The following is a 57,671-nucleotide window of genomic DNA, read 5'->3' on the forward strand; positions in this document are numbered from 1 at the left end:
GGGAGACGGCCAATGTGAAGCTTGGGCAGGCGATCATTGGGGGAAACGAAACGGATCGTGAGATTTCCGGTGAACCCGCTGGCGGACACCTGATAGTTGCCGGCGGCGTTATGTCCGGAGTCATAGACGATCAGGAAATAGTTGCCCGTGGCAGGAAGCGTGAACGAATGGGTGCCATGACTGCGGATACCCAGCGAGTTTCCGGCAGGCGAGAGAAGTTCCATCTCGGGAGAAAAATTGCCGGAGCGGGTGTCGGCCAGGGTAATCTGGATCACCTCGCCGGCCATCCCGCCAAAAGCATGGGCGTCTGACTCTCCAGTCTGCAAGGCACCCGAATGGGTTTCGCCATTGGAGATCGAGGTATTGTCTCCTGCGGAAAGCTCCGCCGTCCCGCCGACCACCACGGAGAGCAGATAGTCACCAGGGTCGTTGCAGCCGTCGTCTGAAATCACAATCGCATATCTTCCGGAAGCAGGCGCCGAAGCGACGTAGGCGGCAGTTCCCGAAGAGGTCGTGTAATTGTAGCCAAGCGACGCTCCCGCAGGGGAGAGAATCTGGACTGCCGGATCGAAGCTCGTGTCGACAGCCTCGCCGATTCCCGCACGGATGACGGCCCCGGCCGGAGCATCGATGGTCACCACATCAAACTCTCCCCGCTCGATCCGACCGCATAGATCGCTGCCGCTGGTTACATCGAGGAAATTGTCGTGCGAGTCACTCTGGGTCACGGAGCCGACGACAACGGAAAGATTGTATTCGCCAGGCTCGTTGCAGCCGTCGTCCGAAACAATGATGGTATAGGTTCCGGAAACCGGAGCCGATGCAACATAGGCATTGGTTCCCGTGGACGTGCTGTAACGATAGTCGAGCGCCGCTCCTGTGGGAGATAGAATCTGAACGGCGGGGTCGAAGATGGTATCTGTCGCTTCGCCAACGGCCGCGTTGAGGACGGCTCCTGCGGGAGCCGTGATCGTCAGGACGTCAAGCTCACCCCGCTCGATCCTGCCGGAGAAGTCACTGCCGCTGGTGACGTCGAGAAAGTTATCATGGGAGTCGCTCTGGGCGACGCCTCCGACGGCAACGGAGAGATGGTAGTCGCCGGGTTCATTGCATCCGTTGTCCGAAACAATGATCGTGTAGAGGCCCGAAATTGGAGCCGACGCGACGTAGGCGTTGGTGCCTGTGGAGGTACTGTAGCTGTAGTTGAGCGATGCCCCTGTCGGGGAAATGATCTGAATGGCGGGGTCGAAGATGGTTTCTGTCGCTTCGCCAATGGAGGCATTGATGACGGCACCAGCGGGAGCCGTGATGGTCAGGACGTCAAGTTCTCCCCGCTCGATTCTGCCCGTGAAGTCACTGCCGCTGGTGGCGGCGAGGAAGTTGTCGTGAGAGGCGCTCTGAGCTACGGAGCCAACGACCACGGACAGCTGGTAATCGCCGGGATCGTTGCAGCCATTATCCGAGACAATGATCGTGTAGAGACCTGAAACCGGAGTCGATGCCACGTAGGCATTGGTGCCAGTGGAGGTGCTGTAGCTGTGATCGAGTGAGGCGCCCGTGGGCGAAATGATCTGGACCGCCGGGTCGAAAATGGTGTCGACGGCTTCCCCGAAGGCCGCATTGATGACAGCTCCGGCCGGAGCGTGGATGGTTAGAACGTCAAGATCGCCACGTTCGATGCGGCCGGAAAAATCACTGCCGCTGGTGACCTCGAGAAAGTTGTCATGATCGCTGCTCTGGCTTGATGCCCCCGCGACCACAGATAGGTGATAGTGGCCAGACTCGTTGCTGGATTGGTCGGAGACGACGATCGCGTAGGTGCCTGAAACCGGAGCTGATGCCACGTAGGCATTGGTCCCTGTAGAGTTGCTGTAGCTGTAGCCAAGGGATCCGCCAGTCGGAGATATGATCTCGATGGAAGGGTCGAATCCCGTATCGGTTGATTCCCCGACCGCTGCGTTGATGACCGCGCCGGCGGGTACCTCGATCGTCAGGATATCGAGTTCGCCGACATCAATTTTCCCTGTGAAATCGCTGCCGCTGCTCGCGTTCAGATAGTTGTCGTGGACGGAGCTTTGAGTCGCGGCGCCGGCGAAAACGGAGAGGTTGTAATTGCCCGCTTCGTTGCTTGAATAGTCGGAGACAACAATCGTGTAGGTCCCCGACACGGGAGCGGATGCAACATAAGCACTGGTGCCTGTCGAATTGCTGTAACTGGAGGCCAGGGCCGCGCCCGTCGGAGATAGGATTTCGACGGCAGGATCAAAATCGGTGTCGGAGACTTCTCCTACAGCTGCTCGAATCACGGCACCTGCCGATACTTCAATGGTGTAGGAGTCAGTCCAATCTCCTGGGCCGACTGATCCGGCGACGTCGGACCCAGAAACGATCCCATGGACGGACGGGGTGAGGAGGGAAAATGCGGAAACGACCAAGAGCAGGGGGAATTGGCGCATAGGCTGGATTCACCACATGTCTTTTGGGATGACAAGTCGAAATGAGTGGCAATAGGCAGTGCCGAGGGGTTATGCCATGAAGGGGGCGCGGTCCATTGTGATGACTGGCGCGTGCGAAAAATTCAATCTGATAGGAGAGTCGGTGGTTGAGTTAACTCCGACGGAAAGTGCTTTCACATGTTTCGTGAATGGGGGAGGCATTGCCGCCAGTCCGACGAGAGCGAGCTTGGAGACGCGTCGATGGATTCGTGGTGACGTCGTGTCGCTCCTCAAACGACTGCTCGACGATCAGTTCGCTGCGGGAGGGGGAAAGGGAATGATCTTCATCGACGGGGAAGGCGCGGTTGGCGGCTCGGCTTCGAGCTGCTTCTTGAAGGCATCATCCGGGAAGATGCTCTCAAGGGTGAGCATCGGGAGATGATTTAGTTTCTTGTGGATGGTTTCCAGCGACGGGTTGGGTGTATTGAAAAGATCAAGCGTGAAGCGGAGCAATTCGTTCTGGCTGCCGATCAGGCTGCGGGGCTGGCCGCGGACGATGCGGAAGGTGCCGCCTTCCTGCAGCTGGATGTCCGGGCGGAGCCGTGCCACTTCTCTGGCGAGCAGTTGGGAAAGGTAGGAGACGAGGGATTCGATCCGCCGGTCGCTGTTCGGGATGACCATCGAGAACAGGGTCTCGGCGTTGGTGAGGAGAAAATAGACGGTCTTCGAAGGGCGGTGTTCGGCGATCAACTCGCAACGCCAGCAATCCATCCAATGGCTCTCCTCATCCAGCTCGTCGGTCTTCGGCAGAGTCTGGGTGCGAACCTTGAAATGCTTCGCAGCACGACCGCTGAGCATAATCACGAAATGCCGCGCACCACGGGGTTCGGTTTCCTCGGGCTCGTCGAACTCGCCATCGTCCCACACGTCTTCAATATCGATGCTTGGGTCGTTGTAGCGGCGGAGATGGCGCAGCCAGGTGGCCTTGGAATCATCGATCAGCTGGTGAAGCTCCTGGTGGCGGGCTTGGTCGATCCGGCCGTCGAGATGGAGGAAATCGTAGAATTTCCGGAAGGTGTCGATGTATTCGGCCAGCGAGGCCTCGTTCGCCCAAGCGCACTTGCGGATGAACCAGTCACCGAGGAAGAAGTTGATGCCGTCGTAGTTCTCCGCCAGCGGCAGCTCCTCGTAGTTGAGGAGGTATTCGTTGGCGAAGAAGGCAAGATTGTCGACGTGGTCGGCGGACTTCTTCTTTCCGACGCGTTTCTTGAACAGATGCTCGTGAAACGCGTGGAGTAGCGGTCGATTGGCGGCCTCGAGTTCCTTGCGGCGTTTTTCGTAGGAATCCATGATCGGAGCGATCGGAGTCTGAGAACGGCGTGGTGTCGAGCGGAGATTGGGAATCCGCCTGGTCCGGAGAAACAAAGTGTCTGAAAGCCGGTGCTTCGCCTGGTGGGTTCTCTCAGTCCCGTAATGCGGCCGACAATGTCGCAGGAGCCGGAGGGGATCGGTCAAATGACCGATAGCTACCGGTGGGTCTTCTAGGTTTATCTGGGGTGTTTGGGATCGTCGACTTCTCCCCCCGTCTTCGATCTCTGCCGGTGAACCACCCCTTTCATTAGAAAAACCCACATGACGAAATCTGCAGCCTTCTTGGCGGCTACGGCATTCTGCGCCGTCACCGCTGCGGCGAAATCACCCAACATTGTCCTGATTTTCATGGATGATCTGGGGTACAACGATATCGGCGTACAGACCTATCCTGCCCCGCCGAATCAGTATCCCGTCTCCGGTCCCAGTCCGAAACCCGGGGGGAGTAACTCCAACCTGCCTGCACCCAATGAGGCTTACGGATTGACTCCGAGAATTGATTCGCTGGCCACTGAGGGACTGCTGATGACTCGCTTCTACGCCTCCTCCCGCTGTTCGGCGGCCCGCGCTTCGCTGTTGACCGGGCGCTATGATTCGCGGACCGGAGTGAGCGCGGTTTTTTATCCCAACCACAGTACCGGGATGAGCACGACGGAGGTGACCTTGCCAGAACTGCTGCGGCAGCAAGGTTATGCGACCGCGATGGTCGGGAAATGGCACTTGGGATACAACCCGAGCAAGCACAACCCCTATCAGATGATGCCGGTGCGGCAGGGCTTCCACGAGTTTTTCGGGACACCGCACAGCAACGACATGAACAGCTTCCATCTGATCCGCAACGAACAGATCGAGCAGGCCGACTTCGATTCCGCGGGTGAGCAGGCGCAGATTACCTGGCGCTACACGGAGGCGGCACTGGATTTCATCGAACGAGCATCAGGAGACAAGCAACCATTTTTTCTCTACTTCGCCCACACCATGACCCACCGGCCAACCTGGCCGTCCGACGAGGAGTATCAAAATGCGGATGGGACGACCTGGCCGAAGTTTCAGGGAACCAGTGGTGTGAGTTATTACTATGACGTCGTCAAGGAGGTCGACCACAGCGTCGGGCGGGTGCTGGACAAGCTTGAGGATCTGGGCATTGCGGACGACACGCTGGTGGTATTCACCTCGGACAACGGCCCATGGACGCGTCTGTCCGGCATGGACCTGGCCAGTTCGTCGGTAGGATCAGCCTATCCACTCCGCGACGGAAAGGGAACGACATGGGAAGGGGGGTGCCGGGTGCCCTTCTTTGTCCGCTGGCCAGGGAAGATCGCCAGCGGTGGAACCTCAGACGAAGTCACGGGCCTGGTGGATCTGCTTCCGACTTTTGTCGGGCTCGCGGGAGGCGAGTTGCCGCAGGATCGAAGCATCGACGGCGTTGATCTGGCTGGGCTTTGGAGGGGGCAGGACGGGTGGAACAATCCCCGATCGGCCTACGCACTTTTCGCGGATGACGGCAGCGTTGGCGCGGTCCTGAAGGACGAATGGAAACTGCGGCAGGGGAGTCTCTTCAATCTAACAGATGATATCCAGGAGTCGACAAATGTCGCGGGCAGTCAGAGCGCGGTAGCCGCGGATCTCGCTAGCGAAACGGACGCGATCAACACGTCCATCGCGAATGAAAAGAACTCGCTCGGAACCTTCACATCTTACGAGGTTCTCGTATCGGAGAACGATATTTCCGTCCCTGAGGGAGGGATGGCTGGCGTCGAGCTGAGCTTGTCGGCTGATCCCGGCAAGGCTGTGGAAGTTTCTGTGGCTCGCTTCAGCGGCGACAGCGATCTGAGTGTCTCCGCTGGGGCGAGTTTGACGTTCGATTCGACCAACTGGTCGTCGCCTCAGTCGGTCACTTTCACCTCCGCGCAGGATGACGATGACGAGCATTCCGGAGGGGTTTTCCGAGTGAGCACTGACGACATCGAAGCGGTCAGGAAGATCTATGTTTTCGAGAAAGACGATGAGGCAGCCGCCTCGGCACAGGTTGACCTGGTATGGCCGAAAGGAGAGCTGGCAGCGATCGAAGGCCATGCTGTCAAGCTACTGGCGGAAGGGAGGATGGAAGTCGCCGGAGTGACAAATCCAGAGGGCTCGGTTTTCGGATGGTCAAAGGTTTCGGGTCCGGGAAATGTCACCTTCAGTGATGCGCAGTCTCGGGTGAGCGGCGTCGTGTTTTCTCAGGATGGCGAATACAAGATCCGCTTTCAGGCCGAGCACCCGACCGCCGCGGGTTTTGCTACTGCGACCGTAACCGTCCGAGTGGGGAACCTGAGCGGGGAGTCAACGACCGAGTATCAATTTTCCCCGGCTCTGCTCCATGATGCCTCGGCGGATTTGGACGGCGACAGCAAGTGGGAGAACCAGATTGCCGAGGGCTCCGATGATTGGACCCTAAACGGAGGGGTGGCACAAACGATCGCGGACCCGGCACCCCAACTCGCGTTCATCGATGCGGCCTATGAGTTTCCGGGGGGCGCGATCCCGAATGGAGGCAGCTCCGGTCATCTGGATGCCTATGGCAACGGAAACGCGAGTTTGGAAGTTTGGTTCAAGCCGAACAGTCTGCCGGTGGCTTCCCAGCAGGTTCTATGGGAATCGGGTGGCGACATCGGGGCCTCGCTGACTCTCAGCGGGAGCCAGCTCCGATTTGCCGTCGATGACGGAGGCTCGAATTCGCAGAACGGTGCCGTCGCTGAGGCGACCCTCGCGCCCACGGCCGCGAACGACGGCTTCGTGCACTGTGTCGGGGTCATCGATCTGGACGGCGATGAAGTGCGACTCTACCTCGACGGGGCGCTCGCCGATACCAAGGCGATCGCAAGCGTGTCCGACTGGTGTGGCACGAGTCAGTCGGGTCTGGGCACGATCGTTCACAACAACGGCAGCGAGACGACGGATTTGCAACATCTCGGTGGGAACGACCTGCTTAGCGGCAGCTTTGGAACCTATACCGGCCAGATCGCCTGGTTTGCCTTTTTCAACCGAGCACTCAACCCCGCCGAGATCACTGATCTGGCCGGAGGGGCCGGCAAGGTAACCGTCACGAATGGTTATGAAGGCAACATCGGGCCGGTCGTTTCCGCCGGCGCCGATCAGTCGATCGGAGTTCGGGGGAAATTGGTTCTTGGCGGGACGGCCGAGGACGACGGTCAGCCGGATGGTTTTGCGCTCGTCTCCCTTTGGCATATGATTTCGGGTCCAGAGAATCCGCTGTTTGCGGACGCCTCTTCTCCCACCACATCCGTTGATTTCGAGGTCGCGGGCGACTACCGCTTTCAACTCGAGGCGGACGACGGAGAGATCAAGGTCTACGACGAGGTGGAGATTGCCGTTGCGGGAGTGAGCTATGAGGAGTGGGCTGAGGAAGAAGGACTTACTTCCGGGCAGGATCAGCCGGAAGACAATGCCGATGGGGATTCCTACAGCAATGTCTGGGAATGGGTGCTCGGACTGAACCCGGACTCTTATGATGCCGAGCGCTCCTTCGGGAGTGTGGTTCCCGCCGAAGAAGGGAACGAACTGACCTTCCGCTTTTCATTCCTCGTCCCCCGGGACCGGACCCCTGAATTTGGAATCGAGCTCAGCGAGCAACTCGTCGAATGGAATCCTGATTCAGAGGTATCGATCGAGGTCGATACCCTTGACTCGGCCATGAACCGCTGGGTCCTCGAAACCGGAGTTGATCCCGACGGAATTCCCCGCCTGTTCGGCAGGCCCGTGATTCTTTCGAAGAAAGCCCAGTAATGAATCCATTCGCAACCCCCTGAATCCCAAATCATAACCCAGTAGAAACCAACGAGAATATGAAAGTAGAAAAACCAATGATGAATCGGAGAAATGCAGCTCTCCTTGTGGTGGCAGGTGCCGCCATCGGGATGCCGCTCCAAACAGCGGGCGCTGCCACCATCGATATCGAAGGGCGCCTCGCCGACTCAACCGAAGAGAGCGCTTTGGAGTGGGGTGACAATTCGACACGAGGCGATTCTTCGAACAATCTGCCGATCGGCTCGAACATGCCTGCTCCGGTTTCGGATGATGATGGCACCGTGACTCTTACGGTATCGACCAACATCCAGGATTGGCGGACGGGCTACAGTACCGGCTCCTATGATGCGGGTGAGGAGTGGAATGTTCGAAGCTCGAGCAATGCCGCGGCGGCGACGGGCGCCTTCTCCAACGGTGCGTTCTTTTCCATCACTCTTGATTCGACGACAAACTCATCCGAACGGTTTTCGTGGCAGTCCGTTGCCGTAAGTCTGTGGCGGAATGGTTCGGGGGCTGACACGACCTTTCAGCTGGCCATTGATGCGGATGGAAACGGATTCACCGTGGAGGATCTGGTCGGAGCACCCGAAACGCCGCTCGATGGAATTGCCGGGGCGACGACGATACTCTTCGATGGCGCCGAGCTTCCGGACAATGTCACCTCGGGTGAGGTGCGGCTCTATACTTGGGGCACGACCAGTATTGCCGGGAACATTCATGTGTACGACGTCAGTGCAGACTACGTCGTAGTCCCCGAGCCCTCCGCGGCCAGTCTCATGGCGATCGTCGGCTGTGGGTTCCTGCTTCGCCGGAGTAGAAGTCGGAGCATGTAATCCGCATTGACCTCCAGTTTCCTGGGCCTGCCGACCGATTGATCCCGGAGTGAATGGGGGATCAATCAGTTGGTCTGGCTTGTCGGGAGCCACCTTTCGCTAACGAGATGAGCCGGGAGGTGGCACTTTTGCGTAATTTGACCGTGTAGCGTGCGGATCCTGATGCTTGGGCTGGAGTCATCTAGATGATTCCTTTCCGGATCGCGGCGGCGACGGCGGCGGCAATGTTCGGAACCTGAAGCTTTTGATAAATGTTTTCGGTGTGCTGGGCGACGGTTCGGTAGCCGATTCCCAACTGCTCGGCGACCTCCTTCTTGACATATCCCATCGAGAGGAGTTTCAGGACTTCCTGCTCTCTGCTGCTCAGGACTCCGTCGTCTTCCTGGCTGGGACTGCCCGCCAGGGCCCGGAGAACGATGCGTGATAGCTGTGGGTCGATGATGCATCCCCCTTCGTGGATCTCAGCGATGGTCTCTCGGATGGAGGCAATGGGGGCACTCTTGAGGAGATAACCCGATGCCCCGAGGCGGACCGCTTCCAATGTGGTGCGGAAATCCGAGTCCTGCGTCAAAACAAGGATATTGCAGGCCGGAGAATTTGCCTGAAGTGTGGGGATCAGTTGCAGGCCGTTTTTCTCTGGAAGATGAACATCAAGGAGGACGATATCAAAATTCAGGGCTGCTGTGGCGGCGGCTTCATTGATGTAGGATTCGGCGCTCGGAAACGCGGCCACAAATTCGAGATGCGTGGACATTCGAATCATGTGCTTCAAGGAATCGGTATACTGCCGGTTATCCTCGATGATCAGAATGCGAATCTTCCCTGCCACATCTCCAGTCTAGTTGAGCTCAAGGTGGATTCGAGTTCCTTTCCCTGACATGTTTTCGAGACGCATCTCGGCGTTCAGTCGTTTCGCTCGGATACTGAGATGACGTGGCGGTGAATCCGGATCGCGCAGACCGATGCCATTGTCGGTGATGCTCAAACGGACACGCCGGTTCCGGCGTTCGACGTGAATCTCGGCATGGCTGGCCCGGGCGTGTTTGGTGATGTTGTTGAGGGCTTCCTTGATGAATAGCAGGAGGTCCCATTGGCGCGAGGGAGGGAGTTTCCTCAACCGGGCATTCCGGTCGATCCGGCAGTCATAATCCAGACCGACAAGTATCTGCCGAGCCATGTTCTGAATCTGGGAGCGAACGTCGAATCCCATTTTCTCGGTTTCCAGAAGCTGGATGAAATTCCGGGTTTCGCTGGAAGTCAGGCGGGCGGTGGCGAGAGCGTCGTCGAGAAGTTGGGATTGGGTGTGGGTCGGAGACGGAACGGTTTCTTTGATGAGTTCAGTAAGGTGGACGAGGCAGCTCGCATTCGCGCCGATCTCATCATGCAGATCCCCTGCGATTTTGTTTCTAACGGTTTTCCAGCGTCGGTTGGACATCAGCTTGGCCAGCCCGACGAGAAGGGGTGTCAGGCAAACGAGAAGGACCACAAGAAAGAGCCAGCGTTCCCGTTCCTGGCGTCGGGCGAAAACCAGTTCTTGATGCAGATTGACCAGACGTCGGGATAACTCGGCATTTTCCGCCAGACCTTCAATCCACGTTCGAAGCGGCAGAATTTTCCCTTCGGTGGTGAGACCGTCCGTGAGCGTCGATAGCTGTGGCAGCGTCCTTGAACGGGCTTCATCGCCTTCAAGTTCAGGAAATGGGGGCATGTTTCGACTCAGGAGTTCGCCCTGCTTGAGGAGCTCGATTTCGCTCAGGGCGATTCGATGCGCCCTCTCCGTCCGGAACTCCCCGACCGGATCCTCAAGGTGGAGGCGGAAGTAGCGGCCTTTGACGGGACTGAAGCGAATCATCAAAGGGCTGGATCCCGGTTTCGAGGTGCTGCTTTCCGTGCTGTGGATCTCGACGGAATCCATGGCCTCGGGAGAGTCCGTAACCTCAAGGCGGATCAAACTTGGAAACCCGATGCCGCTCGCCTGGGGGAAATTGTGCTGGAGGGAGTGGACGACTGGCCAGAGCCGAAGTTCGTCAACCTCTCGCTCTGATCCGAGGTCGAAGAGAAGGGTGAGTTCGTTGGAGGTGTAGTAGAAATTGTCGAAGGGATTGCGGAGCTTTCCATCCACTGGAGAGAAGAGCGAGAAGCCATCCACAAGACAATTGCGATGCCACACATAGCCATATCTGCTTTCCGATGACACCGAGACCTCGGCATCCAGGGCGGCATTCCAGTCACCGCTGAATGCCATGACCTCGCTGAAGGTGGTGACGTGGGCGGTCGGCCACCAGGAAGGGTTGTCGCCCATCCGCAGGGCGGAAATCCGGATGCCCGAGCTTTGAACCGGAGCAGCCAGAGGGAACAGTTGCGGCTCGATTCCGGTGACCTCATAGTCACTCTCACGATGATCCACGATGGTCTCGAAAGCGCCGTCCGGACGAATCGATTCAATGAGGAATCGCTTGGGAAAGCCGAACGGGTCGACATCGCGGGAATCCGGCGAATAGGTCGAGGGGATGAGGGCGATCAGATCGAGTGTCGCTTCGGTGATGAAGCGCAGTTCGATGGTGACGACTTCATCGACTTTGTCAGAAAATGAAGACCGGTAGCCAAGGGTCCACGGGCTGGGATTCAGTCTGAGGCCGGGAAGGGACGTTTTTTCGTCTTCAAGTCGGTGAATCTCATCCTGAAGTTGGTTGACCCTGCTGAAGAGTGCATCGGCAGGAAGTCCAAGTATAACTAAGAGGAGTAAAGAAAGGTGCAGTGCCCGATATTGACGGGCCAAGCGGAAGCCTGAACTGAGGTAAGTGAGATTCACGAAGTCGACCCCTAGCTAACACCTCGAGACTAGGAGGCGAAGGGAAATGAGCCTCAGGTACTGATAGCGGAGTCGAACCGAAATGAGAGCTTCACAGGGCGGTCGCCAGCTGCTCCCTCGCTGGCTGGGCAGATCGGCAGACTGGAAGGCCGACTGGCCCCGATTGTTCGCGAGTTCCTCCGCGAGGGCACTGAGGGCGTCGGCCTTGATGAGTTTCGGTTCGTTGGCTTCCGTTGTTCGCCTCAACCAGATCCTGCGAGTCTCTCTTCGCGCCAGTGGTAGCGGGCTCGTGGCAACCGGTCTAATTTGAAAGTTTCGTCACCAACCTGCGATTGGAGGGCGAAGGGGATCCCCATAGAAGCACACGCAATTGAGCGGCGCAACGTCTGTTGGGACGAGGTCTCTTAGCTATGAAGGGGAAGGCGATCTCCCGACCCTAGTGGCTAGAAACAACGATCCTGCCATCGGCAGAGGTCGTCGCTCGAGGTCAATGGATCAGCTCTCGGGAGCCCTCGTTTACCGGAAGTGATCTCACGACGCATCGATCAAACTCTACAGAAATTCTCATTCCATCATCATGAATATCCTGCACTCATCAAAGCGGTCACTTTCCTGCATCGTTCTTCCGCTTCTTGCTCTATCCGCCGCCTGCGACGCGACCGTTATTGGCTTCGGTCAGCTGGGTGGGAACAATGCAACGGTTTCCTCGACGCTTGCATCTCGAGCCGTCGCCGATGGTAGTGGCTACGTCGTGGACAATGGCGCCACTCCGAACATTTCCCTAGGTTGGGACTCCAATTGGGACATCCATACCAGCACCTGGTTCACCGATCTTGAAAACTTCACCGTTGGTGGTGGTGATTGGGACAATGAAGGCGGCGTGCCCCGGGTCGGACAGCTGGATGGTGGTCTTCACACGATCAGCCTGATCTCCGATCCAGGCTTTGCCTTAGTAATCAATAGCTTCGATTTCGTCCATACGTTGGAATCTTCCGGAACGACCGTTTGGAATCTCTCGCTCACCGACTCGCTGACGAACGTGGTTTGGAGTGAGACGCTGAACATGGACAACTCGGAATTCTCCTCGAGTTTGCAGACTGTCTCGCCCGGCTTCACCGGCGCTGATGGTGAAAGCTACACCCTGACCTTCGAGCGAAGCTCTTCCAGCTATGCCTCGAACGGTCGTCACGCGATCGACAACTTCAGCTTCAATCAAGTGGCGGTGCCTGAACCTTCCTCGGCATTACTGATCTGTCTCGGTGCCATGGGATTGTTTCGCCGGCGGAGGTGATTTCTTCAGGGGTTTCCTCATCGTTCCATTCTCTTTCGGGGCGCCCCGGCGAGGTGTCCGCGTCCCGGTTCTCACATTCCGGGGGGCGTTCACGGCTTCCAGATTGGATTTATGGGGTCTGGTACAGGTGAGTTGTCTGGATGAGTTAGGGGTTTGATAAAAGGATAACAAAATGAAATTCAAAGACATGATTCTCGGGGTCGGGATTATGGCCGCCTTGGGTACGGGTAGTCATGCCACCATTATCGGTTTCGGCCAGCTAGGCGGAAGCAATACGGCGGTTCCGGGTACGCTCGGATCCCGCGCCTCGTCCGACGGCAATGGCTATGTGGTGACCAATGGCACCACTCCGAACATCGTTTTAGGATGGGATGGCGACTGGGATATCCATACCAGTTCCTGGTTCAACGACCTGGAAGCGAAGACCGCTGGCGGAGGGTCTTGGGACAACGAGGGCGGCGTGCCGCGCATTGGGCAGCTCGACAGCGGCAATCATACGATCACCTTTACCGCCGATCCCGGTTATGCGTTGGTTCTCGATTCGTTCGACTTCGTGCATACCGAGGAGACTTCCGGATCGACGACCTGGGAGCTCACACTCCGTAATGTGTTGTCGTCCGTTGTCTGGAGTCAGACGGTGACCCTGGACAATCAGAATAACAGCCATCTGGTTACCGTCGCGCCGAACTTCACCGGCACCTCGGGCGAAACCTACACCTTGAGTTTCAATCGCGTCTCGGAGAGTTATGGATCCAATGGGCGCCATGCAATCGACAACCTGAGCTTCAGTCAGATCGAGGATGTCGGCGGTTCCGAAGTCCCGCTGGATCCCATCGATCTGATCGATCCGCTGGTCGGAGCCGAGGGCCGGGGGTACTGCGTTCCTGGCGCCTGCCTGCCGCAGTCCTCGATTTACCCAAGCCCAGATACCGTTGCGGTAGCGCCTTCGGGATACGTTTCAGGAAGCGATGTGGTCGGCTTCTCACAACTCCACGCCTCGGGCGCGGGGGCAAGTCAGCCGTCTTTCGGGAACTTCCTGATCTCGCCCCAGTTGGGGGCGGGAATCGACGAAAGCGATCACGCTTCGCCCATTGCCAATGTCGAGGCGAAGCCCTATTCCTATCGTGCTGATCTTAGTGCATGGAGCACGGGATGCACTGTGGTCCCGGCCGCCAACAGCGCGATCTACGAGTTCGAGTTCCCGAGCAGTGACGATGCCCGGCTCTACTTTGACGTTGCACGCAAGTTGGGTCGATCCGACGGCATGACAAGCGGTTCGGTGGCGATTGATCCGATCAATGCGACGATCAGTGGCGGCGGGACCTTCGACGGCAACTGGAACCCCGCCCCCTATGAGGTTTATTTCTTCGCCAAGGTCGATACCGCCCCGAGTTCGATCGGAACCTGGACTGGCTCGACCGCGCTTGAAGGCGTGGCAACGGCATCGATCGCCAGCCGGCAACGGCTCGGTGGGTGGATGAAGTTCGATACCACCGGCAATTCGACGGTGCGGGTCAAGATCGCCGTGTCCTTCGTTTCGGTGGCCCAGGCCGAGGCGCATTTGAATGGGGAGATTCCGGGCTGGGACCTCGTCGGGCTTGAAGCCGCGGCCAAGACTGCCTGGGAGCAGGCGATCGCGCCGTTGGCTGCTCCGGGAATCAGTAATGCCGAGGGTCGCAAGCTATACACCGCGCTATTCCACAGCTTGATCCAGCCTCGCGATCGCAGTGCCGACCGCGGTTGGACCGATGCTCCATTCGTCGATGACCAGTACACTCTGTGGGATACCTGGCAGACGTTGTTTCCTTTGCTGGCGATCGTCCGGCCCGACTCGGTCGCCGATAGTGTCAACTCCTTCGCCGAGCGCTACGTCCAGTATGGTCGTGCCGAGTCGGTCTTCATTCAGGGCGAGGACTTCCAGGCCGGGCAGGGAGGCGATGAGGTCGAGCAGATCATCGCCGACGCACTGGCCAAGGACATTCCGGGCATCGATTGGCCGAAGGTCTGGAACCTTCTCGAGTTCACGACCGGACGCCGCACCGAGCACTACAAGACGCTCGGCTACGTTTCCACGGACGGCGGCACCAACGGCTACGGCTGGCGCATGCAGTCGGGTTCCTCGACCCTGGCCTTCGCTCATGGCGACTGGTGTGCCGCGCAGGTGGCTGATTCGCTTGGCCACTCCACCGAGGCCCAGGCTCTGTTGACACGTTCGCAGAGCTGGCGGAATCTCTGGGATTCAACCGCCAGTGGCGACGGATTCCGCGGTTTCATCCGTGCCCGTGCCAGCGACGGTAACTTTAGTACCACGGCTCCGGCCAGTAATGGTGGTTTCTATCAGGGCACGGCCTGGAACTACTCCTTTAACGTGCCGCACGAGCGCAACGCGATGATCGCACTCGCGGGTGGTCGTCCGACCTACATCGAGCGTCTCGAGTTCGCCCTGAACCAAGGCAGCAACGCCTATGTGGATTTCACCAATGAGGTTTGCTTCCAGTTCATCTGGCAGCTTTGCCATGCGAACCGCCCCTACCTCGCCTCCTACTGGGCGGACCAGCTGCGGCAACTCTATGGGCACTATTCGCTGCCAGGGGATGAAGACTCTGGTGCGATGTCGTCGCTCTATTTCTTCGCCACCGCCGGATTTTTCCCCTGCGCGGGCGAGGACTTCTACTACCTCCACGGGCCGGTGGTGCCCGAGCTTCAGTTCACGGTCGATGGTGGCAACACCTTCACCATCACTGCCGAGAATGCCGGTGGCCCGAATCTCTATGTGCAGTCCGCCACGCTCGACGGACAACCGCTCGAAGTTCCGGTCATCCATCACTCGGATATCCTCGCGGGATCCACCTTGGCCTTCGTGATGGGACCAAATCCGTCCAGCTGGGGAACGGCGAACGACTTCATCGCACCCATTGAGGGTGACTTGGTGGTGGCTGCAGAGCAATGGAGCGCCTCACTGGGCGCGCCGCAGATCAGCGGCGCCAATACCGATTCGCCGACATGGGGATCGGGTGCCGATGACGCCGACAACACGGCGATTGCCTCGGAGTTTCCTGCCTTCACACTTCATGGTGAGCGGGACTCGATCACGCTGTCGGCGACGGTCGAATTCAGCGGCCTAGCCACGAGCCAGAGCGCACCCGCCAGCCGCTTCTCCTGGGGACTTTTCGATTCGAATGGCAGCGCGGACACAAGCGGGTGGATCGGGCTTTCCGCTGCGAACGATACCACTGATACCGATGGAACCCATCGCTTCTGGAAGAAGCCGGCGGGCAATGCCACTCCATGGCATGACTTCGCGGATGCCACCGCGTTGGCCTCACACGCCATCGCGTCCCCGGACTTCATCGATGGAAGTTACGAGCTGCTGCTGTCCGTGACCCGCAACGAGAATGGCGGGCTTGATTACATGGCCTCGCTACTGCGCCCCGCCGACGGTGTGTTCCTGGCATCGTTCACTGGAACCGATTCGAGTCCGGACAGTTTCACCTTCGACCGCGTTGGCCTGAGGGCGGGCGATGTGCTAGACGCCGATTCTATTCAAGTGACCGCCTGCACACTTACCTGCAATTCGAACGATGTCGTCGGCTTCAGCGAGAATCCAATCACCGAAGCGGATGCGGAACCGGGTGTGGCCTATAGTGGCAGTCTCGCAGGTTACGTGTTCGATCCCGATGCGGACACGCTGAGTTTCTCGAAAGCTGCGGGTCCCTCCTGGCTGCATGTGGGCACTGACGGAACGCTTTCGGGAACTCCTGCTGCGAACGACCGTGGCACCAATGAGTTCCTGGTGTCGGTCTCCGACGATGATGGCTCCGCCACCGCCGTCCTGATCATCGAAGTGAACAACCCGAGCGCCACCGGCGGAGTGGTCTGGACTGGGAACGGAGACGGTTCGAGTTGGTATGACGACGCGAACTGGGACTTCTCGAACTCATGGATCACCACCATGGGGCCGACGGGAAGCACCGTGCTCGACGATCTCTTGGTTTCGAATGCGAACATCACCAGTTCCTACAGCGGAAACCTGGTGCTTGGCGACGGGTTCACGCTGACTCTCGATAACGCCTCCTTCAGCCAGACTCCCTCCAGCGGTGGACTTTCCGGGGTGAATGAAGGTACCGATCTGCCCTCCAACCTGCGCCTGACTCATGGTTCCAGCTGGAGCTCCCAGTGGTGCACGGTGGGGGTGGACATCCATGTCGATGGCACCAGCACCTTCCGGCTCAAGGGCGGGGGCGATGCGCTCAACTCGCAGATCGAGCAGACCAACGCGCGACTGAGCGCCGGAGGAAAGTTCGTGCTTCCTTCCCGAAGCGAGTTCGACGAGCAGGCCGACACCTCGAATGGTGCGATCTATGTCGAAGGCGAACGAGTGAGTGCTGCGACCATGGCTGCCTACTTCACCTTCAGCGGCACCGGACCGGTGATCGCGACCGCGGTCAATCCTTCACCCGAGGGTGCTCCGTCCTTCGATTCAGATCCGATTGCCGGCGCCGACGCCCAAGAGGCGGTGACCTATACGGGCACACTGGCCGGCAGCGCGACCGATCCCGATGCCGACCCTCTGACCTTCTCCAAGATTTCCGGTCCCGTTTGGCTCCAGGTGGCCCCCGAGGGCGGCCTCTCCGGGACGCCCTCGGCCTCCGATGTCGGAGCAAACGCCTTCGTCGTCGGCGTCACGGACAACAAGGACGGATCCGACACTGCGATCCTCAACCTCTACGTCCATGGCACGGGTCCGTCGGAACCGACAGGCTACGGCTCGGTATGGAAATACCTCGACGACGGATCGAACCAGGGCACCTCCTGGCGCGATGCAACGTTCGACGACAGTAGCTGGGCGAGCGGATCGGGCCAGCTGGGTTACGGAGACGGCGATGAGTCGACCGCATTGTCAGGCAATCTCATCACCTACTATTTCCGGCGTAGTTTCCGCATCGACGATGCGTCGGGTGTCGACACGGCGACGTTCGACCTGCTCTACGACGATGGAGCGATCCTCTATCTGAACGGTGTGGAGATTCATAGGACTTCCCTGATGCCTTCCTCCGGCGAGGTCGCCTACGACGAGCCCACCAGCTCGGCTCTCGGGTCGGAAAACACGGTTGACAGCGGGATCGCGATCGACACCGCCCTGTTTGTGGACGGATCCAACGTGCTTGCCGTCGAGGTGCATAACTCCGGCACCAGTAGTTCGGACATCAGTTTCGATCTCGATCTGGAGCTTGTCCATCTTCCCGAAGGTTCGCCGAGGTTCGCCGAAGACCCGATCATCGGACCGTTAGCTTCCGCGACTCATCCCTATTCCGGAAGTCTGATGGGAACCGCCAGTGATCCGGACTCGGACCCGATGAGCTATGCAAAGGTTTCCGGCCCGGAATGGCTTTTGGTTGCCGCGGATGGCACGCTCAGCGGAACTCCGTTGGTCGAGGACATCGGCATCAGCAGCTTTGAGGTTTCCGTCACCGACAACCAGGACGGAACCGACACCGCAACACTCACCATCCAGGTCAACGACGAAAATGGCAACCCGCCGGACGATCCAGATCCGTCCGCCACCGAGCAAATCCGCCTGATATGGCTCGATGATCCGACCAGCACGGTCACGGTCGCTTGGACGCAGGGATCGGGATCCGCTGCGACTGTGAAATACGGTCCCGAAGACCTCGGGCGCAGCCACTCACTATATCCCCACTCGAAGTCGGTCGACGTGTCCCGCACCTATTCGAGCAGTGGTTCGATCACGACGCAGTTCGCCGCACTCAGCGGCTTGCAGGCCGACACGGTCTACTACTTCGTGCTGGTGGACGAGAGCGGCACCAGCGACCGCTACTGGTTCCGCACCGCCCCGGCGGTCCCGCAGGCCTTCACCTTCATTGCCGGCGGCGACTCCCGCAACAACCGCACGCCCCGCCAGAAGGCCAACCGTATGGTTGCCAAGCTGCGGCCGCTCTTCGTCGCCTTCACCGGCGATATGATCGACGCCGACAATGCGACTCAGTGGGACGAGTGGTTGAGTGACTGGGAGCAGAGCGTCAGCGAGGACGGGCGAATGTATCCGATCCTTCCGCACCGCGGAAATCACGAGTCGCGGGGCAATGGGACGCTGGTCGACTTGTTCAATGCCCCGAGCGGTAATTACTACTCGCTCGACTTCGGCGGAAGCCTGCTGCGCTATTACGTGCTCAACTCCGAGAGTGGCGAAGGGACGCAGGCCGACTGGCTGCAGGGCGATCTCGACGCTGCCGGAGGCATGCATGCCTACACCCACCTGATGGCCGGCTACCACAAGCCGATGCGCCCCCACACTTCGGGTAAGTCGGAAGGCAGCGCCGAATACAGCAACTGGGCTCAGTTGTTCTATGACAACCGCTTCGACCTGGTCTTCGAATCCGACTCGCACGTCATGAAGCGTACCGCGCCGCTGCGCCCCGAAACCGGGACCGGATCCGATGAGGGCTTTATTACCGACGTCGTCAACGGAACCGTCTACACCGGCGAGGGTTGCTGGGGGGCGCCGTTGCGTTCGACCGACGACAATAAGGATTGGACGACCGACGCCGAAAGCTTCAACGGTTTCGACTTGGTTCACGTCTATCCGGACTACGTCGAGCTTTTCTCGGTGAAGGTCGACAACGAGTCGATCTCGTTTGCGCTGGAGGAAGGTGACGAATTCAGTCTGCCGGCGGGCATCGAGTTGTGGGAGGCCGCCGGAGGCACCCGTCTGGTCGTCAATCGCGGGGAGGTCGCGCCCCTCAGCTACGCTCAGTATCAGCTGGACACCTTCGGATCGATGCCACCGATTGACTCGGATGTTGAGTCGGACTTCGACAGCGACGGGAAGGACAACTACACCGAATACGTTTTTGGAACGGATGCCTCGACGGTCGAGTCACCCTCGCCGACCGAGCACTACCCACATATTGTCGTCGGCTCCGAAGGCGAGAAGCTGTTGAGGCATCGCCTGCGGATCGGCGTCACAAGCCAGGTCGAGTACTGGATCACCGAGGACTTGAACAGTTGGCGCAAGATGGCGGAGGGCATCGACTACACGCTCGAAACCTCCGACGGCTCCGGATACGTCGAGATAGAGTTGGAGATGATCGGGTCGAATGCCTTGCTTGAGAAAGTCTTTGTCCGTGTCGGCTACTGATCAACCCCAACCTGAGTGGCCACCGGGCCCGCTCTGGATCCTCCGCGTCGCGACGGTGTTTCTGTTCGCGGCGCGGGGATTTTTATACCTCACCAACCACGGCCCACTGTCCGTGTTCTTTTGGAATCAGGACTGGCTTGAGGTCGGGGTGTTTCGATTTCTGGGCTTGGACTGGGAAACCTATGCCGCCAATTCGGAGGTGGTGATCCTTTCGACCCAGAAGTCGATGGGGTGGTTGTTTATTTCCGCCGCGGCGGTGGCCTGTTTTGTCAGCCCGACGAGGAACCGATGGGCCTCGGGGGTCGTTCTTGGTGGCGCGGTTTTCCTGATTCCATACTGGCTTCTAGCGTGGGTCGAGACCGACTACCGGCTGCCGATGTTTCTTGAACACTTCCTTCAGTGGATGACGCCGTTGCTTCTCGTGGGCTACGGTCGGTTGCCGCGAATGCTTTGGTGCGGGTTAGCATGGTTGGCGGTGTCGTGTACCTTTGTAGGTCACGGCCACTATGCCATTGGCCTTGGTGTGCCCGTCACCAACGATTACATCAACCTATGCATCGCCATTCTCCATTGCAATGCGGATACGGCCAAGACCTTGCTGGCATGGGTGGGCTGGGTGGATCTCGCCTTGCCGGTCCTGATTCTTCTGCCATGGCTACGGGTTCCCGCGCTGGGTTACATGGCCCTGTGGGGTGTCATGACGGCGATCGCCCGGATCGTCGGCCACTGGACTCCGGCGGAAGACTACTATGGGTTGCATCCGTGGCTCGCGGAGGCGATCGTGCGGCTTCCCCATGGTCTTGTGCCACTCACCTTGCTCGTGTTGCTCGTTGCGAGCAGGAAGTCGGTGAAGGGATGGAAGAAAATCCGAGTGTGGAAGAACCCGAGAAAGGCGGACGAGTGTGGCCCAGTGGGATCGAGAACTGCTGGCTAGAATGTCGTTGGCTCGATTGGCGAGCTTGAGTGGGCCTCGTCATGGCTGGCGCAACGGTGAAACCAGTTGAGCATGTTCTCCGTGCTTCCGCGCTTGGTTGAGTTTTGCCTGAGCTTTGATTTTGTAGGGGGGCAGCCTCAAGAGACTCTTCTATGGATGAGGCGGGCGGGATTGCCGAGTCTGGCACCCCTGTCGGGGTGCGGGTTTGGGGGCGGTGGTGTCGTCGTAATCTTGAATGGTGGGGATACAGGGACACAGGCGGGACGCCTGTGCTCCTTGGGTCATTTGCCGTCCCAGGTCAGGCTCTCGCCTTTCGCGAGCTCCTTTTCGATGACGGTGTTGCCGTAGCGGAGTTTGAGGGGCTGGCCGTGGAGGGAGCGGATGTTCGCTTCACTCAGCTTGCCGTCTTTCCAGGCGATATCGACTTCGAAGCCACCGCGGGCGCGCAGGCCTTGGACGGAGCCGTCTTTCCACACGCTCGGTAGGGCGGGGAGCAGCTGGACTTCGCCGTCGTGGCTTTGCAGCAGCATCTCGGCGATCCCGGCGGAGGCGCCGAAGTTGCCTTCGATTTGGAAGGGTGGGTGGTTGCAGAAGAGGTTGTCCATGGTGCGGCCGCGAAGCAGGTCCATGAGCAGCTTGCGGGCGCGGTCGCCGTCGTGGAAGCGGGCCCAGAAGTTGACTTTCCAGGCGTAGCTCCAACCGGTGCCGCGGTCGCCGCGGGTCTCGAGCGACTTGCGGGCGGCTTCGTAGAATTCAGGCGTGGCGTTCTTGGTGATCTGCTTGCCGGGATGCAGGCCGTAGAGGTGCGAGGTGTGGCGGTGGTCGATGTCGACTTCCTCGTAGTCCTCGATCCACTCCATCAAGCGACCGGTCTTCTTGCTGATCTGAAGCGGCGCGAGGTTGGCGAGGGCGCTTTCGATCTCTTTCCGGAACTCGGCATCGTAGTTGCCGCTCGGATCGATCGCATCGCTGGCTTCGAGCAGACCGGTGAAGAGGTCGTGGATGATCTGCAGGTCCATCGTCGCAGCGTAGGTGAACTCGGTCTTGGTGCCGTCGGGCAGGATGAACTCGTTCTCCGGTGAGTGGGACGGGTTGGTCACTAGTTTGCCGGCATGCGGGGTGTCTTCCGGCGCCTCGATCAGGAAATCGAGCATGAACTCGGCGGAGCCTTTCATGATTGGGTAGGCGCGTTCCTTGAGAAAGATATCATCCTGATTGAAGCGATAGTGCTCCATCATGTCGCGCACCGTCCAGGCAGCGCCGAAGGGCCAGACGCCGTGCACGCCGTCGGCGGGAGCGGTCATGCCGTAGATGTCGGAAAGGTGGTGGATCACCCAACCATCGGCGCCGTAGTGGACTTTGGCGGTCTTTTCGCCGGAAGGAACTAGGCTTTCCAGGTAATCGAACATCGGCAGGTGGCAGTCCGCCAGATTGGTGATCTGGGCGGGCCAGTAGTTCATCTGAAAGTTGATGTTGAAATGGTAGTCGCTGTTCCAAGGGGCGTCGTAGGATTGGCACCATTTTCCCTGGAGGTTGGCGGGCAGACCACCGGGGCGGGAGCTGCCGATCAGCAGGTAGCGGCCGTACTGGAAGTAGAGCGCTTCCAGCTGCGGGTCGAAGGAGTCGCCCTTCAGCGAGCGGCGGCGTTCGTTGGTCGGCTTGTTGACCGCATCGGTGCTGCCGAGGTCGAGCTTCACGCGGTTGAAGAAGGACTGGTGGTCGGCGATGTGGTCGGCGCGGATTTCCTCGTAGGTCTTCTTACCGGTGAGCGCGCGAAGCGGCTTTTCACAACGCGCGTGGGCGTCGCCTGATAGATCCTTCGCGTTGTTGTAACTGGTGGCGCCGTTGAGCAGCAGGGTGACTTCGTCGGCCTTGCTGACGGTGAGTTTGCCGTTGTTGCAGGAAACGGATCCGCCTTTGACGCGCGGTACGAGCTGGGCTTCGAAATCGATGCCGAGCTTGCCTGTCAGGACCAGACGGTTGCCATCGGCGGATTCAATTTTGGCGTTTTCGCGGGAGAACTCGGCGTCGAAACTGATCTGGCCCGGGCGGTCGGCGGTCAGGTGGATCACGATCACCTGGTCCGGCGCGCTGACGAAGACCTCGCGGACAAACTCGACGCCGTCGATGGTGTACTGGGTGCGGCTGATCGCGGTGGTCAGGTCGAGGTCGCGACGGTAGCCGGAGACCTTTTCGGTATCGGGAAAGTCGAGGAAGAGGTCACCGAAGGTCTGGTAGGATTTGATCTTGTAGGGATCGCCCATCATCTTGGACTTCGCCAGCCCCCTAGCCTCGTTGTTCTTTCCCTCGAACAGCAGTCGGCGGACTTCGGGCAAGGCCTCGAGCGCTTCGGGGTTCGTGTAGTCGATCGGCACGCCGTCCCAGAGGGTTTCCTCATTGAACTGGATGCGCTCGTGGTTGATGCCGCCGAAGACCATCGCCGCGAGGCGGCCGTTGCCGACGGGCAGGGCATTCTCCTCCCATAGCGCCGCGGGCTCGCGATACCAGAGTGTTAGAGGCTCTGTTGGAGGCCCTGAGGGATCCGAATATTCGAAGTCAACTTTCGGGTTGTTAGGCTCGGGAGGTTGTACCGGCCAGGCGGTGGCCACTTGGGCGGCGAGCAGGGTCAGAAGGAGGGAGCTGATGGCTTGTCGGGACATGAATCGATGAAGGTGAGAATCGGAAGCTGTTAGATAAGTGAGACGAGCAATCGCTGCCCTTGTTGAATCGTGAGACCGTCGCTGAACTTCATCACGTAACGCCCGGCTTCCGAACTGAAGCTGGCGTCGACGGCTTTCCCATCGATCTCAACTGTGGCATTCGTCGCCGAAGTTCCCTCAACCTGATCGATTGAGAGTTCCTTGAGCGCGAGCTTGCCGTAGCGCAGTTCGATGCTGGCGGACTGTTTGTCAGCCTCGACGTTTTGCGTGAAGCGGCCCCAGCCTTCGGCGGTGGTGAAGGCGGAGCGGAAATCGTTCTGGTTCATGCGCGGTCCGAAGCCGAGCTTGCCCTCGGGGCCGTCGTAGCGATAGCCGCAGATCGCCATGAAGGCGCTGTAGCTTGCCAGCGCGCGGGCATAGTGGTCGCCACACTCGACTTCGTTGTAGGGATTGCGCTTGGCGGGTTGATAGCGGTCGTTGATCGCCTTGCCGACTGCCAAGCCCTCTTCCAGCATGCCTTCCCAAATCATCAGGGCGGCAACCTGCCATTCGAAGCCGGACATGCACTCGTTGAAGTAGCGGTGGAAGTTCGTCTTCTGTGCGTTTTCCTTGCCGTGGGGCCAGGTGCCCATGACGAGCCCCGCATCGCCTTCCGCGGCGAACCAGCGACCCGCCTTGTTCTGCTTGCGGAAGTCTCCGACGTTCGGCGAGAAGTTGTATTTCCAAAGCGACTCAAGTGACCTGCGGATTTTGTCTCGTGGCATCACCGGGTCGAGATCGAGGTTGCGAAGCCAGAACTCTCCTAACACCTGATCGATGTGACAGCCGGTCGTCGAACCAATCGTTTTTTCCGGTGGGGTCTCGGGAATATGGATGAAGTAGCCGTAGTCCTCGTTCCATAAGCGTTCGAGCATCGCGATAGCTCCTTTGGAAACGAGTGCCTCGTATCGTTCGGCCACTTTCGGCTCGTTCATCTGCCGGGCCATCACGGCCGATGCCTTGAGCGCGGCGTGATAGAGGTTGATCAACCATGGGACCTGCCCGTGCCAATCCTTGTCGAGGGTGTTGTGCTGGCCACCGGAGAGCATGCCGTCCTCATCCTTGTCCCACTTCTTGATGACGTAGTCCATCGACAGCTTGGTGCGATCCCAGATGCTTGCGAGGAAGCGGTAGTCGGGGGTCATCTGGCTTTCACGGAAGACCCGAATGATGGACCCGCACTGGCCATCGACCGCCTCACGGAAGGTTTTTTCCGAGCAACGGAAGTTCATCGCGCCGGTGTCCTTGGAGCTGAGTCCGAAGTCGACCTTGTCGCGGCACTCGCGCTCGATCACCGGGAAAAGCCGGGCCAGTCCCTGGGCGTAGTGCCAGACGTGGGTGCAGTTGCCTTCGCAACAGGTCACGCCTTCGTCGAGTCCGTAACGACCATCCTGGTCGGCGAGGCGTGAGGTCAGCTGCGTCTGCATGCAGTCGATCGGAATGAAGGTTCGTTCGAGGAACCAGTAGGGCAGGGTCGAGTCATACCAGGTGTCGACCCATTCCTGAGTCGTGCCGCGAAGTTCCTTTTCCCGTTTGGCGACGCTAACAGCCGCGTCGCTCGCGGTGGGCCAGAGGGTGGAGTAGAAATTGACATCACGGCTCCATTCCTTGCGTCCGAACCCCTGCACATACCGTGCATTTGGGAAACGCCACGAGAGCGTGAAGGCGATGGTTTTGCTTTCGCCCGGGGCAAGCTTCACTTTCTGGCCCAAGGATGCGAAGGCCTTGTCGCTGAAGGGGCGTTCCTGGACGACTTGGGGGGACTTGTTAGATGCTTCCGCACTGAAAAGACCGGTGGGTCCCGATTGGGAACGCATCGTGTCCAACAGGTCGGGCTTTGCGTCACCTAACAGGCCGATAGTGACGGCGCCAAAGTCATTGGCGAGGTCGAGCGGAGTTTCGCCATCTTCCGCTTTGGCACCGGCCTCGGGCTTTGCCCAGAGCTCGATCACGGACAGACCATCCAGTTCGCGATACTGGCTCAAGCGCAAGCCCTTGCCGTTTTTCTTCCCGCTACGATGATTGGAAAAATTTTCGATCCATCCCGCGATGGCGACTTCCTGCTCTTGGTCGGACGGGTTTTCGATCGTGTAGCGCATCACGATCACCGGATAGCTGGAATCGTCGCGATTCAGCGGAATGAAAGGCGTGTAGGCTTCCAGTTGAACTTTGACCGGGCAGTCCGCGTCGGCGAATTCGACTTGGCCCATCGGATATTGGTTGGTGAAGACGATGTCGCGAAAGCCATCGGCATCGAGGGTAAAGCTACGTTTCTTGTCACTCGAACCGACCTGCAGGGCGAATCCCTGGTCCATCGGGCTGCGGGCCGTCTCGGGCTTCAGGTATTTGTGGCCTTTCCCGATGTCCTCCCACTTCATGTCGGGCTCGCCATCGAGATTCCAGCACCACAGGCGTCCGTCGCCACCGAGGTAAACCTGCCCGGTGGCGACGCCGTTGATCGGCATGCCGATGAATTTCAGATCCGGCTTGGTGGCCGTCATGGGCTTGCCTCGGGCGTAGAGGCTGGCGATCCAATCCTTGGTGAGCTTCTTGTCGGAAGGGATGATCTTTTCAAAGTCCGCCTGGGTGAAGGGTCCGGCCATCACCCGCAGGCCGCCGCTCATCATCGCGGCCGAGGTGAAGGTGCCCGCCTTGATGAAACCGCGGCGTGAGAAGGGAGCGGGAGAGCAGGCGCCGGGTTGGCAGCCGCAGGAGTCTTCAGTGGGTTTGTTCATGCTTTGGAGGCTTGGTGATTGAGTTTGGACGGGAAGTATGGAGAAGGGCTTTTGGAGTCCTATGGCGGTGTTGGTGGGGTGTGATTTTGGAGAACGGGTTTGATCAGTGATCGCCGTAGTGGCCGCGCAACTGCAAGATCACCAAGGAGTCTTCATCGACGCGGTAGACCAGACGGTGTTCCCCATCAATTCGTTTGGACCACCAGCCGCTGAGGGCGTTCTTGAGGGGCTCGGGCTTGCCGATGCCGCCAAACGGATCCCGGCGGCTCTCTTCGATCATGCGCAGCGCCTTTTTCGCCAGCTTGGGCTGGTGTTGCAGCCAGTATTGGAGGTCAGCGAAAGCCTGGGGTTCAAAGGCCAAGCGCATCCTCGAGGTCCTCCATCGTTTCAAAGACCCGATAATCCTTCCGGGGTGTCTTCAAGGCACTCAGAAGGCGCTCCTTGTTTTCCGGCGACGAGAGCAGACGCTCGGTGGCATCCGGCTCCTCCCTTTTCGGGGTCAGGGTCCGGCTCAGGATGAAATCCTTGATGGTCATCCCTTCGAAGGTCGCCAGAGTCTTGATCTGGCGATGCTGATCCGGATCGATCTCGATGCTTAGCCTGCTCATAGGTCAAAAGTACACGGATTGAACATTTTGTCAATTTGGCGCACCCCAAGTGAGCTCACTCGCCGTTCCAAGTGAGGCTTTCGCCCTTGGCCAGCTCCTTGTCGACGACGGTCTGGCCGTAGCGGAGTTTGAGCGGGTTGCCTTGGAGCGAGCGGATGGTGGCTTCGCTGAGCTTGCCGTCCTTCCAGACGATATCGACTTCGAAGCCGCCGCGGGCGCGCAGGCCTTTCACGGATCCGTTCGGCCAGGCTTTCGGCAGGGCCGGAAGGAGCTCGATGTCGCCGGCGTGGGTCTGGAGCAGCATTTCCGCAATCGCGGCGGTGCCACCGAAGTTGCCGTCGATCTGGAAGGGTGGATGGGTGTCGAAGAGGTTGGTCAGCGTCATTTTGCTGAGCAGGTTGGTCAGCAGGTCGTAGGAACGTTCACCATTCTTGAAGCGGGCCCACATGTTGACCTTCCACGCCATGCTCCAGCCCTTGCCGCCGTCGCCACGGGCCTCGAGCGACTTGCGCGCGGCCTCGTAGAACTCGGGCGTGTCGTTGGCATTGATCTGCTTGCCGGGGTGGAGGCCGTAGAGGTGGGAGGTGTGACGGTGCTTCGGATCCACTTCCTTGTAATCCTCGATCCACTCCTGAAGTCGGCCGGTCTTGGCGCTGATCTGCATGGGAGCGATCCGGGCCATGGTTTCCTCGACCTGCTTGCGGAACTCGGTGTCGAAGTCACCGTCGGGGCCGAGGATCTTGATGGTCTCCAACAGGTCCGCGAAAAGTCCGTGGATGATCTGGAGGTCCATGGTGGCCGCGTAGGTGAACTCGGAATGGGTTCCATCGGCCTTGATGAAGGCGTTCTCGGGTGAGTGGGAGGGGCTGGTGACCAGCTTTCCTGCGACGGGAGTTCCTTCGGGAGCTTCGATCAGGAAATCGAAGATGAACTCGGCGGCTTCCTTCATGATCGGGTAAGCGCGCTTTTCAAGGAACTCGCGATCGCCGGTGAAGCGGTAGTGTTCCATGAATCCGCGCGTCGCCCAAGCGGCCCCCATCGGCCAGACGCCGTGAACGCCATCGGCCGGCGTGGTCTTGCCGAAGATGTCGGAAAGGTGGTGGAGCACCCAGCCGTCAGCACCGTAGTGGAGCTTGGCGGTTTTCTCGCCGTAGGGGACGAGGGTTTCGACGTAGTCGAAGTAGGGCAGGTGGCACTCGGACAGGTTGGCAACCTGGGCCGGCCAGTAGTTCATCTGGAAGTTGATGTTGAAATGGTAGTCGCTGTTCCAGGGGGCGTCGTAGTTCTGACACCACTTGCCTTGCAGGTTGGCGGGCAGGAAACCGTCGCGTGAGCTGGCGATGAGCAGGTAGCGGCCAAACTGGAAGTAGAGCGTCTCGAACTGCGGGTCATGCGCGCCTTTCTTGATTGCACGCAGACGTTCGTCGGTCGGGAGGGCTACGGCATCCGTCGTACCAAGGTCGAGTTCGACGCGATTGAAGAGCGCCTGGTGATCCTTGATGTGATCGGCGCGGAGCTCAGCAAAAGATTTCTCCCAGGCCTTTTCGAGGGGCTCCTCGCAGCGGGCGGTTTCGTCACCCGTGAGGTCCTCGGCGCTGTTATAGCTGGTGGCGCCGTTGAGCAGCAGGGTGACTTCGTCGGCTTTCGAAACGGTCAGCACGCCATCCTTGCTCGACGCAGAGCCGCCATTCACGCGGGGCAGCAGCTGGGCTTCGAATTCGACGCCGAGTTTGCCGCGCATGATCAGCCGGTTGCCGGGGCCTTCGCTGTAGGTAACGTCGCGACGGTCGAAGCGCGCGGTGAAATCGAGCTTGCCGGGTTGGTCGGCGCTGAGGTGGACGACCATCACCTGATCCGGTGCGCTGACGAAGACCTCGCGGGTGTAGGTCACGCCGTCGACGGTGTAGCGAGTGCGCGAGATGCCGGTGGTGATGTCGAGGTCGCGACGGTAGTTGGAGACGGTTTCCGCATCGGGGAAATCGAGGAGGAGGTCGCCGAGGGTTTGGTAGGATTTGATCTTGGGCGGAATGCCCATCATGTCCTTGCCGGCCAGCTTGGTGGCTTCCTTGTTCTTTCCTTCGAAGAGCAGTTGTTGGACTTTCGGCAGGGCTTCGAGCGCCTTCGGGTTGTGGCGGTCGAGGTATTCGCCGTCCCACAGCGTTTCCTCATTGAGCTGGATGCGCTCCTGATTGACGCCGCCGAAGACCATGCCGGCGAGGCGGCCATTGCCGACCGGCAGCGCTTCGGTTTCCCACTTCTTCGCGGGCTTGCGATACCAGAGTGTTAGAGCTTCCTCGGGTGCCGCCGCATTGTCGGTGAACTTGGCGGTGAACTTGGCGGTGACCGGCGGGTTGTATTTCTCATCCATGTCGTGCTTGGCGGCATGGGCGACCGGCGAGAACAGGGCGAGCGCGAGAATTTTGGGCAGAGTGTGCTTCATGATCGTGAAAGTTGGAATGCGGTTCGGGTTCAGAGCGCCTTGCCCAGCAGCGTCATTTCGTGGATTGACCAGTAGAGGCGGTCGTTGCCGGTTTGGGTGATGCGCAGAAAGCGTGCTTCCACCGGCACAAAGGAAATCTCCAGGTCAGCGCTGCCTGCTCCTTCCGCGATCGGGTCACTCCAGGTCTTCCCATTGTCGGAAATCTGAATCTGGTATCCACGCGGGAAATCGCCCTTTGATTGAGTAGTGTCGAGGGTGATGCCGCTGATCCGGGTGGTCTTGGGGAATTCAATCTGCACCCACATCCCGGGAGACATGCGTTTTCCGGTGGTGTAGCGGCTTCGGTCATCGCCATCGAAAGCAAGCTTGAGTTCCTTCTCGTTGTGACTCGCGCTTAGCTTCCAATTCTTGTTGAAGGCAAGTTCTTCGGGTTCGAGTTCAGCGAGTTCTTCGACCGTCCAGGCTTCGCTGCGCTTGGCGTGTTGCTTGCGCAGTTCCGCCACGCGCTCGGGCGAAACCATCGATGCTTCGTTGTCGAAGCTGTTGCGCAGATAGGTCACGGCGTCGGCGATCCATTGATCGTCGTTGTTGGCCATCGGGACCATCAGACCTTCGTAGGTCTTGCCGTCGATGGGGCCTGTTAGGCCATTGAGCAAGACCAGCACGGCGCTGTCGCCCGTGCCGAGAACCCGCGGTGATCCCGTGAACGATGGCGCGAGCTTGGCGCCTGCGCGGCCGGGGATCGGAGTGCCGTGGCCGTCTTCGCCGTGGCAGGAGAAGCAGAGCTGTCGGTAGATCGCCTCGCCGCGCTGCATCGATTCGGCAAACTGAGCTCCCTCTTGTTGTCGTTCCATCGCGAGTCGGGCGTCGCGCGTGACTTCCTCGCGAAGTCGCAAGACCTCGCGGATCACTTCCACGTCGCCGAACTTCTCCTCGATCAATTTGCTGAGCGACAGCCATTCCGGAGCGGTCGTGCCGCTTGCCGATATCGAGTTGATCAGTTGGACGAGCATTTCAGGATCCTCTGGAAGCCCGCTTTCGAAGGCTGCGATCACTTGGGGGTCATTGGTCGCCATGAAAGGCTCGGCCATGCGGATGGCGGAGGTTCGGACGATCGAATCGGAATCATTGAGGGCCTCGATGACCAGTGCGGCTTCGAGATTTCCGATCCCTTCGAGGGTCCACAGTGCGTGGAGTCGGCCAAGTTCCGAGGGATCCTTGCGCGCCATTTCCTGAAGCTGCGGGACGACCGATTCGCGGTCTTCGCGGAGGATGATCAGCCTTTGCGCGGTGTCGCGCCACCAGCCATTCGGGTGGGAAAGGTGAGCGAGCAGTTCGCTGGTTTTTTCGTCTAACATCCGTGGCTGCGGCCCTGCCTTGAAGTCCTTGTGGACGAGTCGGTAAATGCGGCCTTTGCCGATGTTCTTATCGAGCTTCCACTTTTGGATGACCTCGCGCAGGTAGCTGCCACGGCGGGTCCAGTGGCCCTGCTGGATGATGCCGCGGTGCATGTCGACGATCGCCAGCTGGCCACCGGGCGTGGTGGCGGTCCACACCGGACGGAAGTTCACGTCGCGGGTGCGGATGAACTCGGTGCCGGGAGTCGCGTTGCGCAGCACGGTCTTCGCCTGGCTGCGGTCAACCTTGGCGCGACGGATCATGCGGCCGACGGGTTCGGGGATGAGCAGGTCGCCGCGGAGGTCCTCGGGAAGACGGTCACCGCGGAAGATCGACTGACCGGCGGTTCCGGTGAAGCCGTTGAGTCCACCGTTCGGTCCCACGCGTCGAAGGCCGGCCTGGACGTCGGGCACTTCGGCGATCGGGAAGACGTCGCGGAAGCCGCTTTCCTCCTGACCCGACAGGTTCAGAGCGCCGTAGACGATCGGCTGTTGGAAAGTGATGGCGGGTTTTTCGCCTCCCGCATCGGAGTAGTAGAGCCGGCCCCAGTCATCCTGGGTGAGTCCCCACTGGCCGCTGCCGCGTGGGATGTCCTGGACGACGAACTTGCCGTCGGTGAAGCGGTAGCGCTTCGCTTCGTAGGTGAGATACATCCAGTTGTCCAAAGCCCAGGTCAGGCCGCTGGGCTGGTGTTCCATGTTGCCGCCGCGGCGACCACCCTCGTAGATCTTTTCCACCTCGTCGCTGACACCGTCGCCATTCGAATCGCGATAGGTCCAGAGGTCGAGGGTGTCGGTGATGCCGACGATGACGCGGTCGTCGAGTGGAAGGACGAAGCGTGGGAGCTTGAGGTCCTTGGCGAAAATACTATGCTTGTCGTAGGTGCCGTCGCCATTCGTGTCGACGTGGCGGGTGATGATGCTGGTCGGTTCCTTTTCGCCCGAGGCATCGATGTCCTGCATGTAGGTGCGCATCTGCACCACGTACATCGCGCCATTTCCATCCCATGCGGTCATCACCGGCTCCTCGACGAGCGGTTCGCTGAGGAGGAGTTCGAGGTGGTAGCCGTCGGGCAGCTCGATGGATTCGAGTGCTTCTTCTTTGGATAAAAAGTCGGACTGATAGACCTTGTCCCCGGGGGCTGCGTTGGCGGCATGCAGGGAGAGCAGGGCGAAGGTGGCGGCGAGATAGGAAGCGGAGGAAGGCACGAGAGTGGATTTAAAACAATTTACGGTTGGTCGAGATCGAGGCAGATGACCGAGGCATTGGCGTCGGGTGCCTTGGCTGGCAGGCTGATGGAGACTCCTTCGTCTCCTTGGTCGATCTCGAGAGGGGTGTGGGAGGAATCGGCAAGGAGATAGGCTTTGGTGATCTTCTCATCCACGGCCGGAATGCTAAGCTTTCCGGAAGGCCAGCTCAGAACGTGGATGTAGAGCTTCCCGGGCTTGGTGGTGGCGCGCCATTCTTTCTTGGCGATGAATTTCGGACGGCCTTTGTTGTCCTTTTCGGTCTTGCTGTAGGCACCGAGTTCGGCGCCGAAGGGGGTCGGTCCGCAGTCGTAGATGGCCTCGCCGTTGACCTTGAGCCAGTCGCCAATCGCTTCGAGGCGCTCGACGCTTGGCTGGGGAATGACGCCGTCACCGGTCGGGCCGACGTTGAGCAGGTAGTTGCCGCCCTTGCTGGCGATGTCGACGAGGTTGCGGATGAGTGAACCGGCGCTTTTCCAGTTGTCGTCCGCCTTGTTCCAGGCCCAGTGGCCGTTGAGGGTCATGCAGGTTTCCCAAGGGAGGTTCGAGGCCTCGGGCGGGATGGTTTGCTCGGGTGTGCCGTAGTCGCCGAGGTCGTTGCCGACGCGCTGGTTGACGATGCAGTTCGGCTGGATCGAACGGATCATCTCGAGCATCTCCTTGCTTTCCTCAGGCGAGATCAGCTCGGGGGTGTCGAACCACATCACATCGATCTGGCCGTAGTTGGTCAGCAGTTCGCGGACCTGAGGCAGGGCCTTGCGTTTGAAGTAGCGGTTGAAGACCTTGTCCTTTTCGTTGGGGTAATCGACCAGGTTGCTGCGCCAGCCTGCGGGCTGATGCTTTCCGGTCGGCACATCGGGGTCTTCCCAGTCGCGACCGAGCGAGTAGTAGACGCCGAACTTGAGGCCCTGCTTGCGGCAGGCTTCGGCGAGTTGGCGAATGGGATCCTTTTCGAGTCCGGCGAGTTTGACGATGTTGTGATCGCTGACTTTCGAATCATACATCGCGATGCCGTCGTGATGCTTGGTTGTGATGATCAGGTACTTCATCCCGGCGTTTTTCGCGATGGTCACCCAGGCATCGGGATCGAAGTCCTTCGGATCGAAGGTTTTGGCATACTCGGTGAATTCGGCCAAGGGGATCTTGGCGGTGAACATCAGCCATTCGTGGTGATTGGTCTCGCCATTCCATTCGCCACCGGCTTTCGAGTAGGCGCCCCAATGGATGAACATGCCGAACTTCGCCTCCTTCCACCACTCCATGCGTTTGGCGGCAGCAGGGTCGTTCTTCTGAGCGGCAGCCCAGCCTTCCGCTTCGGCAGCGACGGCGTTCGGATTGTCCTTCATTCCTTCGTCGGCGGAACAAAGACCGCTCGCCATGAAGGGTAGCAGGAGGAGGGATTTCGGGAATTGGATGTTCATGGAGAATGAGAGGGGCTTGTTGATGATCACTTCTTGGTTTCCTTGCTTTTATGGGCATTGATGAGCCGATCGGGCTTCATCTGCCACTTCATCTTGCTGTCCGGTTCGCCGCCGAACTGCGCCCAGTAGAGTTCCTTCATCGGGTTCATCTCGGGGCCGGTGGCGTCCTCGTTTACCATGAAGGGCTGGACTTCGGTCCACCATTGGTCGTAGGCGGCACGGAGTTTTTCGACGACTTCGGGGTGCTGTGAGATGACGTTCTTCTGTTCGCCGGGATCGGCCTTGAGATCGTAGAGTTCCTTGTTGTTCACGAGGGCGAAACGATGGTCCTGGATCGAGCAGGTCGTGTATTTCAAATCCTCGGCCTTGCCCTTGTCCCAGCGTCCGACGTGATGGACGAGGGTGCGGTAGGGCCACTCGGCCTTCGGGTTCTTGAGAAGGGGGACGAGGCTGATGCCTTCGACCTGCTTTTCGACTTTGTCGGAAAGTTTCGCGCCCGCGATCTCGGCGAGGGTCGGATAGATGTCGATGCCGGATGTCAGGGCGGCGGTGTCGGTGTCGGCAGGGATGTCGCCCTTCGGCCAGCGGAAGAAGCAGGGGACGCGGGTGCTGCCTTGATAGGGGCGGCCCTTGGTGCCGCGGCGGTCGGCATTGTAAATCTTGTGGCCGAGCGTGCCGCCGTTGTCGGAGCCGAGGTAGATGACGAGGGTGTTGTCGGCGATACCCCACTCATCGACTTTCGCCAGCAGCTTGCCGAAGTTGGTGTCGACGTTCTCGATCATGCCGAAAAACTTGGCCATCTTGTCGTTCACCTCGGGGAGGCCGACGTAGTGCTTGTAGTATTTCTCCGGCAGCACGTAGGGGCTGTGCGCGGCGTTGAGGGAAACGTAAGCGAAGAAGGGTTGACCCTCCTTTCGTTTGGCATCCATCCACTTGATCGACTGATCGAAAAACAGGTCGGTGCAGTAGCCTTCGGTCTTCACCCACTTGCCGTTGTGCCACAGCGCGGGGTTGATGTTGGTGTTGCCGGGGGCGTCGCCGCAGGAACCGGGGTAGGTCTGGCCGATGCCGCCACCTCCGTGGGTGTAAACTTCGTCGAAGCCACGGTTTTCCGGACGGTATTCTTCCTCATCGCCGAGGTGCCATTTTCCGAAAATCCCGGTGGTGTAGCCGGCAGTCTTGAGCATCTGGGGGAGGGTGAAGGTGCTCAGAGCCATCCGCTCGCGCTCGTAGATTGTGTGGGTGACGCCGTTCTTGAACTCGTGGCGTCCGCTCATCAGCGCTGCGCGGGTGGGGGCACAGGTCGGGCTGACGTGGAACTCGGTGAGCAGCAGGCTCTGCTTTTTGAAGGCGTCGACCGAGGGTGTCTTCATGATCGGACTGCCAAGGCAGGCGTAATCGCCGTAGCCGACGTCATCAGGCATCACGAGGATGATGTTCGGTTTGGCGGCATCGGCGGTGGCAGCTAGCGGCGCAATCAATAGTGCGGCCAGTAGGATGAGAGGTTTCTTCATGGTTGGTGGGCGATATCAGTCAGATTCTGCGAAGGGAACAGAGGAAAGTCGTGTCCGCTGAGCGACTTCGGATCAGCGGATCAGAGGCGCGAGCAATACTCCTGAGACTTTGCCGACTCTTTCAGGCGAACAACGGGGAAATCGGTCACACGGGTGACCTAATTGAAGGGAATTCGTTGATTTGTCTTAAGTGGCTGAACCTCTGTGCCTTGCTGTCGACAGGGGGTGGGTGTGTCAAGCGTTTGAGCCGAAATGAGTTTTACATCTCGGAAAGGACCCTGTTTGATATTAGGCGTTCTTTCAAGAATCTGGGAAAAATGAAAAAAACTAAAAAACTTAGCATGCGTGTCGCAATTGGTGCCAGCGCCCTGTTGGCAGGAGGAGCGGCACAGGCTGCCTTGATCAACTGGGGGTCTTCGACCTTTGCCTACGGAACAGATGAAACCGCCTGGATCAGTACAAGTGGTGGCCCTTCTGGTTTTGTTTCTGCCATCAATGCATCTGACAGTACCAATGCAACCGTAAGCTACGGTGGTATTGTGTGGGAAAATGCGAGTCAGACGGAGTTGGTCGCGGGTATTACACAGAACGGAGTGACGATCACGGGTGGTGGAGCCAATATCAATTATATCAACACTTTCGGACCTGGTTCATTCACCTCGGATCCAGACAATTTTTATGATGGCGGAATCTATAGTATAAATTCGATTGCCATTACCGGGCTGACTCCTGGGCAGCTTTATGAGTTGCAGTTTATGGCAATTGACGACCGCGGCACTGACGTTCGTAACACGATTTTTGGTGATGGCACGCAGGACTACACCGCCAGTATTAGTGCCGGTACCGCAGGGAATATTTTGATCAGAACGAACCCTGCAGGGCAAGGCAGCTACGTTACCGGAACCTTCGTTGCCGATGGTTCAGGGAATCAGGATATTTCGATCTATGGAAATAGGAATGCCGATTTGTCGATGAACCAGGTGGGTAGTTCCGCCCAAATCAATGCCTTCCAACTCCGCGCCATTCCGGAGCCTTCAGTGGCGCTTCTCGGGGGTCTCGGTCTCATTGGTTTGCTTCGTCGCCGTCGCTAAGCGATGGATCGACACGTTTCCGATCATTCATTCAACCACGAGCTGGAGAAATCTGGCTCGTGGTTTTTTTGTTGGGATTTCGTTGCTGGATTGGACTGCCGACTCTCGATCGTAGAGGCTTCGCGGTCGACTGGCGTGGATGGCTAGGCGATGGGATGGATCAACTTTCAGTCATCGGAAAATCGCATATCACTGCGGACAGAGGGAAAATGTGGCTGGGTAAACAGAGAAACTGCTTTTATTTGAGAGGGGTCTTTCTGGATCGGAAAAATCTTGTCAATGTTTAGGTCCATTCTCCGACATTGCTCCTTGAGCCATGATCATTGATAGCACGGATCGATGCTTCAGTGACGGCGTGTGGCGGCTTTGGCTGGCCCAGAACCTGCCGATAGAAACCCAAAAACCAATAAACCTAAGAAAATCCATGAATAAAATCGTACTCACCATAGCCGTGTCGGCATGCGCTCCCCTGGCGCTTGGCACGGACTATACCTGGACCGGGGCCGCGGGAGACGGCGACTGGAACAATGAACTCAACTGGGAGGACATCGTGGCGAACGATGGAGTGCCGGTGGATGATGCTACCGCCGCCGAGACAGGATTCCCCTCAGGGCTTTCGATGCCTGCGGGAGATCGGATCATTTTCTCGGGCTCCAGCATGCCCACTACCAACATTCCCGCCTATGGTGGCCTCTTCGACAACAATGCCAATCTCGGAGCCAACAGTTCGCCCGCGCTGGTTTTGAACAGCGGGGGCACGATTTCCTTCACCCACATGGGGCGGGAAAGCGGCATCTGGACAAATCTGGCGCCGGCGGCAAGCCGACAGATTTTCACCGTTGGAGATGGTGCGGGGCCTGCGGGTGAGGTTGGTCTCACCATTACCGGGACCCAATCAATGAACCGGCACAACAACGGCGAGCACATCTTCCGGGTGAATGCCGATGGAGTCCTGACCCTGAGCAGCAACCTCGGCCGCTGGGGCTACAGCGCCCTTCGTCCGGCTTCTATCCTGATTGACGGAGGAACGGTCGTGATGAATGACGACTTTCCGACAGGGGCAAACTCCAACGTGAATGCAGGAGCCGTGCAGTTTCTCTCAACCGATGGGACCTTCACTGCGAACTATGGAGGTGCTTTCCCTGACATTACCTCGGTCCGTGGGGCCTTCGGCAGTGTTTTTCAGACGGACGTGCCGGATACCATTCTGCTGGCAACGGACAATGCCGGAACGTCCTTCACGATCTCCGTCGCGGATCCGTCTTACTGGACTGGGAACGGCGGAGCCACCTGGGATCAGGATACGACGGTGAACTTCACCACCAATCCAAAGTCAGGAGCGCTGACTGAAGGCACCTTCGCCGCAGCGACCGCTAGCACGATGACCGCGAGCTTTGCAGACTATTACATCGCGAACGACACCGAAGTCGACGTCTCGGTCAACAACATCACCGTTGCGACCGGGGGCGTCTCAGGCCGAGCCATCAGATTCGAGAATAGCGCTCTGTCCTACACCATCGATAGCTCGGATGCCAACGGGATCGCCGACGCCAGTTCGGTTTCGATTACCCAGGGTGGCACTGTCACTTTGCGAGGCACCCACGCTTACAGCGGTCCGACCAATGTTGGAGCGGGCAGCACCCTTGCTTTAGGTGACGGAACCATGGACGGTTTCATCGATAACAGCCCGATCTTTAATGAAGGCAGTCTGGTGATTGATCTGGCTGGAAGCGGCACCCGCATCGCAGCGATCAATGGACTCGGAACGGTTGAAAAACGTGGCGACGGGAACCTTATCCTGCCGGCGACCAGCCCGTACGACGGGCCGACCGTCGTGAGTGGGGGAACGCTCACCTTTCCCGGCATCATGCAGACGGATAGTATCCAAGTCGCCTCCGGTGCGACCGTTGAATTCAACGCTGCAGCAGCTCAGAATTCCATCCGCGGGAACGTCACCATCAGTGGATCCGGAACCATACTGAAAACAGGAGCTTCCACCGTCGTCTGGACGAATGAGATTGCGACGTATGAGTTGGATTCCAACGCAGTGATCGATGTTCAGGAGGGAATCTTCCGTGGCGGCTCGAATGCCAACGACGTCTGGGTCAACAATGCCTCGAATCTGAACATCGGTTTCGCCGGTCAGTTTCAAACCAACGAAGCCAAGGTGAGGATCAACTCACTCACCGGTGAAGGGCTTCTGACCAACGGCTCCGGCCACGCCTACTACGAACCGCTGAGAATCGGGGTCGCAAATGGCTCCGGTGTTTTTGATGGGGTCATCGCCGCCGGGGGAGCCAACAGCCATCTCATCAAGATGGGAACCGGGAGCCAAACCCTGAATGGCAGCAACAGCTTCACCGGTTTTGTCGAAGTGGAAGGTGGAGAGCTGATTTTGAATGGACCGAACGTCTACACCGGCAACACGACAGTGGGCGACGCGACCTTCAAGTTGGGCATCGATGGTACCATGACCTTCGTGCCTGCTGCGAACAATGTTACCAACCAGATCGTAGGAACCGGGGACAACACGACCGGGGTCGTTGATCTCGATGGTGCCATTTACATCGACCTCACCAATGCTGCAGCCGGCGTGGGGAACAGCTGGACATTGATCGATCCCACGAATCTGAGTTCGGTGGATTATGATCAAAGTACCTTCGTGGTCGACAGTCCGATCGGTTATTTTGATTACCCCGATGGCGACGGAATCTGGCGTCTCGAAGATGGGATCGCCTTGTGGGAATTCGATGAGAATACCGGAGTGCTCTCTTATAGTGTCGGTGCCGATGCGCGACTCTGGGTTGGTAACGACCCCACGAACCCGGGCCTCTGGGATCAAGCCACGACCGCGAATTTTTCGATCAACGAACCAAGTGATCCGCTCATGGTGTCGGATTATACGACCGCTCAGAGTGAGTTTGGAACGATTGGATTTGCGGATGGTTTCTTCGATTCGGGTACCTCGATCGGGGTGACGCAGAACGTCGTCACGATCGCCGCTGGCGGTATTTCCGGCGAGCTCGTCGAATTCGTCAACAGCAACCTGCCCTATACCATCGTGAGTTCTGATGACAACGGCATCTCAGGAACCACGAACGTCAACATTGGTGGTGGGTCCGTGACGATGGTCGGTAATCATGCCTCGACTGGCACGACGACGCTCAACGGCACCCTGATCTTTGATACCACTCTTGGGGATGCCAACTACTTCGCGGCGCTCACGGGCAACGGGGGTATCGAGAAAGTCGGAGCCGGAACCCAAACCCTGTCGGGACCAATGAGCTTCACTGGCGCAACGACGGTTACCGCGGGCACCTTGGTGGCTCCCGGTGACAGCTCGAGTGCGGTGGCCACCATCGCCGCTGACGCCACGCTTGAGTTGAATTTCAATGGCCGCTGGGGTGAGGGAGCAGCTACGATCAGTGGTGGGGGGACGCTCGTGAAGTTGGGAGATGGCACCCTCGACTTCCAAGCCCTCAATTTCGCGATGGGCTCCGGTTCTCTGATCGACGTTCAGGCAGGGGTCTTCAAGGGGGGTTCGGGTACCAATGAGAACTGGACCGGAAACCTCTCTGATCTCAACATTGCGGCAGGCGCGGCCTTCACCACGGTGGAAGAACCTGTGGTCGTCGATGTGTTGACGGGTGACGGAATTCTCGCCACGGGCTTGGACCATGGGCATTACACCCACCTCACCATCGGTGTGGACGGCGGAAGCGGTTCCTTCGGTGGCGACGTTGTCGACCATGGAGTTTGGGCCGAACTTGGCCCAGGACTGCACTACGGTGGCATGCACAAGGTTGGAGCGGGCACTCAGACCTTCACCGGAGACGTTGCCCTGCACGATGATATTACGATCGAGGAAGGCAGTGTCATCCTCGATGTCGGCGGATCGATCAGCTTCTTCCCGACAGCCAATATGACCACCAATGTGGTGAATGGCGGTGGAGTGGGAAGCGGTTCGGTGACCATCAACGGAGCAATCAACTTCGACCTCAGTGGTGCGGACACCACTACGGGGAACACATGGACAATCCTCGATCCTACCCTTCTGGGGGGCGGTGTCACGATCGGAGCTGAAGCCTACGTGACGAGTAATTTGGGAGTCTTTGGTCCAACGGAAGATCCGGACCTTGTGGAACTCGATGCCGGCGGCTTCCTGTGGTCCTTCCGGGTCTCAACGGTGACCTTAAGTGTCGCACCAGGAACACCCGTTGGATTTACCAACTGGCTGAACTCGTATCCCGATCTGGTCGACACATCGGAGAACGGTGATGAAGACCTCGATGGTCTTGAAAACGTGTTGGAGTATCTCTTCGACGGGAACCCAACGGTTTCCGACGCCGGCAATCCAAACCTGCCGAGAGTGGATGCTTCGGGTGACAGCTTTGTCTTCACCTTCACCCGGAATGCGGATTCGACCAACGACACCACTCAGATCTTCCAATATGGAAGTGATCTGGCGGGTTGGACGGATATCGCGGTCAACACGGATGCTGCGCCGGAAGTGGTCATTGCAGCACCGGTGAACAACTTGGAAACCGTTACCGTGACGGTTGCCAAGAGTTCGCTCACTGACCAAAGCCTGGCCTTTGGAAGGCTCGCGGTGACTCTGAATCCCTGATGAGCAGAGTGTAAGAATCTGATTGGGCAGAAGACCCGATGGTTTCGACCCAGCCCCTCAGGCCTCGATTGGCCTGGGGGGCTTTTTTCGTGTGAGTCGAATCACTTCACGGGCGACCGAACGGTCCGTGATGCCTCTCTCTGAGGTGACGCTCGCCAATCATGGTGGAGGTGTTCCCCCTGAATGCCGGGTTGATCGATCTGGGCGAAGGTGGGCGAGATCGCGGCGGATCATGAATGAGCCGTTTACGGGTTCATCGCACCCTTCCAGCCAGCTTCGGCCTGCTTGGTAAGCTTTTCGATAAGCGCTTTGTTTTCCGGGTTCTTCGCGATATTGACGTTCTCCTGCGGATCCTTTTCGTGATCGTAGAGTTCGATGGCTTCGACCTTGGAATGGTCCTTGGTGTGGACCCAGCGGGTAAAGCGGTAGCGGTCGGTGCGCATGGAATAGCCGGTCAGTTTTTTGCCCTTGTGGCTGCGCGGATACTGGCTGAATGCGGCGTCTTTCCATTCCCTGTTAGGGTCTTCGATCAACGGCTTGAGACTGCTGCCTTCGAGGTGCTCGGGAAGCGGCAGGCCAGCGAGATCGGCCAGAGTCGGGTAGATGTCGACAAATTCAACGAGGGCATCGGTTTTGGCGCCTTTGTCATTCATGCCGGGAACATCGATGATGAGTGGTGCGCGGGTATCGTCTTCGACGTTGCTGTGCTTGGCCCAGCGGCGGTGCTCGCCGAGCTTCCAGCCGTGGTCGCCCCACAGAATGATGATGGTGTTGTCGCGCAGGCCGAGGGCGTCGAGTTCGTCGACGACTCGGCCGAGTTGGGCGTCCATATAACTGATGGCGGCGTAGTAGCCGTGTTTGAGGTCGCGACGGTAATCCTCGGGGAGATCGGCGGTGTCGGGGACGCCGCTGTAGTTCCACATCTCCGGCTTATCGACCAAGGCAAACTCCGGCGCGTCTTTCGGCAGGAAGTAATTGGAGGCAAGGGGGATTTCCTCGCGATCGTAGAGGTCCCAGTAGAATTTCGGAACGCTGAAGGGGAGATGAGGTTTGTGAAAACCGACGGCGAGAAAGAAGGGCTTCGATTCGTCCTTGAGTTCCTTCAAGGCGGCGATGGCTTCATCGGCGAGCTTGCCTTCGCCTCCGCCGTTGGGAGGGTCATCGGTCTTGCGGAAAGCAGGACCTCGATTGGTCTTGGTGAGCTTGACGGGCTTTTCGTCGGCGACGGTGAAGGTCTGCGAATCGAAGAGGCCGCGAAGTGAGGACTGCTCCTTCTCCGGTGACCATGAAGGCGGGTCCTGGAGGTCGCCGTGGTAGATTTTTCCGTATGCCCTGCAGGTGTAGCCGTGGTTCTTGAAGAGTTGCGGCAGGGTCACCACATCGGGCATCGCCTTGCGGAAGTGGGTTGTCAGATTGGTGACACCGGTGGTGTCGGGTCGTGCCCCGGTCATGACGCTGCTGCGCGAGGGCGAGCAGACGGCCTGCTGGCAGTAGGCGCGATTGAAGACGAGTCCCTGAGCTGCGATCGCGTCGATGTTCGGGCTTTTGACGACGGCATTGCCGTAGCAGCCGAGGTCGGGTCGGAGGTCATCGGAGACGAGGAAGAGGACGTTGGGCCTGTTTAGGTCCTCGGCGGCCACGGGGGAGATGCCGGGGATGATCAGGGCCGCGATGAGAAGGGTCGGTGTTTTCATGGCAAAGGATTGCTGGGGTTATTCCTGCGTCTTGTGCACTTTGCGCATCTTGATCGGCGCGTCGTTTTTCTGAGGTTTGCCTGGGGTGCTGCGGCCATCGGCGATGATCTTTTCCAATTGCTTGGTCATGGCGGCGACGACTTCCGGGTAACTGGCTTGGAGGTTACTGGTTTCGCCGGGATCATTGTCGAGATCGTAGAGCTGATTTTCGGGAAGCGTGGTGGCTTTGACGCTATTGTATTTGGGGTCGCTGACACCACCCGAATGCGAGCAGAGGATGAGTTTCCATTTTCCCTGACGGATGGCGAAGTCACCTTCCATGGCATGGTGGACGAGAGCTTCGCGTTGTGGAGGGATCGGCTTGCCACGGAGGGCGGGAAGGATGCTGACACTGTCCTCTCCGGCATTGTCAGGAAGAGTGGCTCCAACGATTTCGGCACTGGTGGCCATGAGGTCGTTGAGGCAGATCGTTTCGTCGCAACGGCTGCCTGCTTTGATCTGGTCCGGCCAGCGAACGATGAAGGGGACGCGGTGCCCGCCTTCGAAGATGTCGGTCTTCAACCCGCGCAGGTTGGCACTCGGGAAGTGACCTTTCTTTTCCATCGCCGGGACTCTGGCGGCTTTCGAACAGCCGTTGTCGGCGGTCACGATCACCAGGGTGTTGTCGCGGAGGCCGGCGTCATCCAGAGCGTCGAGCACCTGACCGATGGCGTCGTCGGTTTCCATGACGAAGTCGCCATAGCTGCCGATCTTGCTCTTCTTCTGCCACTCCTTGTTGGGCACGATGGGAGTGTGTGGTGAGGTCAGGGGCATGAAGAGGAAGAAGGGCTTCTCCGTCTTGGCCTGCGCTCCGATGAACTCCACGGCCTTGCGGGTGAAGGTGGGGATGACGTCGACCGCCTCGAAGTCCGCGGCGGCGGCGCCGGTGCGTTGCCACTTCTTGGTGGTGGTGAGAGGCTGGGTAAAGCGGTCGCCATCGATGAAGGCGAAGGGCGGCATGTCGAGCGAGGCGCTGATGCCGAAGAAGCTGTCAAATCCGCGGGTGGTCGGTCCGTCGGTGATGATGGGGTTGGGTTCGCCTTCCGGGAGACCCATGCCGAGGTGCCACTTGCCGATGCAGGCCGTGGTGTAGCCGTTGGCCTTCAGCAAGCCGGGAACCGTGAGTCGATCGGCGGCGATGAGGGGCTTGTCATACCCGTAGAGGACGAATCGCTGCAGCCGGGTGCGCCAGTTGTAGCGTCCTGTTAGAATGCCGTAGCGGGTGGGCGTGCAGACCGAGGAGCTGGTGTGGGCGTCGGTGAAGATCATGCCCTCGGAGGCGAGTTGATCGATCTTTGGCGTCTCGATTTTGCCGCGCTCGGGATTGAGGCACTGGACATCGCCATAGCCCATGTCATCGGCGAGGATGAAGACAATGTTGGGTTTCGCGTTCTCGGCAATGAGCTGCCCTGTGAGGGCGCAGGAAAGCAGCGAAATGATGAGTGAAGACGGGAATTTCATGGAGCAATCACTTCTTTTCCAAGAAGCCGTGGGTTTGCAGGAACTCGATCGAATTCGTCATGGTGAGATCGTAGTCGGCCCTGTCATTCTTTGGTCGGAAGGCGAGGGAGTTGAAGGAGCCGTGGCCTTTGTCGACGACGGGAATGAGCGTGCATTCATTGCCGGCCTTCTTCATCAGATCCGTAAAGCGTTCCGCGTTTTCGTAGGGCACCGTGGTGTCCTTGGTGCCATGGAAAACAATGGTCGGCGCGAGGTCCTTTTTGACCTGGTGGCAGGGGGAGAGGACGGTCTGTTGGTCGGCTTGGAACTTGGTGGCGCCGTAGCCCTTGCTGGTGGTGTCGAGAACAGGATTGAAAAGGATGGTGGCATTCGGGCGTGAGCTCACTTCGAGATTTTCACCTTCTTCTTCGCAACCACTGATGAGGTCGGTGCAGGAGGCGACGTGGCCGCCGGCGGAACCTCCGGACGCGACGATCTTATCGGGATCCACACCGAGTTCGGCAGCGTGTTCGCGGACCCAGCGGATGGCCGACTTGCCGTCCTTGACGCATTCGAAGGGGGTGGTCTTGTTGCGGCTTTTGACCCGGTAGTCCGCGCAGAAGGCGACCATGCCCAGTTCTGAAAGCGTTTCAGCCTGCTGATGGAACTGCTTGGTGCTGCCGCCGTTCCAACCGCCGCCGAAGAAGAACACGATGGCCGGACGCTTTTCGCCGGGCTTGTGATCTTCAGGTTCGAAAATCTCAATCTGGAGCTTGGTATCGCCGATCGTTTTGTAGGTGACCGTGCGGTCAGGTTTGAGATCGGCAGCAGTGAGGGGGCTGAGAACTGCAAGACTGAGGATCGAGATCCAGGAAAGGAGGCGGGTCGATGCGAGATGTTTCATAAGAAGAGAATGGAATGTTCTTCAAGGACGGGTGCGACCGTCTTTGCGCGCTTTCTCAAGCCCGGCGAGCATGCGCTGAACCAGCTCCGGATTCTGTTTGGCGAGATTCTTCAGTTCGCTCGGATCGTTGTGAAGGTCGTAGAGCTGGACGGGCGGCACGCTTTTGCTGCCCTTGCCGGCGATCATTTTCCAGCGTCCGGAGCAGATGGCGATGGCGTCATTCTGCGTGTCTCCCTGAACATAGATGGTGCGCGGAACGGCGGGAGCATCCTGCTTTTCGAGCAAACGAGGAAGGATGCTGATCGAGTCCTCAGCAGCATCTTTGGGAAGTTCCGCAGCGACGATATCGGCGGACGTCGCCATCAGGTCGGCGAGGTTGAGGGTATAATCGGAGGTGGTGCCGGCGGGGATTTTTCCGGGCCAGCGAGCGATGAACGAAATGCGGTGGCCTCCTTCTTCGGGGTGACCCTTGCCATCGCGCCAGATGCCGTTGGTCGAGTGGCCCATCTTCTTGGCGTCCTCCTTGGCGGTCTGATACTTGTTCAGGATGTCGCCCTCTTCGCTGGCGAGATTGAGCTTGGTGCCCGAGGTGCCTTTGAAGTCCTTGTAGCTGCCGCCGTTGTCGCTGGTGAAGATGACGAGCGTATTGTCGGTGAGTTTCAACTCGTCGAGGGTGCCGAGAATATCGCCGACGTGGTGGTCGAGCTCCTGCACGTAGTCACCTAACAGGCCCGCCTTGCTGGTACCGCGGAACTTGGCGGCGGGGGTAATGTGGGTGTGCGGTGCGGTCGGCGTGAAATAGAGAAAAAACGGCCGCTCGGCGTTGCGGCGGATGAAGTCGATGGCTTTGGCGGTGAGGGTGCTGTCGACCTGGTCCTCGATGCGTGGCTCGGCCAGTCCTTCAGGGAAATCCTTGTCGTCGACGATACGGTAGGGAACGCCCGGTTCGCGGCCGACGATGTCGTGGTTTTCGATGAAGCAGCGGGTGTTGTCGTTGTGGTTTTGCGGCACCCCGAAATGGTAATCGAAGCCGACTTCGAGAGGTCCTTTGATCGGGGGCTTGTTCCAGTCCTTGCTGTAGCCGAGGTGCCACTTGCCGATGGCGGCGGATCTGTAGCCCTCATCCTTGAGTAGCGAGGCCATGGTCACGCGGCCGGGCTCGATGCGGTAACCGTTGCCCTTTTTCCCCAAACGCCAGGGAGAGCGCCCGGTCAGGATGGCGTAGCGCGATGGCGAACAGACGGTGGCCGCAGCGTGGGCGTCGGTGAAGCGTTTGCCCTGGCTGGCGAGGCGGTCGATGTTGGGTGTGTCGATCAATGTGGCACCATAACAACTGAGGTCACCGTAGCCGAGGTCATCGGCGACGATGAGGACGATGTTTGGCTTGGTGACGATCTCCTCTGCGTGCACGACGGTGAGGGGAGTCAGCAACAAGGCGGCGAGGAGTTGGAAAGAGCGTTGGCAGGGGTTCATGGGAAGTAGGTCAGGGTTGGTGGGAAAGATTCAGGATTTGAAAATCTGGGGGGCTTCGATGCGCTGTTCGCTGGGTGTGGGATAGGCATTCCGAAGGGAGCTGTCGGTCACCTGAACGCCCCCGGTCGCCGGCGGCCGGCCGTGCCTTACGCGGGCGGATTTCATTCAGGCCGAACCATACGTGAGAGGCGGGGCGGAAATGCAGATCGGCGTGAGGGTGATTCGAACAGTCTCCTTCTTTTTCCGGTCGATCAGTGATGGCAGTCCGGTCGACGCAAATCTCGCTCCAAAGAATCGGAGAGTGAGACATTGGAGACGGAATTCAGATGCCATGGTTGGAAGAAAGGAAAGGGTTGGTGCTTGGGTCCAGCCCTCGTTACGTAAGAGCCTTGGAGCGACCTTTCCAAATCTCAATTTGAATACAGGTCACACGGTTGACCGCTGGCTCAGGAGGGCAGTTCTCTTGGTGAAAGCGGTCGGGATCGGGTGCCACAAAAAAGCCGTCGCCGACCCGGGAGGTCGACGGCGGCTGGTTTTGAGGATTGGGATTGCTTAGTTCCTGCGGCGACGGAACAGAGCGAGGAGACCCAGGCCGCCGAGGATGGCTCCGCTTGGCTCGGGGACGTAAGTGACCTGCAGCAGTCCGTTGGTGCCGCTATTATCAACGGAGAACGACCAGCCTGCCGCGATGTCACTATCAGTCAGAGCGAAGCCGTCGTTGACGATGTCTCCATCTTCCATTTCTACCAAGGTCCAGGTTCCAGCGATTGGGGTACTCGCGAAGTCCATGTCGAGGAGTGCCCCTGATGCCAGATTGACGATACTCTGGATGAAGGTTCCACTGGTTCCGGCATACTTCTCGACAAAAATCGGAGTGATCCCTGAGTCGTCAATGGTCGCCTTCAATGTCGAACCAGCAGCCAGAATCAACCAGCCGGCATCGACGTTCGAGCCACCCAGCACGATGGAGCTGACCTCTGAACCGACCACGCTGAAGGTTCCGCCATTACCTACGTTGACGCCGACGCGTGTCGAAAGGGAGCCGCCCGAAATCTCGAAGAGACCGGTCGAGGTATTGCCTGGTGCCGTACCGATGCTGAGCGATGCGTTGTAGGTAATGCCGCCAACGACGCCGCCGGTGCCGATCAGGTTGTTGCTTCCACGATAGATGTCAACTGAAGCACCGTCTGAAACAGTGAAGGCGCCGTTCCCGTTGTTGCCATTGGCGATCGCAAGGACATGGCCGATGGAGTAGGAGGTGCTTGCTCCAGTAACATTCACGGTGCCCGCTGTGGTGCTGCCGACGAAGTTCCGGATGGTATTGCCCGCGCGGTTGTCGTTATGGGTGCCGCCGGAGACATTGAGCGTGGCTCCGTTTTCCACATTCGTATTGAATGTCGAGCTGCTCTCCGTGCGATCGACGGTCACCGGGCCCGAAATGATGTAGGTCTCGTTCGATTCTCCTGGAGGAGCAATGCCGGAATCCCAGTTTGCTGCGGTCGAGAACTCGGTGCCGGTGCCGCCAATCCAGGTGGCGGCATTCACCGTGAGGGCGGAAGTCAAGGTGATCGCCGTGGCGGCGAGCATCTGTCGGGTGGTTGATTTCATTTGTTTTGTTTGTGGGTAGAGAAGCTGTCCACTTGGCGGATTTGGGCTTATCTAGATTTTTTTTAGAGGCAGCTCACCCATGATAGCTCACGGTTTGCCCCGATTGAGAAAGTTTTAGCCCGAGGTGAGGATCTGGCAGGCGAACTGCTCGTTGGCACCATCAGAAACGAAGGAGATCGAGTCGGCCGTGACGACTCCAAGAAGTAAACGTTGCCTGTGAAACCCGGGATTCATTGATAATGTGGGTGGGTTGGTGTCCGTTCTCAGTTCTAAACGTATCCGCGAAATGGCGACTTTCTACGCGAATGCAATCTCTGTCCAAGTCACCCGGTAAACCTGCTTGAAATTCGAGGTTTTCGCTGGCGTGGGAGCTTGCTCTCACGAGGCGAAAATACGGGTTTTCCGAAGCGCATTCCTCGGGGCTGCGGCATTCGTTCCACCTTCGATCCTGATGAGAGGGTGGGTAGTCATTGGACGACCGATTGGGAGATCGAGCATCCCTGAATCACTTTGGATCCCACTGCCACGCGGGCAAAAAAATACGCCCACCTTCGAAAAACCCATAGAACGAAGGTGGGCGCTTGGTTTCTCGAAAGAAACGTTCCTACGGGGGTCTGAATCCCCGTGAAATTAGTGACGTCGGCGTCGAAGGAGGCCAAGAAGTCCGAGGCCGCCAAGGAGGGCGACGGATGGTTCGGGAATCAGGCGAACCTGCAATGAGCTGCCAACCAGTTGCTTCTCCCAACCTGCTGAAATCGCGTCAGGACTGAGGCTCAAACCCTGATCGTCGAAGGCTCCCTCGCCCGACAAGGTCATGACGGTGAACCATGTGTTCATTCCTGCGCCACCTGCATCGTATGGGTCAAGAATTGCCCCGTCCTCGAACAGCACGCCTTTCGCAGCCACGCTATCCTGAACGATGATATTGGTGGCTCCACCTGCATCGATGCCGGTTCTGAGGGTGCCACCCGCTTTCTGGATCCACCAACCGTCACCTGAACTCGTGGTAGCGATGCCGACGGTGAGTCCGGATTGCGCCACGTGAAAAGTGCCGTTGGCACCGATGTTCACACCGAATCGCGTCGCGAAGGTTCCCCCGGAAATGTCGATTGAGCCAGCGCCACCATTGCCAGCGACATCAAGGGAAGGACGACCAAACTGAGGGTCGACTACTGAATTGGCACCGCGGGTGAGGAGCAGGTCTCCGCCGTTCAACACATAGAGCCCGTTTCCGCTCGCACCATTTCCGATGACGAGGGCGTGCCCGATGTTCCAGCTACCGCCGGACTGGACGACGGTGCCGTCGCTTCCGTTGCCCACATAGGTTCGGGTGCCTGCACCGGATTGGTCATCACTGTGGGTGCCGCTTGGAATGTTCAGGGTGGCGCCTCCTCCGACGGACGATCGTTCCACGACGGAATCGACGGAACGCTCCACGGTGAAGACTCCATTGATTTCAGCCAGTTTTGCGCCCGCCTCGAGATTGCCGGGAAACGTGTCGTCCGCCCAGTTCTCGGCGGTGGAGAATTCGTCGCCTAGTCCGCCTCCGTCCCAGAGTGCTGCTTGAGCCGAGAAGCTTGTTAGAAAGATGCCGGCAATGCCGGTGGCGAGGATATTGGTTTGGGGGATCATCACTGGTTCTATTGGTTCTATTGGTTTGCTTGGGGCGAATCACTCATCTCAGGGAGGGTCCCGTCCGAGCTGCTCTTGACAATTTCCGACTTCACAGCCTGAAGCGACGGGTCTCAAGGGGTGCTCAAGTTTCCCTGTTGCGCAGGGAGGCTGTTAGGAAGGGAAAAAATGAGGAGGCTCGCGGTGTTAGGTTGATTTGCCTTCAAAGGCATGCCGCGGGAAGACTGGCGATCGAAGTGGCTTGGACGAACGCCTCCATCAACGACAGGAAGGTCGAGGATGAAATTCCTCAGTGGCGGAGTGGTGCTGGTCCCTTGGTCTGTTTCAAACCCTTCGGGATCGTTTTGGCCTCGGTGATACGTTGGTGGAGGCGAGCTGCGAGGTTTTCGATGATTTCGGCATGAGCCGGATCCTTGGCGAGGTTGTGAAGCTCCTCGGGGTCACTCTGGTGGTCGTAGAGTTCATTGCCGCCCGCGCCCTTCTTCCCCCACTCGGTGTAGCGGAAGCGCTCGGTGCGGAGGCTGTAACCGCCGTCCTGTTTGGTGAGCGCATCGAGACGAGGCCGGGCGGCTGGCTGGCTGAGAACGGGCACGAGACTCACGCCTGGAAGTTCGGCAGGGGGCTTGATTTCACAGAGCTCTGCGAGGGTGGGGTAGAAGTCGATCATCTCGGCGGGGCAGGAGGTGGTGGCGCCTTTGGTCTTCATGCCCGGTGCGGCGATGATGAAGGGAACGCGTGAGCCTTGATCAAGAAGGGAGCGCTTCTGCCAATGACCATGCTCGCCCACGTGGTAGCCGTGATCAGAGGTGAAGATGACGATGGTGTTGGAGGCGAGGCCGGTATCATCGAGGGCATCAAGAATCCGGCCGATCTGGGCGTCGGCGTAGGAAATGGATGCGAGGTAGGCTTGGATCGCCTGGCGGGCAAGCTTGGGATCAAGGTCGACCTGCTCCTTGTGCGCGCGCAGGGCCTTGCGAGCGGGAGGTGGAAGCGTTTCAAGATATCCAGGGGGTGTGCTCGGGATCTCGATGTCTTGCAGGGGATAGAGGTCGAAATACTTCTTGGGCGCGACGAATGGGGTGTGGGGGCGGTAGAGACCGATAGCGAGGAAGAAGGGCTCTTTGTTGGACTGATATTGCTTGAGTCGCGCGACGGCTTCGGTGGCGGCGATGCCATCAGTTTGCTCCTCATCGTCGCCCTCCGCTGCCAGCCAACTGAGGGTGGCGCCGAATTGTCCCGGCTTGAGGGAAAAGATCTTCTCTTCATCATCCTTGTCGCGGCCACGGGGATTGAAGGTGTCGTCCCACGATGCCGGGTCATCGTGTCCCGCGGTGCCGATGTCGGAAGGCACTCCGTAGTGATAGATTTTCCCGATGCGTGTGGCGTGCCAACCGTGGTTGCGGAACATCTGGCTTAGGGAAAGGACGGTAGGAAGCCGGTCACGAAGAAGGATCTTGTTCGCAAGGATGCCGGTCTGGTCGGGGTAGAGCCCGGTCATGAATGATGCCCGGCTTGGTCCGCAGACCGGAAACTGGCAGAAAGCGTTTTCGAACCGGAGGCCGCGCTCGGCGAGGCGATCGATGTTCGGGGTCTTGACCTGGGGGTGGCCGTAGCAGGCGAGGTGGCAATTCAGGTCGTCACAGATAATGAAGAGAGCATTCGTCTTCCCTCCTGCCCGAGTGGCCAGAAAGACAGTGATGAGGGCGAGGAGGCGGAGAATCATAAGGGAGCCTAGGATCCAATTCGTGGTGCAAGAAACAAAAAGAGCGGCAGTCTTTCGACTGCCGCTCTTGGATATGATTGCAAAAGCAGGTCTGCCTGCTCGGGCGACGTTTAGTCAGCCTGGGTGCGGACGAACAACTTGGTTTCGCTCAGCAAGTTGGCGGGCACGGTCACCGTGACGGTTTCCGTTGGGTTGCCATTGTCGCTGGTTTCCGAAGCCGGCGTGAATGGAGTCCAGCTACCGCTGAGGGTGGTGGAGTATTCGTAGCTGTAGCTCAGGCCAGTGCTCAAGGCAGCCGTGTTGCGGCGGGTGTATTTGAAGGTGCCAGTGCTCGGGTCCAGCTGTTGGGTGATCGGATTGACCGACGAACCACTGGTTGGATTCAGGCCGAAGGCGTATTCGTCTTCGTTGGAGACACCGTCATTGTCATCGTCATCGGTTGGTCCTCCGACGAGGCTGAATTCCGAGGCCCAGCTGTCGTAGTCGTTGCCGCCAGCGGCCGTGACATTGAGGAGGCCGGTTCCGGTGATCTGGTCGATTTCATACTCAGCTCCGGAGTCGATGGCGCCATAGACACCAGCGGGCTGGGAGACTCCTCCGATGATCAGCCCGGCCACGGTGTCAGTGAGACCGTGGGTCAGGTTGAGGTAAGCATCAAACTCGGCGATCATGACGTTTGCACCATCGGCAAGAGTGGCACTGGCGAGGCTGAGGGTTCCAGCTTCGACCGAGGTGCTTCCGGTGTAGGAGTTGGGTCCAGTCAAGGCCTGGGCTTCAGCACCCTTTTTCACGAGGGCAATGTTGCCGGTGATGGCTCCGGGCCATGTCACATCATTTTCTGCAGCAGCAGTCGCATTCACACCGAGAAGGGTGAATGTCGAAATGGATGCATTGTTGCTATTGGTGACGATGCCGCCCGCTTCGGTGCCGCTGGTGGTGGTGAGTCCCGCCAGGGACTCGCTGAATCCGTTCAGGTCAAGCGTGCCCGCATTGATCTGGTGGAGTCCGTTGGCGTCGTTCGCGTTGTTGATCTGCTCGCCGGTATTGACGAGAGTCACCGTGCTGTCGGCGTTGTTGATGATCAGCGGGAAGCGGCTCACGGCTTCACCACTGGTCTTTGCCAGGATCACGTCCCCTTCATCAACGGTCAGGCCGTAGCGATTGTTGGAGACATCGCCACCCAGCGTGAGGGTGCCTGTGCCGTTCTTGAACATGCGACGGGTGAGTCCGGAAGGATGCAGGATGTTGCTGAAGATCAGGTCTCCTGGTCCGTCGAAGCGTGGGTTGCCTTGTCCAACGATATCGCTGAGGACTTCCGCGGGGGTGTCCATGTTGCTGTTGATGAAGCGATGGTTGGTGGCAAGATTCACGAAGGTCTCATTGACCGCGAAGCCATTCAGATCGAGTGTGCCGGCATTCATGTTCGTCCGACCCGGAGTATCGGATTCGACGATCTCACCGCTGAAGGTCAAGGTGACTCCAGTTGCTTCTTCGGTCGCGGCCATATCCATGGTGACGACGTTATATTCTGGATCAATGGCCGTTACCACCGCGCCTTCCGGGATTCCAGGGCCGGTGACAAGATAGCCGATCGCGATGTCGGTGATGTTGTCGACCTCGACTTCATTCGGAAGGTCTTCAGGAGCGGAGTAAGTGCTGGCAAGCTTTTCCACGGAGACGGAGGTGACTGTTTCCGTAGGATCTCCGTAGGTGCCGAGGGCGTTGGCATTGCCAAGTTTGACGGTGACGTCGGCGCCATTGAGGAGCACTTCGGCGTTCATGGTCGAACTGTTGTCCGCATTGAGATTAATGGTGCCGCTTCCTTGGAGGCGGAGGATGCCGTCTGTAAGCACACCGCCGTTTCCGGCCGTTTGAGTTACGATGCCGTCACTCTGGTAAGTGTCGTGAATGGGGCCATTGACCGTGATGACATTGCCGTTGAGCGGCTGGAGGATCATCATCTGGGCTTCGGCACGGCTGGTGAGGATGATGCCGTGTCCGGAAATGATGAATTCACCACCACCGTCGACACTCCAGGCGCGTCCATTGTTCTTGGTATAGATCAGACCACCGACTTCAATGTCGCCGGCACCGACATAACTGGTGCTCTCTTGCCAGCTGATGGTGTAATCGAGCTTGTTTTCGCCGGTGAGATCCATGCCGTCCACGGTCGTGAGGACCTGGTTGCCAGCGTTCATGCGGAGTCCGCGAAGGTTCGCGAAATCCTGGTTGGTTTCACCCAGGGCGGTTGGGCTGCCGAGCGCGATCGTCTGACCGGCGGCATTGAGGCGACAAAAAGCGCGCATGTTGTTGGTGCCGGCAGTGATCGTGCCGTTTCCAGGACCTGAGTTGTCGCCCGTGAGCTCAAGGGTTCCTGCTCCACCGGCCGGGAAGAGCCAGCTGTTGGAGGAGTCGACGTTTCCGCTGAGTCGGAGCTTACTTCCTTCGACGAAATTGATGTAGCGGTCCCGGTTGCCGCCTGCCAGTTGGAGGTCGAGAGCAATTTCCTGAGGCGCGGTATTTTCCAGAGTGGCAAGAGCGGTGCTGGCGCCATTGTTTCCAATCGTGACAGGACCTGCACCGCCGTCGCTGATCACGAACGAGCCGGCATTTGCAGCGAAGGTGAAGGCAATGCCGTCAAGCGCAGTGATGAAATCATTGGCGTTGGCCAGACCGACAGTCCCGTCAAAAATGAGCGATTCTCCGTTGATGGGAGTGACATCCCAGTTGGCATCGGTAGACCATTTGTTATCGCTCCCCATGCCTTGCCAATTGGAGACTTGGGAATGGGCCTGGGTGATCAATGCGGCTGCCATGGCGAATCGCAGCGCGTAGGAGGTGGACAGGGAGGTGCCGCGGGATGGGCTATTTTTAGGTTTCATGAGTTTAGTGAGTTTTGAGCATCAGACTCGATGCCGATCAATTACGGCGGGACTCCTAGTGCGGTTACTGCTATCGGGGAAGGTGTGTTCTAGTTACTCTGTTGACCTAAGGAATTATACTTATACGATATAAAAACAGGGAGGTCAACAGGGTGACTTCCCTTCAAGGTATTCCAACTTGCGGGAGAGGGAGGATGAGATGATCTTCCGAGTCATGAAGTATCAAAACTCCAATGAGTTGAAGGGCGCTGCCCGTCGAAAGTCACAAGGCTTTACTCTCACTGAACTGATGGTGGTCATTCTGATCATCGTGGTCCTCGCCGCGCTTTCTTTCTCCGGCTACAAGCGCATGAAGAGTAATGCTTCAGCGATGGTGGACATGAACGATATGCGCACGGTCTACAGTGCGATCAACATGTATACTGCAGACAACAATGGATTTCTTCCAACAGCATTCAGTGGTGTCGGCCCGGAATATTACAAAGGTAAGAAGGGTTTGGTGAATTCCATCCACCCGTATCTGGGAGTTGATGAGCCGGAGGACGGGCACTACTTCAAGGAACTGGCATCGGAGAATTTCAAGAAGAGCACGGCGGATGGTGGTCCATCGATGCTGATCATGCAGCAAGTCTACAGCGGACGAGGAGAGATTGAGAATCCAAGCCGTCCGGAACCAAGTATTCTGCCATTTGGATATCCGACCAATCACCGGGCACCCATGAGATGGTCCGCCGCGATCTCGAAGATGGGGAATCCGTCGATGCGCTTGATGATGACGGAGAACGACAGTCTCCATCCGAACTACAATGGCAGCACGCCGGGCTGGTTCGACGGCCTCGCTGATGAAATGGCGCACGGCAGCTACCGCTTGGGTCTCTACTGGGATGGCCGGGTCGGTAAGCTCGATATCAATCTCAACCCCAGATAAGGGGCGTTTCCCTAGGGGAAAGCTTGAAAGGGCTCAATGCGGGCCTGCCCCGTCGGTCGCCGACGGGGAAATTGTCTGAAAGACGGGACAGGAAGCAAAAGTTCAATCGAGTGTCTTTATTTGACCTTGGGAGGTAACCCTCCTTCCATAGGTCCGATTCACTCGATGAAATTCTTCGTTCTTCTGGCATTAATTTTGATGTGCCCCATCGCCGGGGCAGAACACCCGCGGCTTCTGGTTCAGCCTGATGAGCGGGAGGCCATGAGGGAGAAGGTGCGGAATTACGAGTGGGCGAAGGTCGCATACACCGCCATGAAAAAGCGGGTGGATGAGGTGGCGGCCGAGGTGGCCAGGGATCCTCATTGGTTGAGGTGCCGCTTAATGATGAATTGGGAGACGCACTATGTGCTCCCTGTAACCCTCGATTCCAAGTGGATCGGCGGTGAAGGTCGGGCTCCGGTGCCGACGCCGCGATTCGCCGGTGCGAGGGATTGGAAGTCGACTCACCGATTGCCGTCGAAGCTTGGCCACTGGAAGCCTTATAACTCATGGGCCGACGATATCTGGCTGATCAATCGCGAGGACGGGCGAGGGGAATGGATTCATCCCAGCACGACCGGCCAGACGATTGAGATTGCCAATCGGCATATCATGAAGTTGGCGGCGGAGGCAGCATTTCTCTACTGGATGACAGGTGAGGAGCGCTACGCGAAGGTTGCCGCACCGGTTTTGTGGACCTACATGGCGGGCTTTTCCCACGTGCTCCCACCCAGGGTTGAAGACCCGGAAAATGGCTCCCAACGAATCATCGGGACAACCTCCTTCGAGGTGATTCACGAGGATATTCTGATCCTGATCAGCGAATGTTATGATTTTCTCCATGGTTACCTGCAGAAAAAGGGGAAGGATACGAGCCTCATTCAGGAGGGAATCAAGCGGATGGTCGATCGCGTGATCGAAGGAGGTCTGAATGAGGGAAACTGGAACTTATTTCAGGCAAAGATCGCGGCGCATGGATGCCTGGTTCTCGAGCCGAATGAGACCTATGCCGACGGGAAAGGCAGGGGCTACTATCTCGATCTGGTGTTGAATGCGGAGCTTCCGGGTCAGACGGGTCTGATGGAGGTGGTGAAAAAGGGCTTTGATCCTGAGACGGCACTGTGGCCTGAAGCGCCGGGATATGGTTTTGAGACAACAGAAAGCATTCTTGATGTGGCCATTCTGATTTCCACCGATCCGGAAGGGAAGGATCTGCTGGAGAGTCCGGTTCTGGAACGTGCCTTGTTGGCCCAGGCGGAGTTGACCTATCCGAATGGCTTGTCGATCGGCCTTGGAGATACCGTCAATGCTCGGATCAATGCGGAGGCCCTCGAGATGCTCATCGCCGGTGCGCGGAAACATGGAAACCTCGAGCAGGAGATGCGCTTGACTGGATACCTGATGCGGGAAATCGAGGGCGGACACTATGACCGCAAACGTCAGGACAACCTGTATGCCCTGACCAATTATGTCGGAGAATTGCGGGATGTGTCGGCCCCGTATGGAGATGTGGAGCGATCCTATTTCGGTGAACCGTTGAATGTGCTGATGATGCGTTTGCCGGCGCCGCAGTGGAGAGACAGCCTCTCGGCGGCGATGTATGGGACCGCTGGCGGACATGCCCACACCAATGGCTTGGCAATTGAGTTGTTCGGTGCGGGGTTGATTCTTGGTCCTGATCCGGGACGGGGATCGAGTTACTGGCAGCGGGACCAGCGGCATTATTATTCGAGGCTGCCTTCACACAATACCGTGATCCCGAGCGGAAAGGCTGATTATCCGCTGCTTCCACCACGGCAGCTTCAGATGAAGTTGCTGGCGGTCGAGCCAGGCTTGCAGCAGGAGGCCGTTAGTGAACGTGTTGGCTTTGCTCAGGCCGAATTCCATTTTTTAAAGCCGCTCGTTTCCCAGAGGCGGACACTTGCCATGATCCGGACGGGGAAGGATTCCGGCTTCTATTTTGACCTGTTCCGTTCGCGTGCTGCGGATGGAGCACAAGAAGGGCATCACGACTATCTTTATCACGGCATGGCCCAGAGGGGGGTGCTGACCGACCCTGATGGCGAAGGATTGGCCCTTGAAAAATGCGAGCGACTCGGAGAGCAGCACGGTGATCTGGAGGGTTATGATTATTTCCGTGAAGAACGGTGCCTGAAGAGTGAAACGGACTTCCGGGCGCGCTTTGAACTCAGGTTTCGTAAGCGATCCTCGGTGACCATGGACATGTGGATGTTAGGTGGTGAAGACCGTGAGATCTTCTCAGTGGAAGCCCCACCGAATCATGCCATCCGCAACGGCTTGCCTTCGTTTGTTGCAAAATTGGCGATGCCGACGGTGCTGGTCCGCCAGCAGGGCGAAGCCTGGAGCCGACCATTTGTGGCGGTTTATGAACCGTATTCCAAAGAGCGCGGTCCAGCGATTGAGAGCGTGCGGAAGGCCAAGGGGGGCAAGGGCGTCAGTGCGGCGGTGGTGGATGGAAAGTCGATGCGAGTTCTCATCATGGAATCCGAAGTGCCAGGGGAGCAGACGTCAGTCGAGGGCTTCGACTTTGACGGAAGGTTTGGCGTGGTGATTGGAAGAGCGGGGCAAATCGACGAAATCTATCTTGGTGAAGGCAGGGTTATGGGTTTTCCGGGGATGATAGTAAGGGCGAAAGGGCCGTTGGGAGTCAGTGCTTCGTTGAAGCGGGGTGCTGACGGACTGTGGTCGTGCCAAGCGAGCGGGCCGGTGGAATTTGAAGTCGAGGCGAATGTGGTTCTCCCCGAGCTGTTCCGATGAAAGACGGTGGGTCCATTTGGATGGCTGAGGAGTTTACAAGGAAACCCGGAAAGTTACTGCTTTCGCTCCTTCCCTTGTGCAGGTTCTGAACACAAGGTTTCGGCTC

The 57,671-nt window shown here is 58.6% G+C and carries 30 protein-coding genes (1 of these 30 only partly in view); 9 read left to right on the plus strand and 21 right to left on the minus strand.

The window, feature by feature from the left end; all coding sequences use genetic code 11:
• Together ACFQY0_RS11715 and ACFQY0_RS11720 are read right to left on the minus strand one after the other, a co-directional pair.
• Positions 1-2,456, minus strand: partial view of a hypothetical protein gene (locus tag ACFQY0_RS11715; RefSeq protein WP_379712530.1) — the 5' portion only. 175 nt of this gene lie to the left of the window's left edge; only the first 2,456 of its 2,631 coding nucleotides appear in the window; the start codon lies at positions 2,454-2,456; its stop codon lies off the left edge, out of view.
• Positions 2,457-2,744: 288 nt separating this feature from the next.
• A complete protein-coding gene (locus ACFQY0_RS11720) occupies positions 2,745-3,785 on the minus strand; it encodes a hypothetical protein (protein ID WP_379712532.1) in 1,041 nt (346 codons plus the stop codon).
• Between the two features lie 282 nt (positions 3,786-4,067).
• On the opposite strand from ACFQY0_RS11720, the gene ACFQY0_RS11725 reads away from it, so the two are divergent.
• Entirely contained in the window at positions 4,068-7,595 is a 3,528-nt protein-coding gene (locus ACFQY0_RS11725; protein WP_379712534.1) for a sulfatase-like hydrolase/transferase, read from the plus strand.
• Between the two features lie 77 nt (positions 7,596-7,672).
• Positions 7,673-8,449 (plus strand): PEP-CTERM sorting domain-containing protein, encoded by a 777-nt coding sequence (locus ACFQY0_RS11730; protein WP_379712536.1) that lies wholly within the window; start codon positions 7,673-7,675, stop codon positions 8,447-8,449.
• A 181-nt stretch (positions 8,450-8,630) separates the two neighbouring features.
• Here the strand turns inward: ACFQY0_RS11730 and ACFQY0_RS11735 are convergent, their stop codons facing one another.
• Together ACFQY0_RS11735 and ACFQY0_RS11740 are read right to left on the minus strand one after the other, a co-directional pair.
• Positions 8,631-9,278 carry a response regulator gene (locus ACFQY0_RS11735; RefSeq protein WP_379712538.1) on the minus strand — a complete coding sequence of 216 codons (648 nt, stop codon included), beginning with the start codon at positions 9,276-9,278 and terminating at the stop codon, positions 8,631-8,633.
• A gap of 9 nt (positions 9,279-9,287) precedes the next feature.
• Positions 9,288-11,261, minus strand: coding sequence for a sensor histidine kinase (locus ACFQY0_RS11740; protein WP_379712540.1), 1,974 nt, complete (start codon positions 11,259-11,261; stop codon positions 9,288-9,290).
• A gap of 577 nt (positions 11,262-11,838) precedes the next feature.
• Here ACFQY0_RS11740 and ACFQY0_RS11745 point away from each other — a divergent pair.
• From ACFQY0_RS11745 to ACFQY0_RS11755, 3 genes are all read left to right on the plus strand, one after another.
• Positions 11,839-12,552: a PEP-CTERM sorting domain-containing protein gene (locus ACFQY0_RS11745; protein WP_379712542.1), complete on the plus strand. Its 714-nt coding sequence runs from the start codon at positions 11,839-11,841 to the stop codon at positions 12,550-12,552.
• Between the two features lie 172 nt (positions 12,553-12,724).
• Entirely contained in the window at positions 12,725-19,711 is a 6,987-nt protein-coding gene (locus ACFQY0_RS11750) for a GH92 family glycosyl hydrolase (RefSeq protein ID WP_379712544.1), read from the plus strand.
• Positions 19,698-20,645, plus strand: coding sequence for a hypothetical protein (locus tag ACFQY0_RS11755; protein ID WP_379712546.1), 948 nt, complete (start codon positions 19,698-19,700; stop codon positions 20,643-20,645). Before ACFQY0_RS11750 ends, ACFQY0_RS11755 begins: the two co-directional genes overlap by 14 nt.
• 281 nt (positions 20,646-20,926) lie before the next feature.
• Here the strand turns inward: ACFQY0_RS11755 and ACFQY0_RS11760 are convergent, their stop codons facing one another.
• From ACFQY0_RS11760 to ACFQY0_RS11795, 8 genes are all read right to left on the minus strand, one after another.
• Positions 20,927-23,305 carry a glycoside hydrolase family 95 protein gene (locus ACFQY0_RS11760; RefSeq protein ID WP_379712548.1) on the minus strand — a complete coding sequence of 793 codons (2,379 nt, stop codon included), beginning with the start codon at positions 23,303-23,305 and terminating at the stop codon, positions 20,927-20,929.
• A 29-nt stretch (positions 23,306-23,334) separates the two neighbouring features.
• A complete protein-coding gene (locus ACFQY0_RS11765) occupies positions 23,335-26,079 on the minus strand; it encodes a GH116 family glycosyl hydrolase (RefSeq protein ID WP_379712550.1) in 2,745 nt (914 codons plus the stop codon).
• Positions 26,080-26,182: 103 nt separating this feature from the next.
• On the minus strand, positions 26,183-26,446 hold the full coding sequence (locus ACFQY0_RS11770; protein WP_379712552.1) for a Txe/YoeB family addiction module toxin: 264 nt from the start codon (positions 26,444-26,446) through the stop codon (positions 26,183-26,185).
• Positions 26,430-26,687: a type II toxin -antitoxin system TacA 1-like antitoxin gene (locus ACFQY0_RS11775; protein ID WP_379712554.1), complete on the minus strand. Its 258-nt coding sequence runs from the start codon at positions 26,685-26,687 to the stop codon at positions 26,430-26,432. The genes ACFQY0_RS11770 and ACFQY0_RS11775 overlap by 17 nt, the downstream gene beginning before the upstream one ends.
• A 55-nt stretch (positions 26,688-26,742) precedes the next feature.
• A complete protein-coding gene (locus ACFQY0_RS11780) occupies positions 26,743-29,127 on the minus strand; it encodes a glycoside hydrolase family 95 protein (RefSeq protein ID WP_379712556.1) in 2,385 nt (794 codons plus the stop codon).
• A gap of 29 nt (positions 29,128-29,156) precedes the next feature.
• A complete protein-coding gene (locus tag ACFQY0_RS11785) occupies positions 29,157-31,733 on the minus strand; it encodes a DUF7133 domain-containing protein (RefSeq protein WP_379712558.1) in 2,577 nt (858 codons plus the stop codon).
• A 20-nt stretch (positions 31,734-31,753) separates the two neighbouring features.
• On the minus strand, positions 31,754-33,193 hold the full coding sequence (locus ACFQY0_RS11790; protein WP_379712560.1) for an alpha-L-fucosidase: 1,440 nt from the start codon (positions 33,191-33,193) through the stop codon (positions 31,754-31,756).
• A gap of 26 nt (positions 33,194-33,219) precedes the next feature.
• A complete protein-coding gene (locus tag ACFQY0_RS11795) occupies positions 33,220-34,707 on the minus strand; it encodes an arylsulfatase (protein ID WP_379712562.1) in 1,488 nt (495 codons plus the stop codon).
• Positions 34,708-35,024: 317 nt separating this feature from the next.
• Here ACFQY0_RS11795 and ACFQY0_RS11800 point away from each other — a divergent pair, with 317 nt between their 5' ends.
• Positions 35,025-35,798, plus strand: coding sequence for a PEP-CTERM sorting domain-containing protein (locus ACFQY0_RS11800; protein WP_379712564.1), 774 nt, complete (start codon positions 35,025-35,027; stop codon positions 35,796-35,798).
• A 424-nt stretch (positions 35,799-36,222) separates the two neighbouring features.
• The gene (locus ACFQY0_RS11805) at positions 36,223-40,425 is read left to right on the plus strand and encodes a beta strand repeat-containing protein (RefSeq protein WP_379712566.1); all 4,203 of its coding nucleotides are present in this window, start codon (positions 36,223-36,225) and stop codon (positions 40,423-40,425) included.
• Between the two features lie 245 nt (positions 40,426-40,670).
• Here ACFQY0_RS11805 and ACFQY0_RS11810 read toward each other — a convergent pair whose 3' ends face one another.
• From ACFQY0_RS11810 to ACFQY0_RS11850, 9 genes are all read right to left on the minus strand, one after another.
• Positions 40,671-42,119 carry a sulfatase gene (locus ACFQY0_RS11810; RefSeq protein ID WP_379712568.1) on the minus strand — a complete coding sequence of 483 codons (1,449 nt, stop codon included), beginning with the start codon at positions 42,117-42,119 and terminating at the stop codon, positions 40,671-40,673.
• A gap of 18 nt (positions 42,120-42,137) precedes the next feature.
• The gene (locus tag ACFQY0_RS11815; protein WP_379712570.1) at positions 42,138-43,619 is read right to left on the minus strand and encodes a sulfatase family protein; all 1,482 of its coding nucleotides are present in this window, start codon (positions 43,617-43,619) and stop codon (positions 42,138-42,140) included.
• A 7-nt stretch (positions 43,620-43,626) separates the two neighbouring features.
• The gene (locus ACFQY0_RS11820; protein WP_379712572.1) at positions 43,627-44,502 is read right to left on the minus strand and encodes an alpha/beta hydrolase; all 876 of its coding nucleotides are present in this window, start codon (positions 44,500-44,502) and stop codon (positions 43,627-43,629) included.
• 21 nt (positions 44,503-44,523) lie between these two features.
• Positions 44,524-45,975, minus strand: coding sequence for a sulfatase-like hydrolase/transferase (locus ACFQY0_RS11825; RefSeq protein WP_379712575.1), 1,452 nt, complete (start codon positions 45,973-45,975; stop codon positions 44,524-44,526).
• 30 nt (positions 45,976-46,005) lie between these two features.
• Positions 46,006-46,140: a hypothetical protein gene (locus ACFQY0_RS11830; protein WP_379712577.1), complete on the minus strand. Its 135-nt coding sequence runs from the start codon at positions 46,138-46,140 to the stop codon at positions 46,006-46,008.
• A 387-nt stretch (positions 46,141-46,527) separates the two neighbouring features.
• The gene (locus ACFQY0_RS11835; RefSeq protein WP_379712579.1) at positions 46,528-47,583 is read right to left on the minus strand and encodes a hypothetical protein; all 1,056 of its coding nucleotides are present in this window, start codon (positions 47,581-47,583) and stop codon (positions 46,528-46,530) included.
• A 630-nt stretch (positions 47,584-48,213) separates the two neighbouring features.
• Positions 48,214-49,215, minus strand: coding sequence for a hypothetical protein (locus ACFQY0_RS11840; protein ID WP_379712581.1), 1,002 nt, complete (start codon positions 49,213-49,215; stop codon positions 48,214-48,216).
• A gap of 289 nt (positions 49,216-49,504) precedes the next feature.
• Positions 49,505-50,938, minus strand: coding sequence for a sulfatase (locus ACFQY0_RS11845; RefSeq protein ID WP_379712583.1), 1,434 nt, complete (start codon positions 50,936-50,938; stop codon positions 49,505-49,507).
• 110 nt (positions 50,939-51,048) lie between these two features.
• Positions 51,049-53,820 carry a beta strand repeat-containing protein gene (locus tag ACFQY0_RS11850; RefSeq protein WP_379712585.1) on the minus strand — a complete coding sequence of 924 codons (2,772 nt, stop codon included), beginning with the start codon at positions 53,818-53,820 and terminating at the stop codon, positions 51,049-51,051.
• Positions 53,821-54,034: 214 nt separating this feature from the next.
• Here ACFQY0_RS11850 and ACFQY0_RS11855 point away from each other — a divergent pair, with 214 nt between their 5' ends.
• Positions 54,035-54,748, plus strand: coding sequence for a type II secretion system protein (locus tag ACFQY0_RS11855; protein WP_379712587.1), 714 nt, complete (start codon positions 54,035-54,037; stop codon positions 54,746-54,748).
• A gap of 165 nt (positions 54,749-54,913) precedes the next feature.
• Positions 54,914-57,565, plus strand: a complete 2,652-nt coding sequence (locus ACFQY0_RS11860) for a hypothetical protein (RefSeq protein WP_379712589.1) — start codon at positions 54,914-54,916, stop codon at positions 57,563-57,565.
• Positions 57,566-57,671: the final 106 nt, after the last annotated feature.

The sequence above is a fragment of the Haloferula chungangensis genome (genome assembly GCF_042664875.1).
Classification (GTDB): Bacteria; Verrucomicrobiota; Verrucomicrobiia; order Verrucomicrobiales; family Akkermansiaceae; genus Haloferula; species Haloferula chungangensis.

Bases quoted from the DNA above. Each gene is read 5' to 3' on its own strand.
- ACFQY0_RS11730 (WP_379712536.1), top strand. From the start codon at position 7,673: ATGATGAATCGGAGAAATGCAGCTCTCCTTGTGGTGGCAGGTGCCGCC.
- ACFQY0_RS11780 (WP_379712556.1), bottom strand. From the start codon at position 29,127: ATGAAGCACACTCTGCCCAAAATTCTCGCGCTCGCCCTGTTCTCGCCG.
- ACFQY0_RS11745 (WP_379712542.1), top strand. From the start codon at position 11,839: ATGAATATCCTGCACTCATCAAAGCGGTCACTTTCCTGCATCGTTCTT.
- ACFQY0_RS11770 (WP_379712552.1), bottom strand. From the start codon at position 26,446: ATGCGCTTGGCCTTTGAACCCCAGGCTTTCGCTGACCTCCAATACTGG.
- ACFQY0_RS11775 (WP_379712554.1), bottom strand. From the start codon at position 26,687: ATGAGCAGGCTAAGCATCGAGATCGATCCGGATCAGCATCGCCAGATC.
- ACFQY0_RS11815 (WP_379712570.1), bottom strand. From the start codon at position 43,619: ATGAAATTCCCGTCTTCACTCATCATTTCGCTGCTTTCCTGCGCCCTC.
- ACFQY0_RS11825 (WP_379712575.1), bottom strand. From the start codon at position 45,975: ATGAACCCCTGCCAACGCTCTTTCCAACTCCTCGCCGCCTTGTTGCTG.
- ACFQY0_RS11845 (WP_379712583.1), bottom strand. From the start codon at position 50,938: ATGATTCTCCGCCTCCTCGCCCTCATCACTGTCTTTCTGGCCACTCGG.
- ACFQY0_RS11850 (WP_379712585.1), bottom strand. From the start codon at position 53,820: ATGAAACCTAAAAATAGCCCATCCCGCGGCACCTCCCTGTCCACCTCC.
- ACFQY0_RS11860 (WP_379712589.1), top strand. From the start codon at position 54,914: ATGAAATTCTTCGTTCTTCTGGCATTAATTTTGATGTGCCCCATCGCC.
- ACFQY0_RS11765 (WP_379712550.1), bottom strand. From the start codon at position 26,079: ATGAACAAACCCACTGAAGACTCCTGCGGCTGCCAACCCGGCGCCTGC.
- ACFQY0_RS11820 (WP_379712572.1), bottom strand. From the start codon at position 44,502: ATGAAACATCTCGCATCGACCCGCCTCCTTTCCTGGATCTCGATCCTC.
- ACFQY0_RS11855 (WP_379712587.1), top strand. From the start codon at position 54,035: ATGAAGTATCAAAACTCCAATGAGTTGAAGGGCGCTGCCCGTCGAAAG.
- ACFQY0_RS11760 (WP_379712548.1), bottom strand. From the start codon at position 23,305: ATGTCCCGACAAGCCATCAGCTCCCTCCTTCTGACCCTGCTCGCCGCC.
- ACFQY0_RS11835 (WP_379712579.1), bottom strand. From the start codon at position 47,583: ATGAAATCAACCACCCGACAGATGCTCGCCGCCACGGCGATCACCTTG.
- ACFQY0_RS11790 (WP_379712560.1), bottom strand. From the start codon at position 33,193: ATGAACATCCAATTCCCGAAATCCCTCCTCCTGCTACCCTTCATGGCG.
- ACFQY0_RS11720 (WP_379712532.1), bottom strand. From the start codon at position 3,785: ATGGATTCCTACGAAAAACGCCGCAAGGAACTCGAGGCCGCCAATCGA.
- ACFQY0_RS11800 (WP_379712564.1), top strand. From the start codon at position 35,025: ATGAAAAAAACTAAAAAACTTAGCATGCGTGTCGCAATTGGTGCCAGC.
- ACFQY0_RS11840 (WP_379712581.1), bottom strand. From the start codon at position 49,215: ATGATCCCCCAAACCAATATCCTCGCCACCGGCATTGCCGGCATCTTT.
- ACFQY0_RS11725 (WP_379712534.1), top strand. From the start codon at position 4,068: ATGACGAAATCTGCAGCCTTCTTGGCGGCTACGGCATTCTGCGCCGTC.
- ACFQY0_RS11750 (WP_379712544.1), top strand. From the start codon at position 12,725: ATGAAATTCAAAGACATGATTCTCGGGGTCGGGATTATGGCCGCCTTG.
- ACFQY0_RS11830 (WP_379712577.1), bottom strand. From the start codon at position 46,140: ATGAAATCCGCCCGCGTAAGGCACGGCCGGCCGCCGGCGACCGGGGGC.
- ACFQY0_RS11805 (WP_379712566.1), top strand. From the start codon at position 36,223: ATGAATAAAATCGTACTCACCATAGCCGTGTCGGCATGCGCTCCCCTG.
- ACFQY0_RS11810 (WP_379712568.1), bottom strand. From the start codon at position 42,119: ATGAAAACACCGACCCTTCTCATCGCGGCCCTGATCATCCCCGGCATC.
- ACFQY0_RS11795 (WP_379712562.1), bottom strand. From the start codon at position 34,707: ATGAAGAAACCTCTCATCCTACTGGCCGCACTATTGATTGCGCCGCTA.